This window comes from Corynebacterium sp. LaCa_70, assembly GCF_058182015.1.
In genome coordinates this window covers 1958558-2014260 of sequence record NZ_CP190914.1, presented here as the reverse complement: position 1 = coordinate 2014260, position 55703 = coordinate 1958558, and the positions used below count along the sequence as shown (strand labels likewise).

General features: G+C 56.0%; 64 protein-coding genes (2 of these 64 running past the window's edge). 50 read left to right on the top strand and 14 right to left on the bottom strand.

Going from position 1 to position 55703, the window contains the following annotated elements:
- The 12 genes from rplA to ACP8MI_RS09165 form a co-directional block, all read left to right on the top strand.
- Positions 1-321, top strand: partial view of a 50S ribosomal protein L1 gene (gene rplA, locus ACP8MI_RS09220; RefSeq protein ID WP_049150310.1) — the 3' portion only. It extends 390 nt beyond the left edge of the window; only the last 321 of its 711 coding nucleotides appear in the window; the start codon falls outside the window, past its left edge; its stop codon occupies positions 319-321.
- Positions 322-504: 183 nt separating this feature from the next.
- Complete coding sequence (locus ACP8MI_RS09215; RefSeq protein ID WP_049148386.1) at positions 505-951, top strand: YbaN family protein; 447 nt, start codon at positions 505-507, stop codon at positions 949-951.
- A 44-nt stretch (positions 952-995) separates the two neighbouring features.
- Complete coding sequence (locus tag ACP8MI_RS09210; protein WP_249606055.1) at positions 996-2537, top strand: phytoene desaturase family protein; 1542 nt, start codon at positions 996-998, stop codon at positions 2535-2537.
- Between the two features lie 324 nt (positions 2538-2861).
- Positions 2862-3383 carry a 50S ribosomal protein L10 gene (gene rplJ, locus ACP8MI_RS09205; protein WP_049148391.1) on the top strand — a complete coding sequence of 174 codons (522 nt, stop codon included), beginning with the start codon at positions 2862-2864 and terminating at the stop codon, positions 3381-3383.
- A 150-nt stretch (positions 3384-3533) separates the two neighbouring features.
- Positions 3534-3920, top strand: a complete 387-nt coding sequence (gene rplL / locus ACP8MI_RS09200) for a 50S ribosomal protein L7/L12 (RefSeq protein WP_049148393.1) — start codon at positions 3534-3536, stop codon at positions 3918-3920.
- Between the two features lie 504 nt (positions 3921-4424).
- Positions 4425-4964 (top strand): flavodoxin, encoded by a 540-nt coding sequence (locus ACP8MI_RS09195; RefSeq protein ID WP_249606054.1) that lies wholly within the window; start codon positions 4425-4427, stop codon positions 4962-4964.
- Positions 4965-5058: 94 nt separating this feature from the next.
- Positions 5059-6075, top strand: a complete 1017-nt coding sequence (pgfA, locus tag ACP8MI_RS09190; protein WP_249606053.1) for a cell envelope lipid trafficking protein PgfA — start codon at positions 5059-5061, stop codon at positions 6073-6075.
- 273 nt (positions 6076-6348) lie between these two features.
- A complete protein-coding gene (gene rpoB, locus ACP8MI_RS09185) occupies positions 6349-9843 on the top strand; it encodes a DNA-directed RNA polymerase subunit beta (RefSeq protein ID WP_249606052.1) in 3495 nt (1164 codons plus the stop codon).
- Between the two features lie 82 nt (positions 9844-9925).
- Positions 9926-13921, top strand: coding sequence for a DNA-directed RNA polymerase subunit beta' (locus tag ACP8MI_RS09180; RefSeq protein WP_018121324.1), 3996 nt, complete (start codon positions 9926-9928; stop codon positions 13919-13921).
- 323 nt (positions 13922-14244) lie between these two features.
- The gene (locus ACP8MI_RS09175; RefSeq protein WP_144737732.1) at positions 14245-14877 is read left to right on the top strand and encodes an ECF transporter S component; all 633 of its coding nucleotides are present in this window, start codon (positions 14245-14247) and stop codon (positions 14875-14877) included.
- 40 nt (positions 14878-14917) lie between these two features.
- Positions 14918-16330: an ABC transporter ATP-binding protein gene (locus ACP8MI_RS09170; RefSeq protein ID WP_049167378.1), complete on the top strand. Its 1413-nt coding sequence runs from the start codon at positions 14918-14920 to the stop codon at positions 16328-16330.
- Position 16331: 1 nt separating this feature from the next.
- Positions 16332-17117 (top strand): energy-coupling factor transporter transmembrane component T family protein, encoded by a 786-nt coding sequence (locus ACP8MI_RS09165; RefSeq protein WP_144737730.1) that lies wholly within the window; start codon positions 16332-16334, stop codon positions 17115-17117.
- Positions 17118-17213: 96 nt separating this feature from the next.
- On the opposite strand, the gene ACP8MI_RS09160 is transcribed toward ACP8MI_RS09165, so the two are convergent.
- Positions 17214-18797: a polysaccharide deacetylase family protein gene (locus ACP8MI_RS09160; protein ID WP_239211961.1), complete on the bottom strand. Its 1584-nt coding sequence runs from the start codon at positions 18795-18797 to the stop codon at positions 17214-17216.
- Positions 18798-19146: 349 nt separating this feature from the next.
- Here ACP8MI_RS09160 and rpsL point away from each other — a divergent pair, with 349 nt between their 5' ends.
- From rpsL to ACP8MI_RS09135, 5 genes are all read left to right on the top strand, one after another.
- Positions 19147-19515 carry a 30S ribosomal protein S12 gene (rpsL, locus tag ACP8MI_RS09155; RefSeq protein WP_018121319.1) on the top strand — a complete coding sequence of 123 codons (369 nt, stop codon included), beginning with the start codon at positions 19147-19149 and terminating at the stop codon, positions 19513-19515.
- 6 nt (positions 19516-19521) lie between these two features.
- Positions 19522-19989 (top strand): 30S ribosomal protein S7, encoded by a 468-nt coding sequence (rpsG, locus tag ACP8MI_RS09150; protein WP_018121318.1) that lies wholly within the window; start codon positions 19522-19524, stop codon positions 19987-19989.
- A gap of 235 nt (positions 19990-20224) precedes the next feature.
- Positions 20225-22357: an elongation factor G gene (fusA, locus tag ACP8MI_RS09145; protein WP_049148401.1), complete on the top strand. Its 2133-nt coding sequence runs from the start codon at positions 20225-20227 to the stop codon at positions 22355-22357.
- A 444-nt stretch (positions 22358-22801) separates the two neighbouring features.
- Positions 22802-23992 (top strand): elongation factor Tu, encoded by a 1191-nt coding sequence (gene tuf / locus ACP8MI_RS09140; protein WP_018121316.1) that lies wholly within the window; start codon positions 22802-22804, stop codon positions 23990-23992.
- A gap of 915 nt (positions 23993-24907) precedes the next feature.
- Complete coding sequence (locus ACP8MI_RS09135; protein WP_053083572.1) at positions 24908-25480, top strand: LppP/LprE family lipoprotein; 573 nt, start codon at positions 24908-24910, stop codon at positions 25478-25480.
- 13 nt (positions 25481-25493) lie between these two features.
- On the opposite strand, the gene ACP8MI_RS09130 is transcribed toward ACP8MI_RS09135, so the two are convergent.
- The 7 genes from ACP8MI_RS09130 to ACP8MI_RS09100 form a co-directional block, all read right to left on the bottom strand.
- On the bottom strand, positions 25494-26759 hold the full coding sequence (locus ACP8MI_RS09130; protein WP_126844585.1) for a cation:proton antiporter: 1266 nt from the start codon (positions 26757-26759) through the stop codon (positions 25494-25496).
- A gap of 107 nt (positions 26760-26866) precedes the next feature.
- Complete coding sequence (locus ACP8MI_RS09125; protein ID WP_049148405.1) at positions 26867-27430, bottom strand: Asp23/Gls24 family envelope stress response protein; 564 nt, start codon at positions 27428-27430, stop codon at positions 26867-26869.
- Positions 27427-27984, bottom strand: coding sequence for a DUF6286 domain-containing protein (locus ACP8MI_RS09120; RefSeq protein ID WP_049148407.1), 558 nt, complete (start codon positions 27982-27984; stop codon positions 27427-27429). Before ACP8MI_RS09120 ends, ACP8MI_RS09125 begins: the two co-directional genes overlap by 4 nt.
- On the bottom strand, positions 27977-29398 hold the full coding sequence (locus tag ACP8MI_RS09115; protein WP_049148409.1) for a hypothetical protein: 1422 nt from the start codon (positions 29396-29398) through the stop codon (positions 27977-27979). Before ACP8MI_RS09115 ends, ACP8MI_RS09120 begins: the two co-directional genes overlap by 8 nt.
- The gene (locus ACP8MI_RS09110; RefSeq protein ID WP_049148411.1) at positions 29398-29586 is read right to left on the bottom strand and encodes a hypothetical protein; all 189 of its coding nucleotides are present in this window, start codon (positions 29584-29586) and stop codon (positions 29398-29400) included. Before ACP8MI_RS09110 ends, ACP8MI_RS09115 begins: the two co-directional genes overlap by 1 nt.
- Positions 29587-29609: 23 nt before the next feature.
- A complete protein-coding gene (locus ACP8MI_RS09105; protein WP_053084873.1) occupies positions 29610-29948 on the bottom strand; it encodes a hypothetical protein in 339 nt (112 codons plus the stop codon).
- Positions 29949-29950: 2 nt separating this feature from the next.
- Positions 29951-30427 (bottom strand): Asp23/Gls24 family envelope stress response protein, encoded by a 477-nt coding sequence (locus ACP8MI_RS09100; RefSeq protein ID WP_049148413.1) that lies wholly within the window; start codon positions 30425-30427, stop codon positions 29951-29953.
- Positions 30428-31148: 721 nt separating this feature from the next.
- On the opposite strand from ACP8MI_RS09100, the gene rpsJ reads away from it, so the two are divergent.
- From rpsJ to ACP8MI_RS09040, 12 genes are all read left to right on the top strand, one after another.
- Complete coding sequence (gene rpsJ, locus ACP8MI_RS09095; protein ID WP_018121308.1) at positions 31149-31454, top strand: 30S ribosomal protein S10; 306 nt, start codon at positions 31149-31151, stop codon at positions 31452-31454.
- Between the two features lie 62 nt (positions 31455-31516).
- Positions 31517-32167: a 50S ribosomal protein L3 gene (gene rplC / locus ACP8MI_RS09090; protein ID WP_018121307.1), complete on the top strand. Its 651-nt coding sequence runs from the start codon at positions 31517-31519 to the stop codon at positions 32165-32167.
- A 2-nt stretch (positions 32168-32169) separates the two neighbouring features.
- Complete coding sequence (gene rplD, locus ACP8MI_RS09085) at positions 32170-32829, top strand: 50S ribosomal protein L4 (protein ID WP_049148415.1); 660 nt, start codon at positions 32170-32172, stop codon at positions 32827-32829.
- A 1-nt stretch (position 32830) separates the two neighbouring features.
- A complete protein-coding gene (gene rplW, locus ACP8MI_RS09080) occupies positions 32831-33133 on the top strand; it encodes a 50S ribosomal protein L23 (protein ID WP_018121305.1) in 303 nt (100 codons plus the stop codon).
- 24 nt (positions 33134-33157) lie between these two features.
- Positions 33158-33994: a 50S ribosomal protein L2 gene (gene rplB / locus ACP8MI_RS09075; RefSeq protein ID WP_049148417.1), complete on the top strand. Its 837-nt coding sequence runs from the start codon at positions 33158-33160 to the stop codon at positions 33992-33994.
- Positions 33995-34010: 16 nt separating this feature from the next.
- A complete protein-coding gene (gene rpsS, locus ACP8MI_RS09070; RefSeq protein ID WP_018121303.1) occupies positions 34011-34286 on the top strand; it encodes a 30S ribosomal protein S19 in 276 nt (91 codons plus the stop codon).
- Between the two features lie 3 nt (positions 34287-34289).
- Entirely contained in the window at positions 34290-34652 is a 363-nt protein-coding gene (gene rplV / locus ACP8MI_RS09065) for a 50S ribosomal protein L22 (protein ID WP_018121302.1), read from the top strand.
- Positions 34653-35390, top strand: a complete 738-nt coding sequence (gene rpsC / locus ACP8MI_RS09060) for a 30S ribosomal protein S3 (RefSeq protein WP_018121301.1) — start codon at positions 34653-34655, stop codon at positions 35388-35390.
- A gap of 3 nt (positions 35391-35393) precedes the next feature.
- Positions 35394-35810, top strand: a complete 417-nt coding sequence (rplP, locus tag ACP8MI_RS09055; protein WP_018121300.1) for a 50S ribosomal protein L16 — start codon at positions 35394-35396, stop codon at positions 35808-35810.
- A complete protein-coding gene (gene rpmC / locus ACP8MI_RS09050) occupies positions 35810-36040 on the top strand; it encodes a 50S ribosomal protein L29 (protein ID WP_018121299.1) in 231 nt (76 codons plus the stop codon). Before rplP ends, rpmC begins: the two co-directional genes overlap by 1 nt.
- 2 nt (positions 36041-36042) lie before the next feature.
- Positions 36043-36351 carry a 30S ribosomal protein S17 gene (rpsQ, locus tag ACP8MI_RS09045; RefSeq protein WP_049148420.1) on the top strand — a complete coding sequence of 103 codons (309 nt, stop codon included), beginning with the start codon at positions 36043-36045 and terminating at the stop codon, positions 36349-36351.
- A 172-nt stretch (positions 36352-36523) separates the two neighbouring features.
- Positions 36524-37498, top strand: a complete 975-nt coding sequence (locus tag ACP8MI_RS09040; RefSeq protein ID WP_049167372.1) for an iron-siderophore ABC transporter substrate-binding protein — start codon at positions 36524-36526, stop codon at positions 37496-37498.
- Between the two features lie 117 nt (positions 37499-37615).
- Here the strand turns inward: ACP8MI_RS09040 and ACP8MI_RS09035 are convergent, their stop codons facing one another.
- The 3 genes from ACP8MI_RS09035 to ACP8MI_RS09025 form a co-directional block, all read right to left on the bottom strand.
- Entirely contained in the window at positions 37616-38422 is an 807-nt protein-coding gene (locus ACP8MI_RS09035; RefSeq protein ID WP_049148423.1) for an ABC transporter ATP-binding protein, read from the bottom strand.
- A 161-nt stretch (positions 38423-38583) separates the two neighbouring features.
- The gene (locus tag ACP8MI_RS09030; protein ID WP_239211969.1) at positions 38584-39732 is read right to left on the bottom strand and encodes a FecCD family ABC transporter permease; all 1149 of its coding nucleotides are present in this window, start codon (positions 39730-39732) and stop codon (positions 38584-38586) included.
- Positions 39729-40751, bottom strand: coding sequence for a FecCD family ABC transporter permease (locus ACP8MI_RS09025; protein ID WP_049148426.1), 1023 nt, complete (start codon positions 40749-40751; stop codon positions 39729-39731). Before ACP8MI_RS09025 ends, ACP8MI_RS09030 begins: the two co-directional genes overlap by 4 nt.
- A gap of 339 nt (positions 40752-41090) precedes the next feature.
- Here ACP8MI_RS09025 and ACP8MI_RS09020 point away from each other — a divergent pair, with 339 nt between their 5' ends.
- The 4 genes from ACP8MI_RS09020 (at position 41091) to rplE (ending at position 43214) form a co-directional block, all read left to right on the top strand.
- A complete protein-coding gene (locus ACP8MI_RS09020) occupies positions 41091-41726 on the top strand; it encodes a M20/M25/M40 family metallo-hydrolase (RefSeq protein ID WP_053084877.1) in 636 nt (211 codons plus the stop codon).
- A gap of 243 nt (positions 41727-41969) precedes the next feature.
- Positions 41970-42341, top strand: a complete 372-nt coding sequence (gene rplN, locus ACP8MI_RS09015) for a 50S ribosomal protein L14 (RefSeq protein WP_018121291.1) — start codon at positions 41970-41972, stop codon at positions 42339-42341.
- Positions 42342-42656, top strand: a complete 315-nt coding sequence (gene rplX / locus ACP8MI_RS09010; protein WP_018121290.1) for a 50S ribosomal protein L24 — start codon at positions 42342-42344, stop codon at positions 42654-42656.
- Positions 42657-42659: 3 nt separating this feature from the next.
- Entirely contained in the window at positions 42660-43214 is a 555-nt protein-coding gene (gene rplE / locus ACP8MI_RS09005; RefSeq protein WP_023018966.1) for a 50S ribosomal protein L5, read from the top strand.
- Between the two features lie 71 nt (positions 43215-43285).
- On the opposite strand, the gene ACP8MI_RS09000 is transcribed toward rplE, so the two are convergent.
- Positions 43286-43459, bottom strand: a complete 174-nt coding sequence (locus tag ACP8MI_RS09000; protein ID WP_239211971.1) for a hypothetical protein — start codon at positions 43457-43459, stop codon at positions 43286-43288.
- A gap of 185 nt (positions 43460-43644) precedes the next feature.
- Here ACP8MI_RS09000 and ACP8MI_RS08995 point away from each other — a divergent pair, with 185 nt between their 5' ends.
- The 17 genes from ACP8MI_RS08995 to ACP8MI_RS08915 all read left to right on the top strand — a co-directional run bounded on the left by ACP8MI_RS08995 (position 43645) and on the right by ACP8MI_RS08915 (position 54549).
- The gene (locus ACP8MI_RS08995; protein WP_049148429.1) at positions 43645-44154 is read left to right on the top strand and encodes a hypothetical protein; all 510 of its coding nucleotides are present in this window, start codon (positions 43645-43647) and stop codon (positions 44152-44154) included.
- A gap of 364 nt (positions 44155-44518) precedes the next feature.
- Positions 44519-44914 carry a 30S ribosomal protein S8 gene (rpsH, locus tag ACP8MI_RS08990; protein WP_018121286.1) on the top strand — a complete coding sequence of 132 codons (396 nt, stop codon included), beginning with the start codon at positions 44519-44521 and terminating at the stop codon, positions 44912-44914.
- Positions 44915-44931: 17 nt separating this feature from the next.
- Positions 44932-45468 carry a 50S ribosomal protein L6 gene (rplF, locus tag ACP8MI_RS08985; RefSeq protein WP_049148431.1) on the top strand — a complete coding sequence of 179 codons (537 nt, stop codon included), beginning with the start codon at positions 44932-44934 and terminating at the stop codon, positions 45466-45468.
- Between the two features lie 3 nt (positions 45469-45471).
- On the top strand, positions 45472-45867 hold the full coding sequence (gene rplR / locus ACP8MI_RS08980; RefSeq protein ID WP_018121284.1) for a 50S ribosomal protein L18: 396 nt from the start codon (positions 45472-45474) through the stop codon (positions 45865-45867).
- A gap of 40 nt (positions 45868-45907) precedes the next feature.
- Entirely contained in the window at positions 45908-46522 is a 615-nt protein-coding gene (gene rpsE, locus ACP8MI_RS08975) for a 30S ribosomal protein S5 (RefSeq protein WP_018121283.1), read from the top strand.
- 3 nt (positions 46523-46525) lie between these two features.
- Entirely contained in the window at positions 46526-46711 is a 186-nt protein-coding gene (gene rpmD / locus ACP8MI_RS08970) for a 50S ribosomal protein L30 (protein ID WP_018121282.1), read from the top strand.
- Positions 46712-46718: 7 nt separating this feature from the next.
- Entirely contained in the window at positions 46719-47168 is a 450-nt protein-coding gene (gene rplO, locus ACP8MI_RS08965; RefSeq protein ID WP_239211972.1) for a 50S ribosomal protein L15, read from the top strand.
- A gap of 368 nt (positions 47169-47536) precedes the next feature.
- On the top strand, positions 47537-48862 hold the full coding sequence (gene secY, locus ACP8MI_RS08960) for a preprotein translocase subunit SecY (protein ID WP_018121280.1): 1326 nt from the start codon (positions 47537-47539) through the stop codon (positions 48860-48862).
- On the top strand, positions 48862-49407 hold the full coding sequence (locus tag ACP8MI_RS08955; RefSeq protein ID WP_018121279.1) for an adenylate kinase: 546 nt from the start codon (positions 48862-48864) through the stop codon (positions 49405-49407). The genes secY and ACP8MI_RS08955 overlap by 1 nt, the downstream gene beginning before the upstream one ends.
- A 76-nt stretch (positions 49408-49483) precedes the next feature.
- Positions 49484-50230 carry a L,D-transpeptidase gene (locus tag ACP8MI_RS08950; protein WP_053084878.1) on the top strand — a complete coding sequence of 249 codons (747 nt, stop codon included), beginning with the start codon at positions 49484-49486 and terminating at the stop codon, positions 50228-50230.
- A 375-nt stretch (positions 50231-50605) separates the two neighbouring features.
- Positions 50606-50824 (top strand): translation initiation factor IF-1, encoded by a 219-nt coding sequence (gene infA / locus ACP8MI_RS08945; protein ID WP_018121277.1) that lies wholly within the window; start codon positions 50606-50608, stop codon positions 50822-50824.
- A gap of 216 nt (positions 50825-51040) precedes the next feature.
- Positions 51041-51409 carry a 30S ribosomal protein S13 gene (gene rpsM, locus ACP8MI_RS08940; RefSeq protein WP_018121276.1) on the top strand — a complete coding sequence of 123 codons (369 nt, stop codon included), beginning with the start codon at positions 51041-51043 and terminating at the stop codon, positions 51407-51409.
- A gap of 3 nt (positions 51410-51412) precedes the next feature.
- Positions 51413-51814 carry a 30S ribosomal protein S11 gene (gene rpsK / locus ACP8MI_RS08935; RefSeq protein WP_018121275.1) on the top strand — a complete coding sequence of 134 codons (402 nt, stop codon included), beginning with the start codon at positions 51413-51415 and terminating at the stop codon, positions 51812-51814.
- A 21-nt stretch (positions 51815-51835) separates the two neighbouring features.
- Positions 51836-52441 carry a 30S ribosomal protein S4 gene (rpsD, locus tag ACP8MI_RS08930; RefSeq protein ID WP_049148436.1) on the top strand — a complete coding sequence of 202 codons (606 nt, stop codon included), beginning with the start codon at positions 51836-51838 and terminating at the stop codon, positions 52439-52441.
- An 81-nt stretch (positions 52442-52522) separates the two neighbouring features.
- On the top strand, positions 52523-53530 hold the full coding sequence (locus tag ACP8MI_RS08925) for a DNA-directed RNA polymerase subunit alpha (protein WP_018121273.1): 1008 nt from the start codon (positions 52523-52525) through the stop codon (positions 53528-53530).
- A gap of 144 nt (positions 53531-53674) precedes the next feature.
- The gene (gene rplQ, locus ACP8MI_RS08920; RefSeq protein WP_018121272.1) at positions 53675-54175 is read left to right on the top strand and encodes a 50S ribosomal protein L17; all 501 of its coding nucleotides are present in this window, start codon (positions 53675-53677) and stop codon (positions 54173-54175) included.
- 170 nt (positions 54176-54345) lie between these two features.
- Positions 54346-54549, top strand: coding sequence for a YgaP family membrane protein (locus ACP8MI_RS08915; RefSeq protein WP_049148438.1), 204 nt, complete (start codon positions 54346-54348; stop codon positions 54547-54549).
- A 134-nt stretch (positions 54550-54683) separates the two neighbouring features.
- On the opposite strand, the gene ACP8MI_RS08910 is transcribed toward ACP8MI_RS08915, so the two are convergent.
- Both ACP8MI_RS08910 and ACP8MI_RS08905 read right to left on the bottom strand, forming a co-directional pair.
- Positions 54684-55550 (bottom strand): metal ABC transporter permease, encoded by an 867-nt coding sequence (locus tag ACP8MI_RS08910; RefSeq protein ID WP_049148439.1) that lies wholly within the window; start codon positions 55548-55550, stop codon positions 54684-54686.
- Positions 55547-55703 carry the end of a metal ABC transporter permease gene (locus ACP8MI_RS08905; RefSeq protein WP_049148440.1) on the bottom strand. It continues 716 nt past the right edge of the window, so only the last 157 of its 873 coding nucleotides appear in the window; its start codon lies off the right edge, out of view; it ends in the stop codon at positions 55547-55549. Before ACP8MI_RS08905 ends, ACP8MI_RS08910 begins: the two co-directional genes overlap by 4 nt.

The window sequence follows — 55703 nt, the reverse complement described above, 5'->3', positions numbered from 1 at the left end:
TTGGGTCCTCGTGGCCTGATGCCGAACCCTAAGACCGGTACCGTCACCAACGACGTCACCAAGGCGATCAAGGAAGTTAAGGGCGGTAAGATCTCTTTCCGCGTCGACAAGGCTTCCAACCTGCACGCCCTGATCGGTAAGGCATCGTTCAGCGAGCAGGCTCTGGCTGAGAACTACGGCGCACTGTTGGACGAAGTCCTGCGTCTGAAGCCATCGGCTGCTAAGGGTGTTTACCTGAAGAAGATCACCGTTTCTTCCACCACTGGTCCTGGTGTTCCAGTTGACCCATCGGTGCAGAAGAACTACACCGTCGAGGCTTAAACCTTTCCAGGTTTAATCATCCTGAGGTTTCATCTCCCAAGACTTAAGCAGCTTAAGACTTAAGCTCCCGCCCACCTTCACTCCCGTTTATGGGGACAGTGTAGGTGGGTTTTGGCGTTTAACCCGGGTTTTGTCTATTACCCCTATTAACTCTGCTGAACTCGGGGTAATCTTGAAGATGCTATGCGGTATCTCTATCTGGCCCTTGGGCTGCTGTGTGTGGGGCTTGGTGCTTTCGGCGCGCTAGTGCCGTTGGTACCGGCAACTCCGTTTGTGCTGCTGGCGTTTTTCTTTTTCACGCGTAGTTCACAGCGGCTGGAATACTATATCCTGCACCGTTCACCACTGCGTAGCTACCTCATCGATTTTTATTCTGGTTCCTTAAGCCGCAGACGTCGGATTTACATCATTGCGACGGCGTGGGCCTCAATGATCTTGTCGACGATTTTGGTGGGAAAATTGTGGTTCGCGGTCATGATGGCAGTCATCGCGGTAATTGCCGCGATCGTAATCTGGCGCCGCGAGCCCAAACCAGAAAAGGTAGCTCGTTTTTGGCGCCGTTATGAAGAATCTGCTCGCCTCCAGGAACGCCGCAAAAAGGATCGCCGCCAACAATACCTCCAGAAATGACGTCAACACGGTCGCCGCAGAACGCAGACGCTTAGACTTAACCTATGAGTTCTGGTTTTGCTCGGCCTTCCTTTGCCCACCATGGTGCGGCCCGGGTCGCCGTCATTGGTGCCGGGCCTAACGGCCTTACTGCTGCAGCGGTTTTAGCGCAGGCTGGATGCCGGGTAGAAGTTTTTGAAGCCGCCGCCCACATCGGCGGATCCGCGCGCACCCACCCTGCGTTCGGGCCGGGGAGCGCGGTTGATTTCGGTGCCGCGGCTCATCCGTTTGGTGTCGTGAGCCCGGCGTTTCGCCAGTTAGGGCTCGAAAACTACGGGTTGGAGTGGAAGCATCCGCAGTACCCGATGGCGCACCCGCTTGCCGACGCACCCGCGGCTATTGTGCACCGCGACCTTGCAACCACCGCCGCACAGTTTTCCGACCACGACCGTCACATGTGGAACCGCCTGCATAGACCGCTTGTCGACGGCGTCGGCAAGCTCGTCAACTCGGTGCTTCCGGTCCGCCCACGTCATCCGGTTGCTCTCGCGCGCTTGGGCTTGCGGGGTGTGTGGTCAGCGAGCAGCTTGAGCTCGCGACTGCTTGTCGACGAATCTGCCCGGGCCTTGCTGGTTGGTTCTGCTGTACACGCGATTCGCCCGCCGAGTCAGCCCGGCACCGCAGCGTTTGGATTGTTGTTTAATGCACTCGGGATGTCCACGGGCTGGCCGGTGATTTCTGGCGGCACTGGACAGTTGACCAGGGCTTTAGCACGCGTGATTGAGCATTACGGCGGGACTATTGAAACTGGTGCTGAGATCCGGGATCTTTCTGGTTTTGCAACCTATGACGCTGTGGTAACCACCCAAACCCCGCGGCAGCTACTGGCCTTGCAGGGGTTAGAGTTGTCTAGGCTGCGGTCGCGGAGTCTACGCCGATGGAAGTACGGGACTGCGGTGTACAAAGTGGATTATTTGATTAATGGTCCGGTGAAGTGGAATGACCCGCGAGTGGCAGAGGCGGGCACGGTACACGTCGGCGGATCCGTGTCTGAGATGCAGTTAGCGGAGAGTCAAGCGGCGGCGGGGACGTTGCCGGAGCGCCCATTCGTGATGGTCTGCCAACAACAGGCTGCGGACCCTACGCGTTTGTCCGGTAGTCGGCGGTCGGTGGGGACTGGGCGGGTGGCCTCGGCACAACCAGATTCAGGAAAAGTTTCGGAGGATTCAACGCAACCGCACATCCTTTGGGCCTATGCCCACGTGCCGCATGGTTACCAGGAGAAATTCCCGCGTGAAGTAGCAGGCCTGATAGAAGCGCAGATTTCGCGATTTGCTTCCGGGTTTTCTGCGCAAATTATCGAACGCCACCAGGTTTCCCCAGCACAGTTGCAGGAAGCCAACGCGAATGTGATCGGCGGGGATATCGCAGGCGGGGCCATGAATTTGGCGCAGATGCCACGCCAGCGCCAGTACGTCGGCACGCTGACGATGAATCCGGAGGTTCCGGTGCTGCAGGCGAGTGGGGCGAGCCTGCCAGGCGCAGGTGTGCACGGCATGGCCGGGTGGCGAGCAGCGCAACGTGTGCTGCGAAGATTGGCCGACTGATCGGTTAATTGAGATTTGGCGCTGCCAACACCCAATGGTAGAGTTACTTGTGAAGTTTGAACGGCTTTGATGCCGCGCTCAAGTTTCACCGAAGACCGTCGGTTATCCGCGTAGCGGATCGAAGGTTACCCCACGAGTTGCTCGTGGTGGCGACGACCCACGCAGGAGACACTTGTGCATCCCAACCAGAAGGTTGTGTGCGCCCTGTGCTCTTGCACGGGGCTTTTTTGTTGCCGGAATGCCAGTCTGAATGGGTGGTATTCCGGGGCAGGGGAGTCTCGTGGTGACACCACTAGGATGTATCGAAAGGAGGCGTGAGTAACCATGGCAAACCCGAAAAACATTGCGGAGCTGGCCAAGCTGAAGAACAAGCTGGCTGAGTCTGACTCGGTTGTTTTGACCGAATACCGTGGTCTGACTGTTCCACAGCTGTCCGAGCTGCGTGATCAGCTGGGTTTCGATGTTGAATACTCCGTCGCCAAGAACACCCTTCTGAAGATTGCCGCTAACGAAGCGGGAATCACTGACCTTGACGAGTACTTCCAGGGCCCAACCGCTATCGCCTTCATTAAGGGCGAAGCTGTTGATGCTGCAAAGGTATTCAAGAAGTTCGGTTCTGAAAACGACGCCCTCGTCGTTAAGGCCGGCTACATGGATGGCAGCGCTCTGAATGCTGACCAAGTCAAGGCTTTGGCTGATCTGGACAGCCGTGAGGATACCCTCGCGAAGCTGGCTGGCGCTATGAAGGGCAACTTGGCAAAGGCAGCAGCTGTGTTCAACGCACCTGCTACCAAGATGGCTCGCCTCGGCGCTGCTCTCGAAGAGAAGAAGCAGAACGAAGGCTAAAAACCACACGGTGCTGGCCCTCGCGGTTGCACGGCCTGGCTGGAATATCCAGCGTGGCCCGCATGCCGACGATATGCCGGGACCAACGACACATTGTGCACTGTGAAGCGCGAATGCGCAGAACACGCAACTATAGAAAGGAAGCCTGACATGGCTAAGCTCTCCAAGGACGAGCTCATTGAAGCGTTCAAGGAAATGACCCTGATCGAACTTTCCGACTTCGTTAAGGAATTCGAGGAAGTATTCGACGTTGAAGCTGCTGCTCCTGTAGCTGCCGCTGCTGCCCCAGCCGCTGGTGCTGGTGAGGGTGCCGCTGAAGAGAAGGACGAGTTCGACGTTGTCCTGACCGACGCTGGCGCTAAGAAGATCGGCGTTATTAAGGCTGTCCGCGAAATCGTTTCCGGCCTGGGCCTGAAGGAAGCCAAGGAACTCGTAGAGTCCGCTCCAAAGGCTATCATCGAGGGCGCCTCCAAGGACGACGCCGAGGCTGCAAAGACCAAGCTGGAAGAAGCTGGCGCTTCTGTCGAGCTGAAGTAGTCTTTACTACCTCAAGCATTCTTGCTACCGCCGCGAGTCGGTTATAACTCGTAACAATCGCTAACCCGCGGGTTCACCTCTTTAGGTGCCCGCGGGTTTTGTTATGGGGTTTGGCGCACGTTTCCCGTCGTTCAACCCCGAATAACCCTTTAACCCCTTATTGCCCCTTGACCCCTATTAACCCTGGTGCGGCTAGGGGTGTTGCCACAGCGATGTCACTGGAAGAACGAATATCGTGTGCCCATCGTCGCGGAATCGGAGCGCCTTGTCCCCGAGGTAGATAACGACGGTTGCCGCTACGCGTTGACCTAGCGGTGAGCCAATGGTTTTTCAGGTGTTTCCAGGCTAGCGGGCGCAACCACCTTTCACCGTTTACTCATACTTTCGGATGATTTTTCGGCTCCAGAAGGGGTAATCTAGACCCTAGTGATGCCACCACAATTGGCGGCATCGTCGGCATGCTGCCCGCGCAGGATGCCACCATTCGCGAAGAAAGGATTCCCCATGACCAACACCCCGAACACTCTTCTCGTTTTCTTTTCCCGCAGCGGTGAAAACCTCTGGGATGGTGGTCGCCGCACACTAGAAATCGGTAATACCAAGCGTGTCGCCGATATGATCGCCGAACGCATCGAGTGCGACACTTTCGAGATCACCGCCGCTGATCCTTATTCCGACGGCTTCGATTCCGTCGACCAGCGCTCGGCACAAGAACTGCGCGACAACGCCCGTCCGGCCATCGCTGGCGAACTGCCCGACGTCGGCAAGTATGAGCGCATCATCGTCGGCAGCCCGGTGTGGCACGCGGAGCTCCCCATGATTCTTCGTACTTTTTTTGATGAGACCGGTGGTTTGGCAGGCAAGGACGTCTATCCGTTTGTGACGTTTACTGGCGGCGCGGGTGCGGCATTGTCAGAGGTGGATGCGGCATGTCCGAAGGCGACGGTGCACCAGGGGCTGCCGGTTCGCGGTGAGGATGCAGAAGGTGCCGGGGAAGATGTTGACGCCTGGGTGGCAGTCGAATTTCACGGTGAGGAGCTTTAAGTAGCCACCGTGTAGCGCGGTCATCTCATATGGTGTGAGGGTACGCGGGGATCATCGAGGGTCCTCGGTCCCTGGGTGCGGTAAACTGCCACACATGCTGCCTGCCTCACGCGTTTTGTCTGCCATTGCGATCGGCATTGGTCTTGCCTTGGTGGTTGGCGCCGGCCTGGCTCCGCGCTTTGTGCACATTGACGCCCGATTGCCGCTTGATGTCCAGCACACCACCTTTCGGCTTCTCGACGACGCCACTGGTTATCAGCGTCAGTTGCATTGGGATCTGCTGGAGCCTGCTGATGCAGAATCCGTCGCCGTTCGTGTCGGTTCGACGCTTGTGCGACGCACCGCGGATAGCCAAGCAGGCCAGCCCGACGAGCAGGCTGAGAATAGCCACGCGGACGATGCGCCAGATGCAACTGAACTTGTCGACGCCGACGTCTGGGCCTTCGACATGGACCGTCGGACCGGGGAAGCGCTGAGCACCGCGCAACTCAGCCACACCTTGGTGACACCGGCCGCGCACGTCGAGATCGATGGCCAATGGCTGAAATTCCCGGTTAACGCGGAAAAGACTAGCTATGACGTGTTTGACGAGACACTTCGCGAATCCCACCCGGCGGCATTTCAGGAGGAAGTCACGGTCGATGGGGTGGAGCTGTATCGCTACCGCCAGGTCATCGACCCGGTGAACGTCGCCTCGAAATACGCGGATGTGCGCAACACTAAGCAGGAGGAGCTTCCGGCTCCTGAAGAAGTTCCGGAAGAAGCCCTAGAACAAGCTCCGGCACCCACAATTGGGCAGCAGCTGTATTTGCATCATTCGGCGACGCGCGATTATTTCGTGCATCCACGCACCGGAATGATCGTCGATCTGCACGAAACTGTCGACGACTATTTTGCGACTCACACGGGAGAGCGCATCGAAGACGACGTCGCATACCAGGCACAGCTTGCCGACGCCGACGTCGACAAGCTTATTACCCAGGCGGAATCATTCCCTGACGATGACACAGTGCGTCTCATCCGCTACATTGTGTTGGGAATTGGTGCGGTCATTACGGTGTTGGCGCTGATCGGTGTGTTTGGTGGCTTTCGGCGGGCCCGACAGAATTAAGCCTGAGCCACGGGTAATCCATTAGCCCCATCTGTCACAGTCGCTGATCAGGACTTTACAAAATAAGCAAATTGCAATAAACTGCTACGTTGCGCTGGATCCTGGGGACAGGTGCGTGATTGAGCCTTGTTAATTTTCGTGAAAACGTTCACTTGACAAGGTGATTTTATGCTATCTGATCACGGGAATCCACAGCAATAAAAGATGCTAAAAAATACCAGCGGTTGTGGGGCAGTCACATGCCAGAGTGGCTGACACCCGCTTCCGCGTGAGGTGCTGGAAGGACCCATCTTGGCAGTCTCCCGCCAGACCAGTTCAGTGGCTAATATTCCTGGAGCCCCGCAACGGTACTCGTTCGCGAAGATCGACGAACCTATCGCCGTCCCGGGGCTTTTAGACCTACAACGAGACTCTTATGATTGGCTCATCGGTACGCCGGAATGGCGTGAGCGCGAGCAAGAACGCCGCGGTGCCGATGCGCAGATTACTTCAGGGCTCGAGGATATCCTGAATGAGCTTTCGCCTATTGAGGATTACTCAGGCAACATGTCTCTTTCGTTGTCCGAGCCACGTTTCGAGCCGGTGAAAAACACCGTTGACGAAGCGAAAGAAAAAGACATTAACTACTCCGCGCCACTGTATGTGACCGCGGAATTCATTAACTCCGATACCCAGGAGATTAAGTCCCAGACTGTCTTCATTGGCGATTTCCCAATGATGACTGAAAAAGGCACGTTCATCGTGAACGGTACCGAGCGCGTTATCGTATCGCAGCTGGTGCGTTCCCCGGGTGTTTATTTTGATCGCTCAATCGACAAGTCCACCGAGCGTCCGTTGCATGCCGTGAAGGTTATTCCTTCCCGTGGTGCATGGCTGGAATTCGACGTCGACAAGCGCGATACCGTTGGCGTCCGTATTGACCGCAAACGCCGCCAGCCGGTCACCGTGTTGCTGAAGGCCTTGGGCTGGACTGAAGAGAAGATCCGCGAGCGTTTTGGCTTCTCTGAGCTCATGATGTCCACGCTGGAAGCTGATGGTGTGGCTAATACCGATGAGGCTTTGCTGGAGATTTACCGCAAGCAGCGTCCGGGTGAGCAGCCTACCCGCGATCTGGCGCAGTCCTTGCTGGATAACTCCTTCTTTAACCCGAAGCGTTATGACTTGGCACGCGTTGGTCGTTACAAGATCAATCGCAAGTTGGGCTTGGGCGGCGATCACGATGGTTTGAGCACCCTGACTGAAGAAGACATCGCCACCACCCTGGAATATCTGGTGCGCCTGCACACCGGCGAGCGGGAGATGGAATCGCCGGACGGTCAGCGCCTGATGTTGGACACCGACGACATTGACCACTTCGGTAACCGTCGTCTGCGTACCGTGGGCGAGTTGATTCAGAATCAAGTTCGCGTCGGCTTGTCCCGTATGGAGCGCGTTGTGCGTGAGCGCATGACCACCCAGGATGCGGAGTCGATCACGCCGACCTCGCTGATTAACGTGCGCCCGGTATCCGCATCGATTCGTGAATTCTTTGGTACCTCCCAGCTGTCCCAGTTCATGGACCAGAACAACTCGCTGTCGGGTCTGACCCACAAGCGCCGTCTGTCCGCGCTGGGCCCAGGTGGTCTGTCGCGTGAGCGCGCCGGCATTGAGGTCCGAGATGTGCACCCTTCGCACTACGGACGTATGTGTCCTATTGAGACACCCGAAGGTCCAAACATTGGTCTGATCGGATCGCTGGCTTCCTATGGCCGCGTGAACTCCTTCGGATTCATTGAGACTCCATACCGTAAGGTTGTGGACGGCAAAGTCACCAACGAGGTGGAATACCTGGCTGCGGATGCGGAAGACCGTTATTCCATTGCGCAGGCTGAGGTTCCAACCGCAGAAGACGGCACCATCCTCAGCGACCGTATCGAGGTCCGTCAGAAAGACGGCGATATTGCGGTGACCACTGCTGATGGTGTGGACTACGTTGACGTCTCCCCACGCCAAATGGTCTCTGTCGCTACCGCGATGATTCCGTTCCTGGAGCACGACGACGCTAACCGTGCACTGATGGGTGCCAACATGCAGCGTCAGGCAGTCCCGCTGGTTCGCTCCGAGGCACCATACGTCGGTACCGGCATGGAGCTGCGCGCCGCTTACGATGCTGGCGACGTCGTCATCACCCCGAAGGCAGGTGTCGTCGAAAACGTTTCGGCGGACCTGATCACCATCATGGATGATGACGGCATCCGTGACACCTACATGCTGCGTAAGTTCGAGCGCACCAACCAGGGAACCAACTACAACCAGACTCCACTGGTCAACATTGGGGACCGTGTCGAGGCAGGCCAGGTGCTTGCCGACGGTCCGGGTACTCACAACGGTGAAATGTCGCTGGGCCGCAACATGCTGGTGGCGTTCATGCCATGGGAAGGCCACAACTACGAGGACGCGATCATCTTGAATCAGTCCATCGTGGAAGATGACTCGTTGACCTCCGTGCACATTGAAGAGCACGAGATTGATGCCCGCGACACCAAGCTGGGTGCCGAAGAAATCACCCGCGAGATTCCGAATGTTTCGGAAGATGTCCTGCGTGATCTCGACGAGCGCGGCATCATCCGCATTGGTGCGGACGTCCGCCCAGGCGACATCCTCGTCGGTAAGGTCACCCCGAAGGGTGAAACGGAGCTGACCCCAGAAGAGCGCTTGCTGCGTGCCATCTTCGGCGAGAAGGCCCGCGAGGTTCGCGATACCTCGATGAAGGTTCCACACGGTGAAACCGGCAAGGTCATCGGTGTGGCTCGATTCTCCCGCGAAGACGATGATGATTTGTCGCCAGGCGTCAATGAGATGATCCGCGTCTACGTCGCCCAGAAGCGCAAGATCCAGGACGGCGATAAGCTTGCCGGACGCCACGGTAACAAGGGTGTCGTCGGCAAGATCCTGCCACCAGAAGATATGCCGTTTATGGAAGACGGAACCCCGGTTGATGTCATCCTGAACACCCACGGTGTTCCGCGTCGTATGAACATTGGTCAGGTCCTGGAGATTCACCTGGGTTGGCTGGCACACGCCGGTTGGAAGGTTGATCCCAACGATCCGCAGAACGAAGAGTTGATCAAGACCCTGCCAAAGGAACTGTATGACGTTCCAGCTAACTCGCTGACCGCAACCCCGGTTTTCGACGGCGCTTCCAACGAAGAAGTCTCTGGTCTGTTGGCTAACTCCCGTCCAAACCGTGACGGCAACGTCATGGTGGACCGCCACGGTAAGGCTCGTTTGTTCGACGGCCGCTCCGGTGAGCCATTCGAGCACCCGATCTCCGTCGGCTACATGTACATCCTGAAGCTGCACCACTTGATCGACGAGAAGATTCATGCTCGTTCCACTGGTCCTTATTCCATGATTACCCAGCAGCCACTGGGGGGTAAGGCACAGTTCGGTGGTCAGCGCTTCGGTGAGATGGAGGTGTGGGCAATGCAGGCATACGGTGCCGCCTACACCCTGCAGGAGCTTCTGACGATCAAGTCCGACGACGTAGTTGGACGTGTGAAGGTCTACGAGGCGATCGTGAAGGGCGACAATATCCCGGATCCGGGTATCCCAGAGTCCTTCAAGGTCTTGCTCAAGGAGCTGCAGTCGCTGTGTCTGAACGTTGAGGTTCTTTCTTCTGACGGAACCCCGATGGAGCTGTCTGGCTCTGACGAGGACGACGAAGCCGGACCATCGCTGGGCATTAACTTGTCCCGCGATGAGGGCGCCGCTGCAGACATCTCCTAAACGGCAACACCAACGCCGAAATACCAAAAGTCCTTAATAGTCATTGCAATCCCTCCTTCATCGGAGGGGAAAGGGCATTTACGTGTTTGACGTAAACCTCTTCGACGAACTCCGCATTGGTCTTGCCACTGCCGACGACATCCGCCGTTGGTCCAAGGGCGAGGTCAAGAAGCCGGAAACCATTAACTACCGCACCCTGAAGCCGGAACGCGACGGCTTGTTCTGTGAGCGCATCTTCGGACCAACCCGCGACTGGGAATGTGCCTGCGGCAAGTACAAGCGTGTCCGCTACAAAGGCATCATTTGTGAGCGCTGTGGCGTTGAGGTGACCAAGTCCAAGGTGCGCCGTGAGCGCATGGGCCACATCGAACTGGCCGCTCCAGTGACCCACATCTGGTACTTCAAGGGTGTTCCCTCCCGTTTGGGCTACCTGCTGGACTTGGCTCCAAAGGACCTGGAGCGCATCATCTACTTCGCGGCGAACATCATCACTTCGGTAGATGAGGAAGCCCGCCACAACGACTTGTCCACCCTGGAAGCAGAAATGCTTCTGGAAAAGAAGGACGTAGAAGACGACACAGAGTCCGAGATCGCCGAGCGCGCCCAAAAGCTGGAGCAGGACCTGGCGGAACTGGAAGAAGCCGGTGCGAAGGCCGACGCACGTCGTAAGGTGCAAAACGCTGCCGAGAAAGAAATGCAGCACATGCGCGAGCGCGGCGAGCGCGAAGTCGATCGCTTGGATGAAATCTGGAACCACTTCGTCAAGCTGGCTCCAAAGCAGATGATCATCGACGAGACCATCTACGAAGAGCTCGTCGATCGTTACGAGGATTATTTCACCGGTGGCATGGGCGCGGAAGCTATCCAGACCCTGATCCGGAACTTCGACCTGGAGGCCGAAGCTGAGGAGCTGCGCGGCATCATCAACGAAGGCAAGGGCCAGAAGAAGATGCGCGCGTTGAAGCGCCTGAAGGTCGTCGCTGCGTTCCTGAACTCCGGCAATGACCCTGCCGGTATGGTCCTGGATTCTATTCCAGTCATCCCGCCGGAGCTGCGTCCGATGGTGCAGCTGGACGGTGGCCGTTTCGCGACCTCAGACTTGAACGACCTTTACCGTCGTGTCATCAACCGCAACAACCGTTTGAAGCGCATGCTGGATCTTGGTGCTCCTGAGATCATTGTGAACAACGAAAAGCGCATGCTGCAAGAGTCGGTGGATGCACTGTTCGACAACGGCCGTCGTGGCCGTCCAGTCGCAGGCCCAGGCAACCGCCCGCTGAAGTCGCTGTCTGACTTGCTGAAGGGTAAGTCGGGTCGTTTCCGTCAGAACCTGCTGGGTAAGCGTGTGGACTACTCCGGCCGTTCGGTTATTATCGTCGGTCCGCAGCTGAAGCTGCACGAGTGTGGTCTGCCGAAGCTGATGGCGTTGGAGCTCTTCAAGCCGTTCGTCATGAAGCGTCTGGTGGAAAATGACTATGCGCAAAACATTAAGTCCGCGAAGCGCATGGTTGAGCGCCAGCGCCCAGAGGTCTGGGACGTGCTGGAAGAAGCAATTTCCGAGCACCCAGTTCTGCTGAACCGTGCACCAACCCTGCACCGTCTGGGTATCCAGGCATTCGAGCCGAAACTCGTCGAAGGTAAAGCTATTCAGCTGCACCCGCTGGCCTGTGAGGCCTTCAACGCCGACTTCGACGGTGACCAGATGGCAGTCCACTTACCACTGTCGGCCGAGGCCCAGGCCGAAGCCCGCGTGCTGATGCTGTCGTCGAACAACATTCTCTCGCCAGCATCCGGTAAGCCATTGGCGATGCCGCGTCTGGACATGGTCACCGGTTTGTACTTCTTGACCATGAACAAGCGTGCCGACGAGCAGGGCGGCGAGGGCCGTTACCAGCCAGGTGACGAAAACGGTCCAGCGCAGGGTGTTTATTCGTCCTACGCGGAAGCCATCATGGCGCGCGACCGCGGCGTCCTTGGTGTGCAGGCACCGATCAAGGTCCGCATCTCCCACTTGCGCCCACCGCGCGAGATTGAAGAAGCGCAGTTCCCAGAAGGTTGGCAGCGCGGCGACACCTGGTTGGCTGATACCACCCTGGGTCGCATCATGTTCAATGAACTCCTGCCTTGGGACTACCCTTATCTCGAGGGCGTCATGGTCCGTAAGGGCGGCGGCGACGAGAAGATCCTGCTTGGCGACGTCATCAATGACTTGGCCGTTAAGTACCCAATGATCTCCGTGGCACAGACTTTGGACAAGATGAAGGATGCCGGCTTCTACTGGGCAACCCGCTCCGGCGTGACCATCACCATGCACGACGTGTTGGTCCTGCCGAACAAGACCGAGATCCTGGAATCCTACGAGGCCGAGGCCGAGCGTATCGAGCGCAAATACTGGGAGCAGGGTGCGCTGACCGAGCGCGAGCGTTACGAGCGTCTCGTGGAACTTTGGAAGGATGCCACCGACAAGGTTGGTTCCTCCGTCGAGGACTTGTACCCAGATGACAACCCAATTCCGATGATCGTGAAGTCGGGTGCGGCCGGTAACATGCGCCAGATCTGGACGCTGGCCGGTATGAAGGGCATGGTCGTGAACTCGAAGGGTGATTACATCACCCGTCCGATCAAGACTTCCTTCCGCGAAGGCCTGTCGGTTCTCGAGTACTTCAACAACTCGCACGGTTCCCGTAAGGGCCTGGCCGATACCGCGCTGCGTACCGCAGACTCCGGTTACTTGACCCGCCGTCTGGTCGACGTCGCTCAGGACGTCATCGTCCGCGAAGAAGACTGTGCAACCCGTCAGGGCGTGCGTGTTCCGATCGGCGAGCAGATCACCGACGACACCTACGCGGTACACGAGCTGTGGGAGACCTCCGCTTCTGGCCGCGTGGTTGCCAGCGACGTCAAGGACGCGAATGGCGAAGTCCTGGTTGCTGGTGGCGACGACCTGACCGAAGAGAACACACAGAAGCTGGTCGACGCTGGCATCACCGAAATCAAGGTTCGTTCGGTTCTGACCTGCCAGACCCCAGCAGGTGTCTGTGCGAAGTGCTACGGCAAGTCCATGGCTTCCGGCAACCTGGTCGACATCGGCGAGGCCGTCGGTATCGTGGCTGCCCAGTCGATTGGTGAGCCTGGTACCCAGCTAACGATGCGTACCTTCCACCAGGGTGGTGTCGGTGGCGACATTACCGGTGGTCTGCCACGTGTGCAGGAGCTGTTTGAGGCCCGCAACCCGAAGAACCGCGCCCCAATCGCCTCCGTCGCCGGCGAGATCTCGCTGTCGGATGAAGGCAACTTCTGGACTCTGACCATCCACCCAGATGATGGTTCGGACAACGTCGTCTACGAGAAGCTGTCGAAGCGCCAGGGCTTGGCCCAGGTGCGTCGCCCAATGGAATCCAACCCGGATGCCATGATCGAGCGCGCTTTGCGCGACGGCGACCACGTCGAGGTCGGCGAGCGTCTGTTGCGCGGTGCGGCCGATCCACACGATGTTCTGGAAGTTCTGGGGCGTCGTGGCGTCGAAAAGCACCTGATCGACGAAGTGCAGGCCGTGTACCGCACCCAGGGTGTGGCTATCCACGACAAGCACATCGAGATCATCATCCGCCAGATGCTGCGTCGCGGTACCGTCATCGATTCCGGTACTACCTCGCTGCTGCCGGGCAACCTGATCGACCTCTCCGAGGCCAAGCAGGTCAATGCGGCACAGGTCGCCGAAGGTGGCCAGCCTGCCGAGATGCGTTCCGAGATCATGGGTATCACCAAGGCTTCCCTGGCTACCGAGTCGTGGCTGTCGGCCGCATCGTTCCAGGAGACCACCCGCGTTCTTACCGACGCCGCCATCAACAAGCGTTCTGACTCGTTGATCGGTCTGAAGGAGAACGTCATCATCGGTAAGCTCATCCCGGCTGGTACCGGCATCAACCGTTACCGCAACATCACCGTCAAGCCGACGGAGGCTGCCCGCAATGCGGCATACTCCATCCCGACCTACGGTGATTCCATTTACGGCGATGATGGTTACAGTGACTTCACTGGCGCTTCCGTCCCATTGGATGAGACCTTCGAGCTGTAAACCTGTAGACCGCGTGCTCTAAACTTTCGGCGGTGCAACCGGCCCTAGTCCGCTGGTTGTTTCTGCCGGAGTAGCACAAGCACTAGCCCTATCCCTTCCTGGGATAGGGCTTTTCGCATGTCATATAAGTCCACGGTCTCGTGCTCGCCCTAACGAAAAGCTTGCAAATGGCCCATTAGTAAAAAGCGAGTGCCCGAGAACTTGACATAGATCCTGGCCCTAGCGAGGCGTGATTATCCCCATATTCCTTTGGTAAACCAGCAGGTTGGGTATAGCGTAAAGCAAGCTTAAGAAATCATAGGGATCCTTGAGAAAGGTTTAGGATGACTGACAACGCGCGAACCGCCTCTGCGAACATGACCACGACCCCACCGAAGCGAAAGCTCAACTGGCGCCCGGTAGACATCGTGATTATGGCGATTCTTGGTATCGCGACCGGTTTTATCTTCGTCGTCTGGAACAACATTGGCTACGCGTGGTTCACCGCGATGGATAGTCTTACACCGGGGTTGGGTGGCCTCGCCGTGGGCATTTGGCTACTCGGCGGTGTGCTGGGTGGTTTGATCATTCGTAAACCGGGTGCGGCCATCCTCGTCGAGGTTATTGCGGCCAGTGTCTCGGCTGCACTGGGCTCACAGTGGGGCCCGGAAACACTGTATTCGGGCTTGGCACAAGGCCTCGGTGCAGAGCTCATCTTTTTCCTTTTCGCTTATCGCCGCTTCAACCTGTTTGTTGCCACTCTGTCCGGTATTGGCGCCGGTGTAGGTGCGTGGACCCTAGAGCTGTTTTTGTCGCCAAATCTCGCTAAATCTTTAGAATTCAACATCATTTACCTGGTGTGTGTAGTAATTTCTGGTGCGATTTTGGCCGGTGTGGTCGGCTTCTACCTGATGAAATCGCTCGCGAAAACCGGTGCTCTTGATCGGTTTTCCGCAGGCCGTGAACAACGTGCCTAGTCCCTGTTAAAGCCAACTAGCTAACTCATAAATTTCAGTCATGCCAGCTACCGCCGTTGAGATCTCGAATTACACCTGGACGCACGCCGGACGCGCCCAGCCTGCCGTCGACAAGCTCAATCTGCGCATTCCTGCTGGGGAGCGGGTGCTGATCTGCGGCGATTCTGGATCCGGAAAATCCACCCTGGTGTCTGCCATCGCGGGCGTTCTCGGCGGAGATGAAGAAGGCGACCAAACCGGAAGCCTCAAGCTCAGTGATGATTCCGGAACCCGGGAGGCTGCGGACTCAATGATTCCAGTCGGGCTCGTGCTGCAAGACCCCGACTCGCAGGTGATTGCCTCCCGCGTGGGTGATGATGTGGCGTTCGGCTGTGAAAATTTAGGGCTGGAGCGCACCGAAATTTGGCGGCGTGTGCGCGAGGCATTGCCGTTGGTGGGTCTGGATCTTCCGCTAGACCACCCCACGGCACAACTATCCGGGGGCCAGAAACAACGCCTGGCACTCGCTGGGGTTATCGCCATGCGCCCGGGAATCATCATCCTCGACGAACCCACGGCGAACCTGGATCCACAGGGCGCTCATGATGTGGTTGCAGCGGTGGCGAATGTCGTCGAGCACACTGGTGCGACGCTCCTCGTCGTCGAGCATAACTACGAGGTGTGGGAGGATGTGCTGGAGCGTGGGTTGGAGTTTGCCTCCGGCAGGCTTGTCGACGACGCGCCGGCCCGCGAAATAATCGCCCGACGCCGCATATCCGGCCTACCGCGTGCCCAGATAAAGTTGGCTAAGAATTCCGCGGCACTGACGGCGGAATCTGTGACGGCAACAGAACAACCAACGCACCTGCCACCGCGTAGCCTGGAATTACCGGCCCATGCTTCGACCGTGATTACCGGTGAAAATGGAGCGGGTAAAACCACGCTATTGATGACACTGGCGGGCCTGCGGCCGCTGGCATCGGGAAGCATCGAATTTTCTGAGTCGATCCGAGATGGCCTGCGTGGGCCCGTCGCGAAGTGGAAGTCCCGGCAGTTAGCGCAGCGGATTGGTTATGTGTTTCAAAACCCGGAGCACCAGTTTGTTGCCCGAACAGTGCTGGAAGAACTCCACGTGGGCCCCAAGGTTATGGGGATCAAAGTGGGGAGCAAACGCACAGACGAACTATTAGAACGGCTCTCCCTGGCACACCTGGCGCAGGCCAATCCCTTCACTCTTTCCGGCGGGGAGAAACGACGCCTGTCGGTGGCCACCGCGTTGATCGCTGCACCACAGTTGTTGCTTTTCGACGAGCCTACTTTCGGTCAAGACCCACATACTTTCGGCGAATTGGTCTCGATAGTGCGCGGGCTGGTCGACGATGGCGTCACGGTGGTTTCGGTGACCCATGACAAGCACTACCGCGCAGCTCTAGGGGATAACCACGTGGAATTGTTACGTGCAGGGGGTCAGTGACATGTCTGCAGAAGTGAGTCCGTCTGGCACTTCCCGGATCAACCCGCTGACGCGGATCTTCATCATGCTGATTATCACCACGCCATTGCTGTTGAGCCTGGATTGGGTGAGTGCGACGATGTCGCTCAGCATTACTATCCTCGCGGCACTGCTGCTTGGGGTAGGGCCGAAAAGGATTTTCGGTGTTTTGTGGCCGCTGCTACTGATCGCCCCGGTTTCTGGTGCGTCGATGCTGCTGTATGGAGCCGAGGGTGGCGAGGTTTATTTTGAGTTTTGGTTAATGACCATTTCGGATAACTCGATTGAGCTGTCTATTGCCATCATGATCCGTATTCTGGCCGTAGCCAGCCCGGTGATCTTATTGGCACGAAATATCGACCCCACCAGGCTGGGAGATGCTCTGGCGCAGATTCTGCACTTCCCGGAACGCTTTGTCATCGGTTCTGTTGCCGGGGTGCGCATGGCTGGCCTGTTCCACGACGATAGGGTGGCGATGCATCGAGCCCGTCGTGCTCGTGGGTTGGCTGACCGCGGCAGGATTGCACATTTTTTCACCATGGCTTTTGGCCTGTTGGTGTTGGCCTTGCGTCGTGGCGGAAAACTTGCCACCGCTATGGAGGCACGTGGTTTTGGTCGTGCCCCGCTGCAAGGAGCTAAGCGCACATGGGCACGCCCATCGCGTTTGCACTCAGCCGATTGGCAAGCACTAGGTGCAGCCGCGGTGTGCGCTGCAATCCCGGTGGTAATTGCTGTGCTTGTCGGCAGTTGGCGTTGGTTCGGCCTGTAAACTGGCTCGCTCTGTCAGCTGGTACTGGTTTGGTGTAGGTTTGGGGCTGGTTTCGCGCTCGCTTGGTACTAGTTTGGCGCTGAGCAGACCGGCTGATTAACCGCCGTAGTAGTTCATACCGGGTTGTATGCCGCCGAAAATTTGGTCTGCGGTGACAAATTCATAGCCCTGGCTGCTGAGGGAATCCAGGATGCATGGCACTGCGTCGACGGTAGAGGCGTGTAAATCGTGCATCAAAATCACTGCGCCGTCGTAGGCATTGGTCACCGCGCGGTTACAGACGAGTGAAGAGTCTCGGTGCTCCCAGTCGCGGGTATCTACGGACCACATCATGTTCGCCAAGCCAAATTCAGCTGCGATATTATTGACCGTCTGGTTGGTGGAACCATAGGGCGGACGGAGCAAATTGGGGGTATAACCACCGGTGGCCGCCGCAATGGCTTGATTTCCGCGTTGTAGTTCGCTGCGAATTCCATCTGCGCCGAGTGTGGTCAGGTCCGGGTGATTGTAGGTGTGGTTGCCGACGGCGTGGCCCTCGTTGAGAGCTCGGGCTACCGGTGCCGGGTTGGCGTCGATGCTGGAGCCGACGGTGAAAAATGACGCTTTGGCGTCGTATTGCGCGAGAGTGTCCAGCAGGCGGTTGGTGTTGGCGGCCGGTCCATCGTCAAAGGTTAACGCAACTCGTGGAGCATCAGGATTCCGTGGGGCTTTCGCGAGGTGCCTATGGTTTGCTGTGTTTGCAGGTTCTACACCGGCCGCGTGCTCGTCTGAACTGGTGCGCTTCGCGTCGTCGTCGCCGTTCGTGCCTAATAGCCGCGTTGCCAATGCGGAATCTGGAGTATGAGCTAATTTCTGCGTATCTACCGCGACCGCAATTTTGCCGGTGGAGTATGCGCCTACGGTGCCTGCATCGAAATGGAGAACCAACGTGTGGCCGTCGTCGGCAAGCGTGAATCCGCCGAGGGCATCGGGGGTGAGATTATCTGGGAATACCGCGGCGGCGTCGTAGTTGGCGACTAATTCTTCGCGTGCAAGTGTGGAGAGCTCAGCGATTCCCGGGTGATCGGGAATAATTTCGCCATCTGCGGTGACGGCGCCGTCGTAAAGGTCAGCTACGGAGATGTGAGCGTCATTGGCGGTATCAAAACTCAGCACCCGGTGGTTGCGTTCGGGGGCCGCGCCCTGGGTATCGAACAGCGTGTTGAGCGCCAACGTCAGCACGCCGTTGTCGCGGTAAAGAACCGTATAGCTTAGTCGTTCGCTGAATTTACCGTCGAACTGTGGCGTGGAATCTCGGGTCACCGAACGGAAATGCTCGCGGAGGTCAGTGACTTCGGCCTGAATAGTTTTGTTGATTCCCGGGAAATCAGTCTCCGGGATTTCGACGTAAGATTCCACCGTCGCGGTCTCTTCCTTGCTGACAACGGATTTGATCCCCGCATAATCCGAATTCGCGAAATAAAACTTATCTTCGGTAGGTGCAGGTGACACGCTTGCCGACGTCGTCGGTGCCTCCGATTCGGTGGTCGCCGCGTTGTTGCCTGCATTTTTCTCAGCGGTGGACGTCTCGTCGGAAGCTTCAGCGCAGCTGGCAAGTAGCAGCGATAGGGAAGCCACGCTAGCCAGGGTTGCGTAGCGTGCTTTCGTGGCTGTTGACCCAAATATGTTTGAAGCTGTCATATCTTCACGGTAAGTAACGGCGGCGAGAACTGCAGGAAATTCGGTAAAAAGTGAGAAATGCGGCACGCATCGCTGTTGAGCGCTGCTGTTGAACACCCGGTGTGAATAACGGTATTGAGATCCAACTCAAAAACTGTTATACTTCAGTCTGGTTCGTCCCGCCTTTGTTGTGGGATGAAAGTCTGATCATCTTCACGGTGCACAAAATTGCTCATGGAGACGTTCTGGACACGCGGAAGGGCCCCGGAAAAGAGCCCCCATTTTTGCGTGTTTGGGTACGTTTGCCAGCAAGTAGCGTGCTTTACGTAGCAAGGTGTAAGAAAACTCAACCGACAAGAAAGACTGGTTTATGCCAACTATTCAACAGCTGGTCCGCAAGGGCCGCCACGATAAGAAGTCGAAGGTGGCAACCGCAGCGCTGAAGGGTTCCCCACAGCGTCGTGGCGTGTGCACCCGCGTGTACACCACCACCCCAAAGAAGCCGAACTCCGCGTTGCGTAAGCTCGCCCGTGTTCGCCTGACCTCCGGTGTTGAGGTTTCAGCCTATATCCCAGGTGAGGGCCACAACCTGCAGGAGCACTCCATGGTGTTGGTTCGCGGTGGTCGTGTAAAGGACCTTCCAGGTATTCGTTACAAGATCGTCCGTGGTGCTCTTGACACCCAGGGTGTTAAGGACCGTAAGCAGGCTCGTTCCCGTTACGGCGCAAAGAAGGGGTAATAAACAATGCGTAAGAATCAAGCTCCAAAGCGTCCAGTTGTCAAAGATCCGGTGTACCAGTCTGAGCAGGTCACTCAGCTGATCAACAAGGTTCTCCTCGACGGTAAGAAGGCTACCGCTGAGCGTATCGTTTACGGTGCGCTAGACAAGTGCAAGGAAAAGACCGGCACTGATCCATTGGGTACCCTGGAAAAGGCCCTGGGCAACATCCGTCCGGATCTCGAGGTCCGCTCTCGTCGTGTTGGTGGCGCTACCTACCAGGTTCCTATGGAAGTTCGTCCAAGCCGTGCGAACACTTTGGCTTTGCGTTGGTTGGTTACCTTTACTCGTAAGCGTCGCGAGAACACCATGATCGAGCGTCTGGCTAACGAAATCCTGGATGCCTCCAATGGTTTGGGTGCTTCCGTGAAGCGCCGTGAAGACACTCACAAGATGGCAGAAGCCAACCGCGCTTTCGCCCACTACCGCTGGTAATTCGCTGTATAGCCAGGCTGCGAAGCTTAACCATGTGAGGTGCTTCCCAGTGAGGAGCCGTTCGCGGCCTGGATATCACAGATTGACCCGGAATGCACCAGCACAACCTGGAGGCTTGCGGGTCTTTTGTTTAGCAGCGCATAGCTGCCAAATGAAACTTTTCGTGGCATTATCGCAAGTAACGCGAATTGCGCGCGGAAATTTACAGCAACAACTATTTTGATGGGGTAAAACTGTGGCACAAGAAGTGCTTAAGGATCTAAAAAAGGTTCGCAATATCGGCATCATGGCCCACATCGATGCTGGTAAAACCACCACTACCGAGCGTATCTTGTTCTACACCGGTATTAACCGCAAGGTTGGTGAAACCCACGACGGTGGTTCGACTACCGACTGGATGGAGCAAGAAAAAGAACGCGGCATCACCATTACGTCCGCAGCTGTTACCTGTTTCTGGGAAGGTAACCAGGTCAACATCATTGACACTCCAGGCCACGTTGACTTCACCGTTGAGGTGGAGCGTTCCCTGCGTGTTCTGGACGGCGCCGTAGCCGTTTTCGACGGCAAAGAAGGCGTTGAGCCACAGTCCGAGCAGGTGTGGCGTCAGGCTGCGAAGTATGACGTTCCACGTATTTGCTTCGTGAACAAGATGGACAAGCTGGGTGCGGACTTCTACTACACCGTACAGACCATCATCGACCGCCTCGGTGCCAAGCCACTCGTTATGCAGCTGCCAATTGGCGTTGAAGATGACTTCGACGGCGTTGTCGACTTGCTGCAGATGAAGGCCTACCTGTGGCCTGGCAAGGTTGAGGTCGGTGCAGAACCTCAGCTGGTAGACATCCCTGAGGACATGAAGGACAAGGCTGAAGAATACCGTGAGAAGTTGGTCGAGGCCGTCGCTGAGACCGATGAAGCGCTCATGGAAAAATACTTCGGTGGCGAAGAAATCTCCAACGATGAACTGAAGGCCCAGATCCGTAAACTGGTCGTCAACTCTGAGATTTACCCTGTTTACTGCGGTACCGCTTACCGCAACAAGGGTGTCCAGCCACTGCTCGATGCTGTTATCGACTTCCTGCCGAACCCAATGGACGTCGGCGAAGTTATCGGTCACGAGATGGGCAACGAAGAAGTCGAGATGCGTCGTAAGCCATCGTCGGAAGAGCCATTCTCCGGCCTGGCATTCAAGATTGCTGCGCACCCATTCTTCGGTCAGTTGACCTTCGTTCGCGTGTACTCCGGCCGCGTGGAACCAGGCAACGAAGTCCTGAACTCGACCAAGAACAAGAAGCAGCGCATCGGTAAGATCTTCCAGATGCACGCCAACAAGGAAAACCCTGTTGACGAAGCACTGGCAGGTAATATCTACGCGATCATCGGTCTGAAAGACATCACCACCGGTGACACCATTTGCTCGAAGGAAGATCCAATCATCCTCGAGTCCATGGACTTCCCAGACCCAGTTATCCAGGTTGCCATCGAGCCAAAGACCAAGGCTGACCAGGAGAAGCTGTCCACCGCTATCCAGCGTCTTGCCGACGAAGACCCAACCTTCACTGTCAAGTTGGACGAAGAATCCGGCCAGACCGTTATCGGTGGTATGGGCGAGTTGCACTTGGACGTATTGGTTGACCGCATGAAGCGCGAGTTCAAGGTCGAAGCAAACATCGGTAACCCGCAGGTTGCTTACCGCGAGACCATCCGTAAATCTGTTGCTTCCCTGGATTACACCCACAAGAAGCAGACTGGTGGTTCGGGTCAGTTCGCTAAGGTCATCGTTTCCATCGAGCCTTATGCTCCAGACGAGAGCGAGCTGGAAGAAGGCGAGAGCCCACTGTACAAGTTCGAAAACGCGGTCACCGGTGGCCGTATTCCGAAGGAGTACATCCCGTCCGTCGATGCTGGTATCCAGGACGCAATGCAGTACGGCTACCTGGCCGGCTACCCATTGGTAAACATCAAGGCGACGCTGGAAGACGGCGCTTACCACGATGTTGACTCGTCGGAAATGGCCTTCAAACTGGCTGGTTCCCAGGTTCTGAAGGAAGCTGTCGCTAAGGCTAAGCCAGTCCTCCTCGAGCCTCTGATGGCCGTCGAAGTTGTCACCCCTGAAGAATTCATGGGTGACGTCATCGGTGACATCAACGCTCGCCGTGGACAGGTGGAATCGATGGATGACCGTTCGGGCGCCAAGGTTGTCAAGGCCCGCGTTCCACTGTCTTCCATGTTCGGTTATGTCGGTGACTTGCGTTCCCGTACCCAGGGTCGTGCAAACTACACCATGGTCTTCGACTCCTATGGTGAAGTTCCGCAGTCTGTGGCTGAAGAAGTCATCGCTGCACGTACCGGCGGTTCGGCTAACTAGATCGAACACCCAGGGGAGTTAGCATCCCCGTCCCGGGATGGTTTCCGTTCGCGGTAGGATGGTGCTCCATTTGCGCCATCCCCGTGCGGAGAACTCGGGATCATCGGGTTGCGGCCGAGCTGAATTCATAGCGAATACGCTTCTAATGGTTTCCTGACTGGGAATCTATGGCAGCGGGGGCTTCGATTAGCCCACTTGCGTGGATTGAGTCGGCCGTTACCCGAAGGCCCATGATCTTAATGCTATGGTGAGAAGAAAGCCGTTTATTAGTAACAACGGTTTGATATATCTGTGCCATAATTCTAGGATCAGGTAACGGGCATACCTGTAAGACGTTGCCTGCCACAAGCCTGTGGCGAAAACGCAGGTAACTTAGTAGGCAAAAGAGATAAACCCCGTGGCTGCGAAGGTCGTAGCCACCGATAAAGTCCAGGAGGACATACAGTGGCAAAGGAGAAGTTCGAGCGTACGAAGCCGCATGTGAACATCGGCACTATCGGACACGTCGACCACGGCAAGACCACCACCACCGCAGCTATCACCAAGGTTCTGTCGGACAAGTATCCTGATGAAAACCAGGCATTCGCGTTCGACATGATCGACAAGGCTCCTGAGGAGAAGGAGCGCGGTATTACCATTAACATCTCCCACGTGGAGTACTCCACTCCTAAGCGCCACTACGCGCACGTGGACGCCCCAGGTCACGCTGACTACATCAAGAACATGATCACCGGTGCCGCTCAGATGGACGGCGCTATCTTGGTTGTTGCAGCTACCGACGGCCCAATGCCACAGACTCGCGAGCACGTTCTGCTGGCTCGCCAGGTTGGCGTTCCTTACATCCTGGTTGCTCTGAACAAGTGCGACATGGTTGACGATGAGGAAATCCTCGAGCTCGTCGAGATGGAAATCCGTGAGCTCCTGGCTGACCAGGAATTCGACGAAGAAGCTCCAATCGTTCACATCTCCGCTGTTGGCGCCTTGGAAGGCGAGGAGAAGTGGGTTCAGGCCATCGTTGACTTGATGGATGCCTGCGACGAGTCGATCCCAGATCCAGACCGCGCAACCGACAAGCCATTCCTGATGCCTATCGAGGACATCTTCACCATTACCGGTCGCGGTACCGTTGTTACCGGTCGTGTTGAGCGTGGCTCCCTGAAGGTCAACGAAGAAGTCGAGATCATCGGCATCAAGGACAAGACCCAGAAGACCACCATCACCGGTATCGAGATGTTCCGCAAGATGCTGGACTACACCGAAGCTGGCGACAACGCTGGTCTGCTGCTTCGTGGTACCAAGCGCGAAGACGTCGAGCGTGGTCAGGTCATCGTTGCACCTGGTGCATACACCACCCACAAGAAGTTCGAGGGTTCCGTCTACGTTCTGTCGAAGGACGAGGGCGGACGCCACACCCCATTCTTCGACAACTACCGTCCTCAGTTCTACTTCCGCACCACCGACGTTACCGGTGTTGTTTCCCTGCCTGAGGGCACCGAGATGGTCATGCCAGGCGACAACGTCGACATGTCCGTCGAACTGATTCAGCCAGTCGCTATGGACGAGGGCCTGCGCTTCGCTATCCGCGAAGGTTCCCGTACCGTTGGCGCCGGCGTTGTTAACAAGATCTTGGACTAATTCCAGATCTTGCACGGCATCGCTGCTCGTTTTAAACGCAGTAGCTAGCTGACTCGCAAGCCGCTATCGATTTATCGGTAGCGGCTTTTTGCATACCCAATTATTACCTGGAGGACACAACCAGAGCATAAAACCTGTTGCAGTTGATGCTGGCGTATTAACCGCAAGCAAACACACCAAAAACGCATTACCACGATCTTTGCGTCTAAAGCAGTAGCCGCAACACCACAATCTGATTTTGCCTGTGCCGTGTGCTCATCCCTGACACAGGACAGAAGTGCGAACACGGGGATTGTTCCCCAGAACCACCTCGATAGGGCTCGTTCGCAGGCTATAGTAGGCTGCAACGCAAGAACATAATTCAACGAACATACCTGGTAGCAGAGTGATTACTAGCTACCCACGCAATTCGCGGCGGCTACCTCACGCAGTAGTTGCTAACTCGTCGATTCTTAGTAGCTAAGGAGCCTATCTATTGTCTGCCAGCAATTCTTGGGGTCGTCCGTCTAAAAAATATGACTGGGGTGCTCAGTCTGGCTCGGAAAGTAATGAATCAACCTCACACGAGAATTCATCGAGGTCAGGCGACCCAGCGGCGTTACAATCTACTTCTCAATCGTCTTCCGAAGCCCCATACGATTGGGGGCAGGATAAGCCTGAGTCTTCTTGGTCCGCGGTAAGCAATCACCCGGAAACCAACTCATGGCAACCAGTCACTGTCGGTGATGAGGCTGTTACGCAATCTATCACACATGAGAATGGGGGGGCGTCGGCTACCCAGTTCCTGACAGATCGGCGACTTCACGCAAGAAACGGGCGTTCGTTATTGGCGCGGTTATAGTCGTGCTAAGTTTGGCAGCAGCTGGTATCGCATAGGCTGCGTTAGGTGATTGGAATTCAGACAACGATGAGGCTGTGGTCGCGGATTCAGGAAAACCGCATACTAAGCCAGAAGATAATGCAGCTGCAACAGATTCGGATTCCGTAAATCCGGAGGATCAAGACAAATCCGAGGCTCCGTCGTCCGCCAATCAGGGCGCTGAGCAGAATTCTGCTGAAGATAAGGATCAAGAGCCCCAGGCTGCAGTAGGTGAGCATTGTGGGACAGACGATTCTTTAACAGCCTATGAGGTTGGTGTTTCTTATATTGAGCCGTATAGGGGGAGTGCTTGGCGTCCGGATGTTGATGCTTATGACCCCTGTGCGGAATTGTCTTGGATCACGATTACGTTAGAGGGCGCTACTGGATCCTCGCCGTATCACATCATGCTGTATCACCATGGGGATTTTTTGGGCACTGCGACCGCCGAGCCGTACGCTTTTTCTCCTAGAATCCAACAGGTTAATGATTCTGAAATTGCAGTTACTTATCGATGGCCGCGTGAGGGCGAAGGAAATGCGAATCCTTCGGGCCGAACACATGCTGGTTTCCATTGGGATGACGCTCAGGAGAAGATAATCATGACCGGGGACGTCCCGTCCTATTAATTTCGATTCCAGGTTAGGACGTGGGTGTGCTTTTCTCCACGGTTTCCACTTTGCCGGTCTTTCCTCCTATGATGCTCGCCAGGAACGGGAAGATAGCCACTGTCAGTGCGCCACCGGCAACGAAAATTGACGCAGTTTGTTGCTGCATCAATTCAGAATCCACTGCGAGGCTGGTCACTGCGACGATGATAGGGAGTCCGGTCGCCGAATATAGCCCAACTTGCAGTTGTTCGCGTGGTTTTGTAATGCCTGAGCCGGTGTCTGCGAACACCTCCCGCAGGTATACGGGAAGCCCGCGCGTGACCAAAATGAGGGCAGGAATTCCCAATACTTTGCCCGGATTATCGGCGATGGTTTGCCAATTAATTGCCATCCCCGAAACCACGAAAAAGATGGGAATCAACATCGAATAAAACACCACGTCGAGCCTGTGTTCAAGTGGCTTATGAAATTCATCTGGGGTAATCCGGTTGAGAATAATTCCAGCGGCAAATGCACCCAGTACAATATCGAGTTCGAACACTGCGGCTACGGCCATGAGGGTAGCAAGGATCAAGATGATAAGCCGCAAAATCGTCTGGTTGGTAGATCCTGCACCAGAAAGAAATGCCCGCCCGACGCCTGGAATCGCGTGGATAATTGCTGCGGGCGCAACGGCTACCAAGGCGGCAACGCCGATAAACGCCACCATGACGAGAAAAGTCGTCCAGGTGTCATGAGTTCCCAGCAAGAGCGCCATCGCGGTAATGGGAGCAAGTTCACCAATCGCTCCATGAATCAACACCGAATCACCGACCTTAGTACCGGTTACGTTGTCTTGCTTGAGCATTGGAGTCAGCGTGCCTAGCGCCGTCGATGTGAGAGCGAGCGCGACGACGATCGCACCCGGGATAGTATCAACTAAGAAGTATGCCCCGACGCCACAGGCGACCGCGCACACAAGCCAAGTTGATAAGCCGATCTTCGCCTGCTTTGAGCGCAGAGACTGCAGGTTGATTTCGAAGCCTGCGAGCAAGAACAACGCACCAACGCCGAGTTCCTTGAGCATGCCGATGCCTTCTTCTTCGGCAGCCAGATCAAGTACAGAAGGTCCGATAACCATTCCGAATACCAGAAGTAGTGCAACTGCGGGAATCCGATTTTTAAACACAAACGCTACCAGTGGAGCAAGTAGTGCTGCAGCCATGATCCATGCAAAGGAAACCAGCGCATCAGTATATTCTGTTGCTCCAGCTGCGAGAATAATCGTGTCAGTTGCGTGCGTTCCGGTGCCGTCCATGATCTATAGACTACGCATAATCGCGAGCAAGACATAAGAAAACCGCGTGTGGGTAAAATTCCCTTGCACGCGGTTTCGATATGTCCGTAGGGGTGCTGTGCCCCTAGCTAGACGGCTGGTTCGACTTTGTCCATATGCAATCGGTATACGGTGTCGATATCGACGTCTTCGATAGCATCCCGCAAGTCTGCTTCGCTCGTCTCGATCATGTCGTTGAGTTTGTTTAAATCGGCTTCGGGTCGAGCATTAACCGTGAACTCAATGGTTGGTCGTGCGCGGTCGATGGACACTTTGTGCTTCGCCGACGTTATGTCGGAGTCGGTCGCTAGTTGCGCCGCGACCGCCTTGGCTATATGCCCAATGTGCATAGTAATTTCACCGGCAGAATCCGATGCCGAGGAACCTACCTGTGAGAACGTACGGCGACGTAGGTTGATGACGATCAACCACAAACCGATAATGATCGATCCCGCTAGCACACCCCAGAGCAGGTATTCGTACCAATCTTGCTCGGGTAGCGTCTTCCACGCTTCCGGATCCCTCCAGAGCGCTAGGTCTTTGGCAAATTGCACATCAAAATGCACGAGTACTGGCCACAGACCAAATACGATCAGCCCAACCGCGATGAAGAAGAAGATGAACCGATCGATGAAAGCGGTCAGTTTGCTCATGATACGCCCTCCTGGGAGTGTTCATTTTCGACGCTGACATCGATAGCAGGTGGGTTCTGCAAAAAGGCAAGCTTTCTCGTGATGGCTTCCTCAGCGCGCTGTGGCAACGAAGAATCATTCACGTCGCCTTCAATAACGACGCGAAGCTTCTTTTTCGATATCTTCGAGTGAGCCGACCGAGCTCCTGGTAACTGTTGTGCCGTAGCCGAGCTGATGCGCGCAATGTCTACTGGGCGCATCCAGGTTGCGGCAGTGCTGTTTACCGCGCGATGTGTGCGCGGCCGAGGTTTGAAGGTCACGATAAGCAGTAATAAGCCAACGACGATCGAGCCCACACCGACCCAGACGATCCATTCAGGAAGCTCATCTTGACCAAAAAACTCTGTGATTGGGGTGATCCAACTTTGTTGATCGTCATTCGGAAGTACAAACCAAATTTCGCGGATTAATACGCCAGCTAATGCCAACAGCAAAAGGCCGAGGAGAACGCTTAAAGCTCGCGCGATCGGCGATGCTTTTGGTTCTTGTCCTTGGAACGAAGCCTCCTTAGCCACGTGAACCACCTCTAATCTCTCGGGCAACTTCGCGTGGATCTTTGAGATAGATCGCGCGCAACGGTTGCGGTTGGGGAACGGTGACTGAGCGGAAAGGATGATCAGCAGGCGCGTACGGCTTCCGCAGTTGTCGCTTCATCGGTGTACGCACTTTTTGCAACTTCCGTGGCTTCGGTACCTCGGGTTTCCGAGAATGCCCCACGTCGAAAACTTCAATGTCGCGCAACGGCACTGGTCGCGGAGACTGCACCTTGCGAAGTTTCTTCCGACGCACATCAACCGCCCGCGGTTTCCGTGGTTTCGGAGCAGTAACGCTGCGAACACGTGGTTTGCGCGAGACCACTTCACGCAGCTTTCGCTCGTCCGGTAGTGAGACTGATCGGGGTTCAAATGAGCGCGTGTTGACGTTCGTCAGCTCTTGCGGCTCCGGTACCGTGACTTCGCGTAGTGGTTGCTGCTTTGGCGTAGCAACCGATACTTCCGGAAGCTTACCGACAGAAATCTCCCGTAAAGCAGCTGGTGCTGGTACGTTGATTTCCCGCAGCGGTTGTTGCTCCGGCGTGTGTACCGAGGCTAATTTTTGCTGCTTTGGCGTAGTCGGCGAGATGACCTTGCGCTCACGTGGCACCTTTACGGTGCGAGTGGGCTCAAGTTCGGTGACTCGGATTTCCCGAAGTGGTGTTGGTTCCGGAGTTTCAACTGAAACTGGTTCCATTGGCTCAGCGACGGCGATGACACCAAGCGGTTTCGGCCACGGGGACTCTACCTCGTGTCGAACCGCCAATTCGCGGGTCTCGACCGCGGTGAGCTCATCGATGCGACGCGTAGTGGTGATTTCGCGGAGTGGCGCGGAATCTTCCACTGAAATCTCCCGCAGAGTTTCTGTCTTGGAATCGATAATTGGTTGGACAACCTCGATTTCGCCGACGGCGATATTCCGGGGGGAAAATCTTTGACGTGCTGCTACGTCGTCGCGGCCAATCCGTTGTTTGGATGGGACAGCTTCACCGATGGTGACGTTAACGCGCGTTGCCTCATATCCCATGTAGATATCCAACGCCTCTGCGATTGCAGTGCGCACTTCCGTTGCAACCCGGACTGCGGGCGAAGGCCACACCACAGCGATGACGACGTCGACTGAGGCAACCTGGCGTTCTTGATCCAAGCGGATATCGAATCGCGGGTAATTGCGTGACAGCAGACCGCCGTCAACGTCCGTGGTGCCCGGCACGCTATAAATCGCACGCTCTACGACGTGTTCAGCGACCCGAGTCTTGTAACTGGTAGTACCTGCAGCCTGCGACGAGTCTGAATTGCGCTCAGCTTCCTGAGTGTGTTCAGTCTTGTCGACGGTGCTGGAAGAAGAGCTCGCAAATGATTCCGTGGTGGCCGCAGGTTTATCCTGCTTTTCCATTAGCCCCGACCTTTACCTGAAGAGAAAATTTGCGTCAGATCAATGCGGCCATCAAAGTGTGCGCCGATGGCGGCACCAATCAGGCCGAACGGAATGGCCCAGAGGGCATACCAGCCGGTGATGTAGATCAGCAGCAAAAGACCAATGCCTACCAGTGCGCCAATCAGTGTGTAACTAATGTTGTTCATAAAACCCGTCCTCAAAAGTCTTACTACTGGTTAGATGTGGAGCTATCGGTGGCATCAGAAAAGATCACGTCCACGCGACCAAGTTCGATGGAGCAGGCTTTCTGAGCAACATCGCGAATATCAGATGCGAGATCGTATAAATTGACACCCGCCGAAAAATCAGCGATGACGTGAATCTCGATGTGTTGTTCACCTGCACCAGATACCCGGCGTAGGCCAGAAACGCGTTCACCGGGGTAAAGCAGGGCAACCTCACCGAATCGACCGTGATGGAGCGCTGCTACCCCGTGAACTTCTGCAACTTTGGATGCGATGGATCGCGCATCCGCCACCTCAAGCTGGGGTGCTTGAGTTGCGGCCATGTTTAGCGATCCTGGCCCGAAGAGATTGCGGTCTGCTCGTCGTCCTGCTCTTCTTCGTCATCACCAGGCAACTTCACGTCGTGTACGTTGACGTCGACGCCAGAGACGTCCAGCCCGGTCATGCGCTCTACGGCGGAGATAACGTTGCGACGGATAGCGTCGGCAAGCTCGTGGATAGCTACGCCGTATTCCGCGGTAATTGCTACCTCGACGTGAGCGGTGCCTTCTTCTACCTCGACGGAGACACCCTGCTTGACATCTTCGGAACCGAAAGTCTGACGGATGGAACCCATGACACGCTGGGACGTCGAACCCAGGGCAGCAACACCCGAAACTTCGCGGGTAGCCAGGCCAGCGATCTTGCCGACGACACCGTCATCGATGGTGGTGGTGCCGTGCTCGGTTTCCAGGTTGCTGTTCACCTTGCGAGCAGGGGTGTTGTCAGAAGACTGGTTCTGGTTCTGTTTTTGGTCGGCCATTGTGGCGCCTACCTTTCTGCTGTCTCATGGTTAAAAAATGAGACCCCGGAGGCTAACGAGCCGCACGGTGTGCCTGATGTTGAACGGTGGCACACCCGGGGTGTTTCTGTATCGGCCAAGCATTATGGATCACACCTGAGTGTGTCCAAGATCTGTTGGCTGACTTTATCTTACGGAAAAATCACCATGTGCGTTCAGTTTTAGTGATACATATCATACTACGGGGGCACTGCGTGGGGTGGGATTAGAAAGGCTTGAATTATGGCTCGTGACGTGATTGAATAGCTAGGTTGCTTAGACAGGATGTATTCCGCCTATCCATAGTTGGGTAGCCAGATGCATTGTGGCCAAGCAATCATGACACCTTCGTCGTGCATGGTTCCTAAAAAACTCTCAAAACATCAGGGACCACAACACATGCACAGAAGGGCTGCCAATCGGGCAAGGTTCGTCGCCTTCAGACAGAACATCCCGAGCGGTAGTGCCGGAGAAGGGGCATAGCAAGTAAACAGCGGCAGTACACAGTCAGGTTCCACCGGGGCTTTTCTGGCATAGCGCGCAGTGATTTGCGTGTCTGGCCGAATCCGGTGCGTGTCAACAAGGACCGAATACTGACGTTGTTTGCAGGCAGTTAGCCCTGGATGCGGACAACGTTGCAGAGAAATCGAAAAGCGAGCTTTCGTCGCCCAGCGCACGAAAGCAAGCGAGGAAGAGGATAATCGTGGCGGGACAAAAAATCCGCATTAGGCTCAAGGCCTACGATCACGAGGCAATTGATGTCTCGGCCAAGAAAATTGTCGAGACTGTCACACGCACCGGCGCCCGTGTTGTTGGGCCTGTGCCACTGCCGACTGAAAAGAACGTCTATGCCGTTATCGGTTCTCCACACAAGTACACCGATTCGCGTGAACACTTCGAAATGCGCACTCACAAGCGCTTGATCGACATTCTCGACCCGACGCCAAAGACCGTTGACGCATTGATGCGCATCGATCTTCCGGCCAGCGTTGATGTCAACATTCAGTAATCGCGAAGCGAAAACTCAGTACAAAACTACGACTGTCTAAAACTGTCAGTGGAGAACAAATAATGAGCGAAAAAGAGATCAAGGGCATTCTGGGCACCAAGCTCGGCATGACTCAGGTCTTCGACGAAAACAACCGGGTTGTTCCGGTCACTGTCGTCGAAGCTGGTCCTTGCGTGGTCACCCAGATCCGCACCAAAGAAAAGGACGGCTACACCGCCATCCAAATCGCCTATGGCGAGATCGACCCACGTAAAACTGCTAAGCCGCAGGCCGGTCACTTCAAGAAAGCTGGCGTTACCCCGCGTCGCCACGTAGCGGAAATCCGTATGGACGATACCTCCGCGTACGAGGTTGGCCAGGAAGTCACCGTTGACATTTTCGAGGGCGTAAACCTCGTTGATGTCACGGGTATCACCAAGGGTAAAGGTTATGCCGGTGCCATGAAGCGCCACGGCTTTGCTGGACAGGGCGCCGCCCACGGTAACCAAGCTGCACACCGTCGCGTCGGTGGCATTGGTGGTGCTGCAACCCCAGGCCGTGTTTTCAAAGGTAAGCGCATGGCTGGCCGCATGGGTCGTGACCGCGTCACCACCCAAAACCTCAAAATTCAAAAGATCGACGCAGAATCAAACCTGTTGCTCATCAAGGGCGCTATCCCTGGTGTCAACAAGGGCGTCGTCACCGTTAAGACTGCTGTGAAGGGTGGTGCATAAGCATGAGTAACCTCACGCTAGATGTACAAACCGCTGAAGGCTCCACCAACGGTACCGTTGACCTGCCAGCAGAGATTTTTGACGTAAACACCTCGGTTGCCACCATGCACCAGGTTGTCACCGCTCAGCTCGCTGCCGGTCGTTCCGGTACCCACAAGGTAAAGACCCGCGGCGAAGTCCGTGGTGGTGGCCGTAAGCCATTTCGTCAGAAGGGCACCGGCCGTGCTCGTCAGGGATCGATCCGTGCACCGCACTACACCGGTGGTGGCATCGTGCATGGTCCCGTCCCACGTGACTACGCACAGCGGACCCCTAAGAAAATGATCAAGGCTGCCTTGTTCGGTGCGTTGTCTGACCGCGCACGCAATGGTCGCATCCACGTCATCGAGGAATTGGTACCAGGCCAGGAACCTTCCACTAAGAAGGCAAAGGCATTCCTGGAGCGCGTTTCTTCGAACAAGAAGATCTTGCTGGTTATCAACCGTGAAGATCTGAATGCACAACGCAGCGCCAACAACCTGCCAAACGTCCACATCTTGGACTCCGGGCAGCTCAACACCTACGACGTTTTGAACTCCGATGACGTCGTATTTTCGGCTGCAGCCCTGCACACTTTCATTAACCGCGGCGCAGAAGCAGCCGTTGCAGGGGAGGAAAACTAACATGGCAAAAATCGTAAACCCACGCGATATCATCATCGCTCCGGTTGTTTCCGAGAAGTCCTATGGTCTGATGGAGCAGAACACCTACACGTTCACCGTCGCCAAGGACTCCAATAAGAACCAGATCAAACATGCCGTTGAAGAAATCTTCGGCGTGCAGGTCGCTTCCGTGAACACCCTGAACCGTGAAGGTAAGCGCAAGCGCACCCGCACCGGTTTTGGTCGTCGGAAGGCAACCAAGCGCGCTTACGTAACTCTTCGCGAGGGCAGCGACTCCATCGATATCTTTGGCGCTAACGCCTAAGACTTCGGAAGGTAAGGAAGAATTATGGCTATTCGTAAATACAAGCCGACAACTCCGGGTCGCCGCGCGAGCTCCGTTTCCGACTTTCAGGAAATTACCCGGTCCACCCCGGAAAAGTCGCTTCTGCGTCCACTGCACAAAACCGGTGGTCGTAACGTACACGGACACATCACCGCTCGGCACATTGGTGGCGGCCACAAGCGTCGTTACCGTCTGATCGATTTCCGTCGCAACGACAAAGATGGCGTTCAGGCCAAGGTTGCGCACATTGAATACGATCCAAACCGCACCGCAAACATTGCTTTGCTGCACTACACCGACGGTGAAAAGCGCTACATCATTGCTCCAAAGGGCTTGAAGCAAAACACCATCGTTGAGTCCGGTCCAGACGCCGACATCAAGGTGGGTAACAACCTACCGTTGCGCAATATTCCGACTGGTACGACCATCCACGCTGTTGAGTTGAAGCCAGGCGCAGGTGCCAAGCTGGCACGTTCCGCTGGTTCCTCAATCCAGTTGTTGGGTAAAGAAGGCAAGTATGCCATTCTGCGTATGCCTTCTTCGGAAATTCGTCGAGTCGACATTCGTTGCCGCGCCACCGTCGGTGCCGTAGGTAACGCTGAGCAGATGAACATCCGTTGGGGTAAGGCTGGTCGTATGCGCTGGAAAGGCGTTCGTCCAACCGTTCGTGGTGTCGTTATGAACCCGATCGACCACCCACACGGTGGTGGTGAAGGTAAGTCCTCCGGTGGTCGCCACCCAGTGTCCCCATGGGGCAAGAAGGAAGGCCGTACCCGGAACCCGAACCGTTATTCCAACAACATGATCGTGCGCCGTCGTCGCCCGAACAAGAAACGCTAAGAGGAGGTAAAACGATATGCCACGCAGCCTAAAGAAAGGCCCGTTCGTCGATGAGCACCTCCTCAACAAGGTGGACGCTCAGAACGAAAAGGGCACCAAGCAGGTAATCAAGACCTGGTCCCGCCGTTCCACCATTTTGCCGGACTTCATCGGGCACACCTTTGCGGTGCATGATGGCCGCAAGCACGTTCCCGTTTTCGTGGAAGATTCCATGGTCGGCCACAAGCTCGGCGAATTTGCACCTACCAAGACCTTCAAGGGTCACGTCAAAGAAGATAAGAAGAGGCGATAAGCGATGAGTGACGTTATCACCAGCGCATCCGCCACTGCTCGGTACGTGCGTGTAACCCCAATGAAGGCACGTCGCGTCATCGACCTGGTGCGCGGAAAGTCAGTATCTGAAGCTCTAGCGATTCTGAAGTACGCTCCGCAGGCTGCTGCAAAGCCAGTAGCCAAGGTGGTTGCTTCGGCTGCCGCTAACGCAGAAAATAACTTCGGCCTGAACCCAAGCACATTGGTTGTCTCCGAGGCTTATGCCAACGAAGGTCCAACCATGCGTCGTTTCCAACCGCGTGCTCAGGGTCGTGCGTTCATGATCCGCAAGCGCACCAGCCACATCACTGTGGTAGTCGAAAGCCAGGAAGAAGGTGCCAAGTAAATGGGTAACAAGATCCATCCACACGGCCTACGTTTGGGTATTACCGCTAACTGGAATACCCACTGGTTTGCTGAAAAAGACTACGCAGACTACGTGGCCGAAGACATCAAGATCCGCAACTTCTTGTCCAAGGGACTTGAGCGTGCCGGCATCGCAGACGTCGTTATCGAGCGCACTCGCGACCGCGTCCGCGTAGACATCCACACTGCTCGTCCGGGCATCGTTATCGGCCGTCGTGGTGCCGAAGCTGACCGCATCCGCCGTGAGCTGGAGAAGCTGACCGGCAAGATGGTCGCGTTGAATATCCTCGAGGTCAAGCAAGTCGACGCCAACGCCACCTTGGTTGCCCAGTCGATCGCTGAGCAGCTCGTGAACCGCGTTGCCTTCCGTCGCGCTATGCGCAAGGCAATCCAGTCCGCGATGCGTCAGCCACAGGTCAAGGGCATCAAGGTAATGTGCTCCGGTCGTCTGGCCGGCGCTGACATGTCCCGCGTTGAGCGTTACCACGAAGGTCGCGTCCCTCTGCACACCTTGCGTGCAGAAATTGACTACGGCACCGCCGAAGCCCACACCACCTTTGGCCGCATCGGCATCAAAGTGTGGATCTACAAGGGCGACGTCGTCGGCGGCGTACGGGAATCCGAACTGAACGCACCATCCGAGCGTCGTGGCCGGGGCGATCGTCGTCCTCGCCGTGGTGGCCAGCGCCGCCAGCGCGCTCAGCAGAAGAAGGACTAAAGCATGCTTATTCCTAAGCGCGTGAAATTCCGTCGCCAGCACCGCCCGAAGCGTAGCGGTGTCTCCAAAGGCGGAAACCGCATCAACTTCGGTGACTACGCAATCCAGGCCCTCGAGCCGGCGTACGTGACCAACCGTCAGATTGAGTCTGCACGTATTGCGATCAACCGCCACGTCAAGCGTGGAGGTAAAGTGTGGATCAACATCTTCCCGGACCGTCCACTGACGCAAAAGCCACTCGGTGTACGTATGGGTTCCGGTAAGGGACCTGTCGAAAAGTGGGTTGCCAACGTCAAACCTGGCCGCGTACTTTTCGAAATGTCGTACCCGAACGAAGCAGTCGCGGTTGAGGCTCTGCGTCGTGCCAGCCAAAAGCTGCCATGCAAGGTCCGCATCATCAAGAAGGAGGACCAGCTCTAATGGCAACAGGTACCCCTGCATCTGAGTTCCGTGAGCTCGACGATAACGAGCTCAAGCAGCGTCTGAGTGACGCCAAGGAAGAACTTTTCAACTTGCGTTTCCAACTGGCTACCGGTCAGCTGACCAACAACCGTCGCATCGGCGTCGTCAAGCGTGACATTGCCCGCGTCTACACCGTGCTTCGTGAGCGTGAGTTGGGTATGACCGAGACTCCAGGAGCTGAGGCATAACTATGAGTGAGGCAACTGTGACAGATTCCACCAAGGGCCCTACCCCGAAGAAAGACAAGGAAAAGGGCGCCCGCAAGGTACGGATCGGCTACGTCGTATCTGACAAAATGCAAAAGACCATTGTCGTCGAGCTCGAGGACCGTAAGCAGCACGCACTGTACGGTAAGATCATGCGCTCGAACAGCAAGGTCAAGGCACACGATGAAGACGAAATTGCCGGCATCGGTGACCGCGTCCGCATCGTCGAGACTCGTCCGCTGTCCAAGGACAAGCACTACCGTCTCGCCGAGATCGTCGAAAAGGCTAAGTAGTCTGCATCTAGTTTTCGAACTAGTCTGAAGTCCCGGGTACGTATAATTGGCCCCGGTTCGCAACCCCCGTTTCCAATCAAAGGAAATCGGGGGTTTCGTTTGTAGCTGGCCCCCGGGTGCTAGGCTAGCCTTTGGTAAATAACAGCAGGGGAGCCTAATGAAAGGGTAAAATATGCACAAGTATCTCGGGACCAAGACAAAAGTGACTACAAGCTTGGCTGCATTGGCACTGCTTGCGGCTGGTTGTTCTAGTACGTCGGACTCAGCTTCTTCGAACCCGTCCGGTAGTGAGGAGGCGAAAAGCAGTGAGGCGACTTCCGAAGAACGCATCGCCGCTGTCGGTCTTGGCGATGCAGACACGGTATTGGCATTAGGCGAAACTCCGGTTGCTGTCGCGCCATGGGCGGGAGCTACGGACGCGGTTGGGCCATGGGCTGAAGATTTGTTGGGGGATAAGAAGCCAGCGGTTATTGAAGATACCTCGACGGGCTTCGATCAGCAGAAGATCGAAGCTATCGCGGCTACCGACCCGACAAAAATCATCGCGGTGAATCATGCGATCGACGACGAGACGAAAAAGAAGTTTGAATCGATTGCGCCAACCACAGTGCACTCGGAAGAAGACAAAGACTGGCAGATCCCGTGGGAAAAACAAGTAGAAACAATTGCCAAAGCTTTGGATAAGGAAGACGAAGGCCAAAAGCTGATCGACGATACCAACGAAGCTTTCGAAGAATTCCGAAAGTCTCATCCAGAGCTGCAAGGCAAGACCGCCGCAATCGCACTGCCATATGACAATCAGCTGAGTCTCTACACGTCGGGGGATGGTCGTGGTCAATTTATCGAGGACTTAGGTTTCGTCATCCCGGAAGAGTTACAAGACGCCGACGGTGAGTTCTACCGTACCATTGCACCAGAGAACTTTAGCGAGTATAACCAGGCTGACTACCTGTTCATCCTCGATTGGGAGGGCTCTGCCGACAAGATCAAGTCCCAAGAGGCCTTTCAAAACATTGACGCTGTGAAAAACGGCAACGTATATTACTTTGACGCACTCACTGGCACCGCCATGTCCTTGCCTAATCCGCTGACTATTCCGTACTCAATCAGCAAATTCGATGACAAGCTGAAGGAATCCAATAAATAGTCACAAGCCAAAAGTTCTCATGGGCTAGCTGACTTGGGGGGATGCGGACGTCTTGTTAGCTTTGCGCACAACGCCGCGCGTACCTTAGTGGTCACGCGCTCGTTTTTGGTAAGCGGCCTACCGACTGGCCCGCGGATCGGTGGGGCATACCATCGGTGTGCCCGTGACAGGGTCGGGAACTACCTGTGCAGCGAGCCCAAAAACCTCTTCAATCAACTCGGAATTGACCACGTCGCTTGGTGCTCCGGTGGTGACAACCGCACCGTCTTTCACGACGATGAGATGATCGGCGTAACGTGCTGCCTGGTTCAAATCATGCAGCACCGCGACGATGGTTTTTCCTTGTTCATGGAAATCCCGCAATAGTTCCAAGAGTTCGTACTGGTGCGCAATATCCAAAAATGTGGTGGGTTCATCCAACAGCATGATCGGCGTCTGCTGTGCCAACAACATAGCAATCCACACTCGTTGGCGTTGCCCACCGGATAATTCCGAGACTAACTTGCCAGATATATCCGTGAGGCGAGTCGCGGATAAAGCATCGGCTACTGCCTGTTCATCGTTAGCGTCCCACTGCCGAAATAAACTCTGGTACGGTGCGCGTCCGCGCGCGACCAGATCGGCGACGCGAATCCCGTCCGGGGCAGTAGAAGATTGCGGCAATAACCCTAATTGCTGCGCCACGTGTTTGGCGGGGAGGTCAGTAATTGCCGTGCCGTCCAGCAAAACCTGGCCCTCTGAAGGAGTGAGCACCCGTGAACAAGCGCGCAGCAATGTTGATTTGCCGCAGCCATTCGGACCGATGATGGCGGTAAAAGACTGATGGGGGATATCGACGTTAACCCCACGCGAAATTGTTGCGGTTTCATAACCCACGGTGGCGTCAACGATGCGGAGCCGTGGTTCGGGTTGTGCGGTGTTCATAGTCTAGGTTCTCGCTTTTCGTCGCGGTTGGCGATGTAATGATTACGGGGTTGAGCGATTATGGGGTCTGGTGATTACTCGGATTGGTGCGCTCAGCCTCCTCTGCAGCCGCTCTGCTACGCAGCCGTCTGGCCGGGCAGCCTTCAAACGCCCGGAGATGTTTAGCCGGTTCCATAGCGGCGGGTGGACTCGCGCAGTAGCAGCCAGAGCATGTACAAGCCACCGATAACTACGGTGATAAGCCCGACGGGGATTTGTCGGTAGAACGTCGCGATGACCAGCGATAATATGTGCGCTCCGGTGAGCAGGGTAGCCCCCATGGCGGCCGCGCCCAGTAAGGACACCCCGGCTGTGCGCATGATGCGCCGGGCGATTTGCGGTGCCACCAGCGCAATAAATGAGATCGGCCCCGCGGCTGCCGTGACTAAGGCGGTGGTAGCAACGCCAATCACGATCAACCCCAGCCGTGCGCGATTAACTGCAAATCCCTGGGTGGTTGCCGCGTCGTCGCCTAGCTCCAGGTGCCGCAAGGCACGGGAGTATCCGGCGGCGGCAATGACGACAATGATGCCCAGGAGCATCGTCGGCACGAGCCCCTGCCACGTGACTTTCGTAATGGATCCGGCCGCCCAAAAACCAACTTGGATGCCTTCTTCCACATCGGCGCGGGTGATCAGATACGAATTGATCGATGTCAGCATTGCCGAAACACCAATGCCGACGATGATCAGCCGAAACCCCTGCACACCCTTGCGCCAGGCCAATAGGTACACCACCAGGGCTGTGATGATCCCGCCGACGATGGACGCACCGGCAATTGCCCAAAAATTACTCGTGCCGACGACGAGCATGGTGATCACCACGGCTGTATAAGCACCAGCATCGAAGCCGATGACATCCGGCGACCCTAGCGGGTTGCGGGTCAGCGATTGGAAAATTGCTCCACCGACGCCGAGCAATGCGCCGAAGGCGACTGCGGCCACGGCGATGGGCAGGCGCCATTCGCGCACGATCGTGGAATCGAAGCCACCGCCCCGGCTGAACAATGCACTGAATACCTCGCCAAGGCTTAAAGGGTATTCCCCGAGCGTGATAGCCGCGACGGCACCAATGAGCGCGAGCAGCAGCAATCCCAGTGCGGTGACCAGGACGCGCGTCGGAAAGTGCAACGAGACCCACCGATTGCGGATAACCAGTCGTCGGTAGCCGTGCGTGACTTCCGGGAGCACCGTGCCGCTGTAGGGTGCGTCGTTGTGAGATGACTTGTTGTGGGGTGTGCCGTGTGTTGCTGGGGTGTTGTCTGCGCTCATAGTCCACTCGCTTTCCGACGCCGTACCAGCATGATCAGTACCGGTGCGCCCAGCACTGCGGTGACGATGCCTACTTCAATTTCGCTGGGGCGCGCGATGATGCGCCCGATGATATCGGCCGCTAGTACCAACACTGGGGCTGCTAAGGCGGAGTACAGCAGAATCCATCGTTGGTCTGGTCCGACGATCCAACGCACGACGTGAGGCACCATCAGTCCTACGAAGGCCAACCCACCGGTCAGTGCAGTGGCACCACCGGCGAGCAAGGTGATTGCGATGATGCCAAGCACGCGGGTACGCACGATTTTGGTGCCGAGAGCAGAGGCGAGGTCGTCGCCAAGCGCAATGGAATTTAACGATGGGGAAATCGCCAAAGCAACCACCAGACCGGCGGCAAGAAAGGGGGCGACCAGTGCGGTATCGGCAAGCTCTGCCCGGGCGACCGAGCCCAATCCCCAGCTGCGGATGGCTTGGAAGGTGTTGGGGTCGAGCAAAGTGAGAAACTGTGTGACGCCGGATAACACCGCGGCAAGGGCGACGCCGGCGAGCACCAGGGTGGCGGGGTTGGCTTTTCCGTTGGCGCCGAGTGCGGCTCCGGAACCGATGAAATACACCACCGCGGTGGTCACGGCCGCGCCGAGGAATGCGAACCAGATATAGCCGCTGATGCTGGTCAAGCCAAAAAATCCGACACCAATGGTCACGGCAAAACCCGCACCGGCGTTGACACCGAGGATGCCTGGATCGGCGAGTGGATTGCGGGTTAAGGCTTGGATGAGGGCGCCCGCCACGCCGAATGCCGCGCCAGTAATGACTGCGACGACGGTGCGGGGGATGCGCAGTGTCCACACGATGATCGCGGCTTCGGAATTGTCATGGGCGAGCAGGCCGTCCCATACTTCGCGCACGGGTAACGGGTTGGCCCCGAGGGCGAGGCTGATGCACACCGTGGCAGCCATGGCGATAAGGATCAGCAGCATGCCCAGTGTGCGCCGTGCAAAAAGTGCAGGTGCCTGCATGGACCATCCTTCGTTGTGAGGAGTCACTAGTGAACCCGGTGAAACATTTCTTCCAAAAGGGGAGCCTACCCTTTAATTAGAGAATAAGCCATGCCTAGGCTATCGGGGCTGTCGGCAGCTACCGGTTTCTTTTCGGCTTCCCCGCAATCGTTCCTGTTCGGGGGTAGAAATGAGCACCTCATCACTTTGTTTGATGTAGTTCACTTCTGTGTGATGCGTGGCAACTCCAGCACATTGTCCAGATCCCTCGCGTGATCAGCTCAAGCTTAGGTTGGAAGAAGAATTCCAAATCGTTGATCGCATGAGACGCGCACTGGGTCGATTACCTCGTCGAATGCCATGTTGACCCTCCGCATTTCCGGTGATGGCGGGCATTCTGCACGCCCGCACATGACGCAGGATGTCATCCATGCGATGGCGGTGGTCATCACTGGTGTGAATGCTGCCTTGGACCGACGCTTGGATGCCCGAGATGCCACCGTGCTGACGTGGGGGCGTGTCGAAGGTGGGGTAGCGGGTAACGCGATTCCTGCGACCGTAGAATTGCAGGGCACCCTGCGGAGCGCCTCGGTAGAAGTCTGGGAACGTGCCGAGGAGCTAGTGCGCGAGATCATCGGTGGTTTGCTCGCTGCTTATGGCATCGACTGGGACCTGGAATGGATCCAAGGCGTACCACCGGTTGATAACGACGGGAAATCCAATACCGCGTTCAACCGGGCCGCGGCGGCATTGGATGGTGATCTTGAGATCGTTGGCACGCCGCAATCCAGTGGTGGAGAAGATTTTGCGTGGTATCTGCGCGACGTGCCCGGGGCGATGGCGCGTTTGGGTACCTGGGATGGCAAAGGCGATAAGCAGGATTTACACCAGCCAGATTTCAACCCGGATGAGCGGGCGCTGATATTGGGGACCAAGCTGTTTACTGCTGCCGCGTTGGATTGGCACCCAGAGAACCGGGACGACAGTCTGGCTTGAACAATCGCCACAGCTTGTGGTTGAATAGCAGGGTTGCCGATGCTGGTCGGCGTGTTTGTGGTGCGTTTCCGAATCACAACCGCCGAGACCCTTCGACCGCCACCGACACCAGTTAATTGCATGAATTTCAGTTAACCGCCGGTGGTGTGTTCGTCGACAAGCATCAGGTAGCTGCAAGAACAAGACCGAGTGCGATCAGGACGGAAATCTTTTCGCACATAAATCCAGGTCAGGAGACCAACTGTGATTCAACAAGAATCGCGCCTGAAGGTCGCCGACAACTCCGGTGCACGAGAAATTCTCGTCATCCGGGCTCTCGGCGGATCCGTGCGACGCTTCGCAGGCATTGGTGACATTGTTGTCGCTACTGTCAAAGAAGCAGTCCCAGGTGGAAACGTGAAAGAGGGTGACGTCGTTCGCGCCGTCATCGTTCGCGCAAAGAAGGAAACCCGTCGTCCAGACGGCTCCTACATTGCTTTCGACGAAAACGCTGCTGTCATTCTTCGTTCCAACGATAATGACCCACGCGGTACCCGTATCTTCGGGCCTGTCGCTCGTGAGCTGCGTGAGAAGAAGTTCATGAAGATTGTTTCTCTCGCACCGGAGGTGATCTAGGTGAAGGTACATAAGGGCGATATGGTCCAGGTCATTTCGGGCCCAGATAAGGGCGCGCAAGGCAAGGTCATTGAGGCATACCCAAAGACCAACAAGGTTTTGGTTGAGGGCGTCAACCGCATCAAGAAGCACGTTGCGAACTCCGCGCCGGAGCGTGGCGCTGAGTCTGGCGGAATCGTTACCCAGGAAGCACCAATCCACGTCTCGAACGTCGCGGTGCTCGATTCTGACGGTAACCCAACTCGCGTTGGCTACCGCTTTGACGAGAACGGCAAGAAAGTCCGCATTGCTCGTCGCAACGGGAAGGATATTTAAGGCATGAGCGACAACTACACTCCACGTCTGAAAACCCGTTACCGCGACGAAATCAAGAACAAGCTGAATGACGAATTCTCCTACGAGAACGTCATGGAGATCCCTGGTGTTGTCAAGGTTGTTGTCAACATGGGTGTTGGCGATGCTGCTCGCGACTCCAAGCTGATCAACGGTGCGGTTGAGGACCTGACTCTGATTACCGGTCAGAAGCCACAGCTGCGTCGCGCAAAGAAGTCCATCGCGAACTTCAAGCTGCGTGAAGGCATGCCAATCGGCGTACGCGTCACCATGCGCGGCGACCGTATGTGGGAGTTCCTGGATCGTCTGCTGACCATCGCGTTGCCACGTATTCGTGACTTCCGCGGCTTGTCCGATCAGCAGTTCGACGGCCACGGCAATTACACCTTCGGCCTGTCCGAGCAGACGATGTTCTACGAGATCGATATCGACAAGGTAGATCGTCCACGTGGTATGGACATCACCGTTGTCACCAGCGCTACCAACGACGATGAAGGTCGTGCGCTGCTTCGTGAACTGGGATTCCCGTTCAAGAAGTAGGTATGTAGGACTGAATAAGTCTGTTTGTTAAGTACTTTAACCCCTTCGGCATGAAACCGGAGGGGTTAAAGTCATTTTTTGGTGTCCTTGGTTTGTTTTCTTCTTGGGAAGAAATACCATGCAGCAAGAAAAGCGATGAGGCTGGGGATGACGGCGATGATTAATTCAGAAGAATCACGTATGAAGTACAACAACCATTGAAAAAGCCCGAACAGCAGCATGGCTGTAAAAACGGATCCAATCATCCCGCCGCTTTTTATCTCTTGTCACCACAGTACGCGTACCTGCTTATCGTGCCAGTGCAATGGCAACCTGCTACGCAATGGATCTGGCGGTGTATTGTCAAATTAATCATCTGCGTGTTTTGCTAGAATGGCCCCAATTGCTATTTAGAGTGGTAATACACGAAACCTACAAGGAGCCAATAACTATGTCTACAATCCCAAGCATTCTTCTCCGCGCTATCCCAGGTGCACTTATCGCTGATTCGGGCATTTCCAAGTTAGGTATGGATGCAGAGTCGTCGAAAGGTCTGCAGGACTTTGCTGCTACGGGCATCCCTCAGGTAAAGGAACTGCCATCCGATAAATTTGGCACTATCATCGGTGCTTCCGAAGTTGCCGTCGGTGGTGCGCTGTTGGCTCCATTCGTTTCTAACCGCCTTGCCGGTCTCGCACTGACCACCTTTGGCGCCGGCTTGTTGAGCATTTACTTCCGTAACGACGACATGACCCGCGAGGATGGCATCCGCCCATCTCAGGATGGCATGTCTATCGCGAAGGACTCCATGATGGTGGCGATTGGCACCGGGCTGATCGCTCTGGACCAGCAGGATCGCATCTCGGGTGCACTGCAGGATCGGAAGATCGCCAAGGCAGAAAAGAAAGCTGCCAAGAAGGCGGCACGAAAGGCTAAGAAAGACGCCAAGAAGAACTCCTAAAATTAATTTCCCGGTGAAATTGGCATTTGGAATCGGTTAGCCGTTCTAGCGGTTGGCCGAATCGCCCCAATCCTGCTAGGGTTGGGGCGTCTTGTGCTTTTTGGGATACGTGTGCCTAAAACCACGATCCGAAAACAGATAGTGCGTCGATGTGATAACTCCTTCTGGCGTTTATTCTGTGCGCACAGACTTGTAAGTTTTTCCTACGTTTGTTGTAGGCCCCTCGCCATCATGGCGACCGAGCTTCATCGAGGTAGCGAGCGATCATGCTATTGAGCATGGGAGCGCCGAGTTGCCCAAAACAGCCCGGTAACGCCCTAAGGTGAGTTTGGGAACCGCAACGAGAAAGGTTCAAGGTCACCGCATGACCATGACTGACCCGATTGCAGACATGCTCTCACGGGTGCGCAACGCTAACCATGCGCAGCACGACACCGTGTCCATGCCTGCATCCAAGATCAAGGCGAATATCGCTGGAATCCTGAAGCAAGAAGGCTACATCACTGACTTTTCCGTCGAAGGTGAGAAGGCTAAGAAGACCCTGTCTTTGGAGCTGAAGTACAACAACCGCGAGCGCGCCCTGTCCGGTTTGCGCCGCGTTTCCAAGCCTGGTCTGCGTGTCTACGCCAAGGCAACGGAACTTCCTAAGGTCCTGGGCGGACTGGGTGTGGCTATCATTTCCACCTCCCACGGCCTATTGACGGACCGCGAGGCTGAGCAGAAAGGCGTAGGCGGAGAAGTCATCGCCTACGTCTGGTAAGGGAAGGGTGATTATTAATGTCACGAGTTGGTTTGGCACCAATCGCCGTCCCTAGCGGCGTCGAGGTAAAAATCGATGGCCAGAACGTTTCCGTCAAGGGGCCAAAGGGCACCTTGCAGGTTGATGTTCCAGAGCCAATTTCCATCGTCCAAGAAGACCGCGAACTCCGTGTTTCTCGCCCGGATGACCACCGTAAAAACCGTTCTCTGCACGGTTTGGCACGTTCCTTGGTGAACAACTGCGTGGTCGGTGTAACCGAGGGCTACGAAATCAAGATGGAAATCCACGGTGTTGGTTACCGTGTCCAGCAAAAGGGCAAGGATCTCGAGTTCGCTTTGGGCTACTCGCACCCTGTGCCGGTGAAAGCTGATGAAGGCATCACCTTCGCTGTGGACGGCAACACCAAGTTCTCTATCTCTGGTATCGACAAGCAACAGGTTGGCCAAGTTGCGGCGAACATCCGTCGCCTGCGTAAGCACGATCCTTACAAGGGTAAGGGCATTCGCTACGTCGGCGAACAGGTACGTCGCAAGGTCGGAAAGACGGGTAAGTAAGCAATGTCTAATTCTGAAAACACCAAGCGCACCCCGGTCGGTAAGGATATTTCCTCCCGCCGTCGTGAAGCACGTGCCCGCCGTCATTTCCGTATTCGCAAGACGCTGCGTGGAACCCCACAGACCCCACGTTTGGTCGTTCACCGCACGGCGCGCCACCTGCACGCTCAGCTGATCGACGATCTCGCTGGTCACACCCTGGCTGCGGCCTCCACCATGGAGATCCGCGACGCCGAGGGTGACAAGAAGGCACGTGGTGCCGAGGTTGGCAAGCTGATCGCACAGCGTGCCCAAGAAGCAGGCATCGAAGCAGTTGTTTTTGACCGTGCCGGTTACAAATACCACGGCCGCGTTGCTGCTTTCGCTGATGCCGCACGTGAAGGTGGTCTGAAGTTCTAATGATCAACGCAGTTGCACACACCAACGGAAAGGACGCGTAATGTCGGATCGTGATCAGCGCGACGGCGGACGCTCCGCCGACAACAAGAAGAACGATCGCAACAATCGTCGTAACGATCGTCGCAACCAGGACAACGAGCGCGATAAATACATCGAGCGCGTCGTAGCCATCAACCGGGTTTCCAAGACCGTCAAGGGTGGCCGCAATATGAGCTTCACCGCTCTGGTCATCGTCGGTGACGGCGAAGGTATGGTCGGTGTTGGCTACGGCAAGGCCAAGGAAGTTCCAGCCGCAATCCAGAAAGGCGCAGAAGAAGCACGCAAGAACTTCTTCCGCGTCCCAATGATTGGCGGAACCATCACTCACCCAGTACAGGGTGAAGATGCAGCCGGTGTCGTCATGTTGAAGCCAGCTGCACCCGGTACCGGTGTCATCGCCGGTGGTGCCGCGCGTCCAGTTCTGGAGTGCGCCGGCGTCCAGGACATCCTGTCCAAGTCGCTGGGTTCGGATAACGCTCTGAACGTCGTCCGCGCCACCGTGGACGGCCTGAAACAGCTGGTGCGCCCAGAGGAAGTTGCTGCACGTCGTGGCAAGTCCGTCGAAGAGGTTACCCCAGCCCGTATGCTGCGCGCTCGCGCAGGACAGGAGGCATAAACCATGGCTCTGAAGATTACGCAAACACGTGGCCTGGTCGGCACCACGCCGAATCAGAAGGCCAACATGGAAGCACTGGGCCTCAAGCGCATTCGCCACTCTGTTGTCCAGAAGGACACCCCGGCGATCCGTGGCATCATTCAGAAGGTGCGCCACCTGGTCACCGTCGAAGAAGTGGCAGGGGAGTAGATATACCATGAGCGATATCATCAAGCTGCACGATTTGCGCCCGGAAAAGGGTGCAAACAAGGCAAAACGCCGCGTCGGTCGCGGTGAAGGCGGTAAGCGCGGTAAGACTGCCGGTCGCGGTACCAAGGGTACTAAGGCACGTAAGCAGGTAGCGGCAAACTTTGAGGGTGGCCAGATGCCAATCCAGATGCGTTTGCCGAAGCTGCGTGGCTTCAAGAACCCAAACAAGGTTGTCTTCCAGGTTGTCAATGTTTCTGACCTGGAAAAGACCTTCCCACAGGGCGGCGACATTACCGTCGTTGACCTTGTCAACAATGGTCTGGTTCGCAAGAACCAACCAGTCAAGGTGCTGGGCAACGGCGAGATCTCTGTAAAGATCAACGTCACTGCTCAGAAGTTCTCTAAGTCGGCTGTCGAGAAAATCGAAGCCGCTGGAGGCTCCACCAACAAAGCTTAAGCGGTTGGTGCACGAGCACTCCGTGCTGTGATAGTCGTAGCCCCTGGTTCCTGCTGATGCAGGTGCCAGGGGTTTTCGCCTACCTAGGGCTGCATGGTTGGAAGCGAGATTATCGATGAACGTGTGCGGCCTACCCTTACAGCTGACTATTTTTCCTGTAAAACACTAAGGTTGTCCTATTGCACACGCCTGAAAGTGTTTTCAGTTGCTGATGACTGGTAGGCTACTAAGGTCACGCGTACATGTGCGCGCGCTGGCGCTTGAGCGTGGATGTTGAGAGGCCGCGCGCAGGCGCTCACTAATGAAGAAAATATCGGTTGCCTTTGCGTCACTTTCCACGGTGGCAGTAGTTGGGCTAGGAGGCTTTAGTGTCTGCCATCATTCAGGCTTTTAAGGATGCGGATCTTCGACGCAAGATTCTGTTTACGATTCTGCTGATCGTGATCTACCGCGTCGGTGCCCAGATCCCTTCGCCGGGTGTGGACTACCAGAATATTTCCGGACGGCTCCATGAGCTGACACAAGAAGATGACAGCCTATATTCCGTCATCAACCTGTTCTCTGGTGGTGCGTTGCTGCAGCTATCGATCTTTGCGATCGGCATCATGCCGTACATCACGGCGTCAATTATTTCTCAGCTTCTCACCGTGGTGATTCCTCACTTCGAGCAGTTGAAGAAGGAAGGCCAATCCGGCCAGGCGAAGATGACTCAGTACACCAGGTACATGACCCTGGCATTAGCACTTCTGCAGTCTGCTGGCATCGTGGCACTGGCTGATAGGAACCAACTTCTTGGGCAAGGCGTGGAAGTTTTGGATCCGGATCGCACCGTATTCGACCTGATCCTTCTGGTTACGGTAATGACGACCGGCGCGATCCTTGTTATGTGGCTCGGCGAGCTCATCACGGAAAAGGGCATCGGTAACGGTATGTCCTTGCTCATTTTTGCTGGTATTGCGACGCGTTTGCCGTCCGACGGTTACCGCATTTTGCAGGACAACGGTGGAGTCGTTTTCGCTGTGGTCTGCGCGGCTGTTGTCGCCTTGGTCGTTGGCATTACGTTTATGGAGCAAGGTCAGCGACGCATCCCTGTGCAGTACGCAAAGCGCATGGTTGGTCGGCGCCAATACGGCGGATCGTCGACGTATTTGCCTCTGAAGGTTAACCAGGCTGGTGTTATTCCAGTGATCTTCGCATCGTCGCTAATTTACATGCCGGTGTTGATCACGGAAATCGTGAACTCTTCGAATCCGACACCTCCAGATAACTGGTGGATGCGCAACGTCATCGCCAACCTACAATCGCCGTCATCGTACGTCTACATCCTGGTATATGTGACGCTCATTATCTTCTTCTCGTACTTCTATACCTCGATTCAATACGATCCGCACGAGCAAGCTGAGAACATGAAGAAATACGGCGGCTTCATTCCTGGAATCCGCCCGGGACGGCCAACAGCGATGTATCTCAGCTTCGTGATGAACCGCTTGTTGTTTGTCGGTTCCATCTATCTGGCATTTATTGCCATCCTGCCAAACCTCGCGCTTGACATGGGGGTCGGTTCACAGGATTCCGCCGGTATGACTGCATTCGGCGGTACTGCTATCCTGATTATGGTATCCGTGGCGTTGACCACAGTGAAGCAAATTGAATCCCAACTCTTGCAATCCAACTACGAAGGGCTGCTCAAATAATGCGATTGGTACTCCTTGGCCCAGCCGGAGCCGGAAAAGGCACTCAGGCTGAAATTCTCAGTGAGAAGCTGAATATCCCACACATCTCTACTGGCGACTTGTTCCGTGCCAATATTTCGGAGGGAACCCCTTTGGGCGTCGAGGCCAAGGAATACATTGACGCGGGCAAGTTGGTGCCTACCGACGTCACTGCCCGGATGGTGGAATCCCGCCTGGAAGAACCGGATGCCGATGAGGGCTTTCTTCTCGACGGTTTCCCTCGCACTGTCGAACAGGCCGAAATTTTGGAAGACCTGCTGGCGAAGAAGAATCTGCGGCTTGATCATGTCATCAACTTTGAAGTCTCCGAAGAAGAAGTAATCGAGCGGATGAAAGCTCGTGGCCGCTCCGATGACACGGAAGACGTGATTCGTACTCGGCTTCAGGTCTATCGCGACGAAGTGATCCCCCTGATTAAGCACTACGGCGATGATGTCATCAACGTGCAAGCCGAAGGCGAAATTGACGAGATTAACCAGCGCACCATGTCCGCGTTGGGGAAATAAGTAGCTCAGCGCATATTTTTCCGTAAGGCGCCGCATACACGCGGTACCGATTTTTCACAAAAGGACGCACTTTCCCATGAACTCCCGTAAATTGCTCGCCGGCATCGTCGGCAGCGTCGCGATGTTGGCTTCGGCTCTCTTCCCGACAGCATCCGCTCACGCACAAGGTCTCCCCGGATCTTCGGAGATCGCGAACAACTTCCAGGCCCCGGCCCTCCCAGATTTTAACCAGTTGGTTCAACAATTTGACCAACGCAACCGTGATGGAGCCTGGGAGCTTCGCAATCAATTGGTACACCAGGCGAACACGTTGAATCCGCAGTTTGGTGGGGGAGTTGCGCACTCCATTGACCAAGCACTCGACGTTGTTTTCCCTGGGTTGGTAGCGCAAAAGCAAGAAGCAGCCCGCGCTGCCCAAGGCCCAGTCGAACCCATGACTCCTGCTCCGGCGCGCGGACCGCACATCGATACTGGAGCATGTCCAGCCGACGCTCGGGTCTGTGTGGACATCGATGGTCGTCGTACTTGGTTGCAAGACGGGCATGGCAACGTGACGCACGTGGCGTCTGCCATGGCACCTGGTAAACCAGGCCAAGACACTCCACGCGGTACATTTAACGTGAACCGTAAGGTGAAAGACGAGATCTCGTACGAGTTCAACAACGCTCCAATGCCGTACGCGATCTATTTCACGAATAATGGTCACGCGTTCCACGAGGGATCCCCGGCATATGATTCCGCCGGTTGTGTTCGTTTGCCGAACCAGGATGCGATCGCTTTTTGGAACCACCTGAACATCGGAGACAAGGTATTCATTTACTAGTATTCATCTACTAGTAATCAATTGCTCGTTTCTAGCTGCCTTCGGTATTTCCAGCATTTGCTAGTATCGCGGCAGATTGGACGTAATCCCGACTCCTGGCAGATCCCAAGTTCCGCATTTCCTACCTCGTTAGTGCGTCAGGTTAGCGCGTCCGCTAGCAAAAGTTTGTTTTTGCTGATAGCGCTCTGTATAGTTGGGATCTGGTCTGTCAAAGCTTTACCGTGATGCTGTTTACGCAGCTAACGAGCACTGACACCGGCCATGGCCGGTGTTTTGTCATTTGCACAGCAGTGCAGATTTTCCGAGTACAACAGGCCAAAGAAGCAATAGACAAGCAATCGGCGCAGCCGTGGCTGTGCCAGGAAGCCGGAGGATATGGCTAAGGAAGGCGCAATTGAGGTAGAAGGACGGGTAACCGAGCCTTTGCCAAACGCAATGTTCAAAGTCGAGCTAGACAACGGACATGAGGTGCTTGCTCATATTTCGGGTAAGATGCGCCAGCACTATATCCGTATCCTCCCAGAGGATCGGGTCGTTGTGGAACTGTCCCCATATGACCTGAACCGTGGCCGCATCGTCTATCGCTACAAGTAAAGACTGTAAGCCTCCCTACTCAAAACAATTCGCCCGCAGGTAATGCCGCGGGCATATTGTTCGTTCACCTCAGGCCGCGGTGGCCGGAGCCTGACATGTCGTGCAAGGCACCATGCGCATAGCAGAAATCTGCTACCGGCAGAAATGTTTTGTCACAACCTGAATCAGGGCGGGTAGGGAGAAAACCACCGCAAATACCCCGAAAGGACTCGCCTTATGGCACGTCTCGCTGGTGTGGATCTCCCACGCAATAAGCGTATGGAGATCGCTCTCACCTACATCTACGGCATCGGTCCAACCCGTGCCGCCGAGCTGCTGGAAGCTACCGGCATCTCTCCTGACTTGCGCACCGACGCTCTCACCGATGACCAGGTGTCGTCGCTGCGTGACCAGATCGAGGCTCAGTACACCGTCGAAGGTGACCTTCGTCGTGAGGTACAGGCCAACATCCGTCGCAAGATTGAGATTGGAAGCTACCAGGGTCTGCGCCACCGTCGTGGCCTGCCTGTCCGTGGTCAGCGCACCAAGACCAATGCACGTACCCGTAAGGGTCCAAAGAAGACGATCGCAGGAAAGAAGAAGTAGTTTATGCCTCCAAAGACTCGCTCTGGCGCACGTCGTGGCCGTCGCGTCGTAAAGAAGAACGTGGCCCACGGCCACGCCTACATCAAGTCGACCTTCAACAACACCATCGTGTCGATTACCGACCCAGCCGGTGCCGTTATCGCATGGGCTTCGTCCGGACACGTCGGTTTCAAGGGCTCCCGTAAGTCCACTCCATTCGCCGCACAGATGGCCGCGGAAAACGCTGCCCGCAAGGCAATGGATCACAACATGAAAAAGGTCGATGTTTTCGTTAAGGGTCCGGGCTCTGGCCGTGAGACCGCTATTCGTTCCCTGCAGGCAGCAGGCCTTGAGGTCAACTCCATCACCGATGGCACTCCGCACCCATTCAATGGCTGCCGCCCACCGAAAAAGCGTAAGTTCTAGGGGAAGGAAGAGGTTTAAGAAATGGCTCGTTATATTGGCCCCGCAACCCGCATATCTCGCCGTCTGCGCGTCGACCTAGTCGGCGGAGACTTGGCATTCGAGCGTCGTCCTTACCCACCAGGACACGCCGGACGCAACCGCATCAAAGAATCTGAATACCTGCTGCAGCTGCAGGAAAAGCAGAAGGCAAAGTACACCTACGGTGTTCTGGAGCGTCAGTTCCGTCGCTACTACACCGAGGCGAACCGCCTGAACGGCAAGACTGGTGACAACCTCGTCATCTTGCTGGAGTCCCGTCTGGACAACGTCGTCTACCGAGCAGGTCTGGCAAAGACTCGCCGTCAGGCACGTCAGCTGGTTTCCCACGGACACTTCACCGTGAACGGCAAAAACATCGACATCCCGTCCTACTCGGTCACCCAGTACGACATCATCGACGTTCGCCCACGTTCGCAGAAGATGCAGTGGTTCGAAGAAGCCCAGGACGCCCTGGCCGACGCCGTCGTTCCGGCTTGGCTGCAGGTTGTTCCTGAAACCTTGCGCATCCTCGTGCACCAGCTGCCCGAGCGCGCTCAGATCGACGTTCCGCTGCAAGAACAGCTCATCGTCGAGCTTTACTCGAAGTAATCCAGCTTCATATCCTCAGCTTTTCTTTCCTTATTGTTGTCCTAACCGGCGTCAAATAGCGGGCGCCAAAGGAGAAAATTCATGCTTATTTCACAGCGTCCCCAGCTGACCGAAGAATTCATTGATTCTTCGCGCTCCAAGTTCGTCATCGAGCCACTGGAGCCGGGCTTCGGTTACACCCTGGGTAACTCGCTGCGTCGTACGCTGCTGTCCTCGATCCCTGGGGCTGCGGTTACTTCCGTGAAGATCGACGGTGTCCTGCACGAGTTCACTACCATCAACGGCGTAAAGGAAGACGTTTCGGAGATCATCCTAAACGTCAAGGACCTGGTCCTTTCGTCGGATTCCGACGAGCCTGTCGTTATGTACGTCTCCCAGCAGGGCGCCGGCAACATCACTGCCGGAGATATCCAGCCACCAGCTGGCGTGGAGATTCACAACCCGGATTTGCACATCGCATCGCTGAACGACGACGCCCGTTTCGAAATGGAACTCGTTGTTGAGCGCGGACGTGGCTACGTTCCGGCTGCCCCAACTTCCGGAGACATCGGACGCATCCCGGTAGACCAGATCTACTCGCCGGTGCTGAAGGTGTCCTACAAGGTTGAGGCAACTCGTGTTGAGCAGCGTACCGACTTCGATAAGCTGATCATCGACGTCGAGACCAAGAACTCGATTACTGCCCGCGACGCCCTGGCTTCGGCCGGCGGCACCCTGGTAGAGCTGTTCGGCTTGGCCCGTGAGCTCAACACCCAGGCAGAAGGCATCGAAATCGGACCATCCCCACAGGAGTCCGAATACATCGCAGCCTACGGTATGCCGATCGAGGATCTGAACTTCTCCGTTCGCTCGTACAACTGCCTGAAGCGCCAGGAAATCCACACCGTTGGTGAGCTCGCAGAGTGCACCGAATCGGATTTGCTGGATATCCGCAACTTCGGCCAGAAGTCGATCAACGAGGTCAAGATTAAGCTGGCGAACCTGAATCTGACTCTGAAGGATGCCCCAGAAGACTTCGACCCAACTGTGTTGGAAGGTTACGACGCAGAAACGGGCGACTTCAAGGATCCCGCAGAAGATTCCGAGTAAAGCGCATATGTTCTGGCGAGATTAGGTTCCAGCGCTTGAGCAATATCGTCGCCTCTGTTGGCTCAACGGTTTCCGACGATGGCCCAAGCCTGTACAGCCGAAATCTCGCACCGCGCTCATTGAAAATTAACGAGGAGAAACACTATGCCTACTCCAAAACGAGGCGCCCGAATTGGAGGCTCGGCTCGCAACCAGCGTCACATTCTGTCGAATCTGGCCGCTGCTTTGTTCGAGCACGACTCCATCAAAACCACCGACGCCAAGGCTAAGCTGCTGCGTCCATACGCAGAGAAGCTAATCACCAAGGCTCGTTCCGGCACCCTGGCTGACCGTCGCGAAGTACTCGCACAGGTTCCACAGAAGGATGCCGTAGCCCGTCTGTTCAACGAACTGGCTCCGAAGTTCGAAAAGCGCGACGGTGGCTACACCCGTCTGGTGAAGCTCGAGAACCGCACCGGTGACAACGCTCCAATGACCCAGATCTCTCTGGTGCTGGAAGAGACCGTTACCGCTTCCGCAGAGCGCACCACGAAGGCTGCTGCTGCGAATGTCGACACCGACTCCGCTGATCCATCCGACGAGTCCACCATGGACTCCGAGGGTGCAGGCACCGTTGATGCCGGCCAGGATTCCGACGAGAAGTAATCTCGCGGCTTTCTAGCGATGGGGCAGTGGTTGGGCCTTATATCGGCGCAACCACTAGCTCGCCAGCTTCTTCCTGCAGCCGGCGAAAGATGCCTTGCTGTAGCAAAGATCACTAAGCTCTATTTTCTCGATGAAGAGGAAATAGAGCTTTTGTGCATTAAAGTGAAATCATGAAACGCAACGAATCGAACCAAGACCGTGGAATCCGTGCCGTACTCGGCATTATTGCTTTGCTCGTTGGGCTGTTAGCTGCCGGCGGTTTCCTCCGCGCACTGTTGATCATCGTCGGCCTTGTTCTGGTCATCACCGCAGCAGTAGGCTTCTGCCCGTTGTACCGCCTGCTGGGAATCAACACCTGCAAAGTGTGGCGGTAACACATACCGGCGGTAACAACGTACAGCGTTAATAACGCACGGTATTAAGATAGTTTGGCGTTAACAACGTAAAACGCTCACCTAGAGCCGGTCCCGACTCCCGCATCCGCCGGCCTAGCCTAGGCGGGCCTAGCCTAGGCGAAGGCGGGAGCACGTCTGCGTCCGCGCCGCCGCAGCGACATTGCGCCGAGCGCCGCCATCAATAGCAGGGCATAAGCGAGGGTGATTGCCACAGCCGCGGGGATGTCGATGCGATACGCGCTCCAGAATCCCACCACGCTGCCTAGCAACGCAATCACGACGGAACTGCAGAGAATTTGGCTGAGCATAGACATGCCTGGTATCCGAACGGTGACAGCGAAGATGCGCCCGGTAGCCGCAGGCAGTACCATCATCGCGATCACCAGCATTACTCCGGCGGCGTAAAAACTTGCAGTCACCGTCAAAGAGGTTAAGGCAAGCGTCGTCAAGCGCAACGCCCGTACCGGTACGCCAGCGACGGTGGCCGCCCGCTCGTCGAAGGCACAAGCTCCAAGCAGGGGCAGTAGCCAGCCGACGAAGACGATATTCGCCAGCATGATCGGCACCAGCGTCCACAGATAAGACGGTTGCGACAGTGCGGCGAGATTGAGATTGCCCACCAACACGGTGTGCACGTCGAAATGCACGTTCGAGAAATTCAAACTCAGTAGCACGATCCCAACGGCGAACATGCTGGGAAAGACCAATCCGAGTGCGCCGCCTTCTGCGATTAACCCGGTATCAGCCAGCCACCTCGTGCCCAATGCCACCAGAAATGCCGCGGCTCCTGCGAATAGGACAAGTAATGGGGATTGCACCGAGCCGGAAATCAGCGCGCCCACGACGATTCCGGGCAGTACGGCGTGGCCCATGCCGTCGAGAAGCATTGCATCTTTGTTTGCCACCACGATCACCCCAGGAATTGCGCAGGTAATAGCGGTAACGACGGCCAAAATACTGACGGTGACGACGAAACTCATTGGGAAAACACCAATCCGCGCTTAGGAGCGAAAACCAGGGATATGAGGGCGAAGAAGGCCTGCACGACGGCGATCAGAGGGCCAGTCGGGATCGAGCCAACGACCACCGCCAGGTAGACCCCGATCAAGCAACTAGCAGCACCGATCAATGCG

What these genes read in the sequence shown, in the direction of transcription:
- ACP8MI_RS09215 (WP_049148386.1), top strand. Translation starts at nt 505, where the DNA reads ATGCGGTATCTCTATCTGGCCCTTGGGCTGCTGTGTGTGGGGCTTGGT.
- ACP8MI_RS09210 (WP_249606055.1), top strand. Translation starts at nt 996, where the DNA reads ATGAGTTCTGGTTTTGCTCGGCCTTCCTTTGCCCACCATGGTGCGGCC.
- rplJ (WP_049148391.1), top strand. Translation starts at nt 2,862, where the DNA reads ATGGCAAACCCGAAAAACATTGCGGAGCTGGCCAAGCTGAAGAACAAG.
- rplL (WP_049148393.1), top strand. Translation starts at nt 3,534, where the DNA reads ATGGCTAAGCTCTCCAAGGACGAGCTCATTGAAGCGTTCAAGGAAATG.
- ACP8MI_RS09195 (WP_249606054.1), top strand. Translation starts at nt 4,425, where the DNA reads ATGACCAACACCCCGAACACTCTTCTCGTTTTCTTTTCCCGCAGCGGT.
- pgfA (WP_249606053.1), top strand. Translation starts at nt 5,059, where the DNA reads ATGCTGCCTGCCTCACGCGTTTTGTCTGCCATTGCGATCGGCATTGGT.
- ACP8MI_RS09175 (WP_144737732.1), top strand. Translation starts at nt 14,245, where the DNA reads ATGACTGACAACGCGCGAACCGCCTCTGCGAACATGACCACGACCCCA.
- ACP8MI_RS09170 (WP_049167378.1), top strand. Translation starts at nt 14,918, where the DNA reads ATGCCAGCTACCGCCGTTGAGATCTCGAATTACACCTGGACGCACGCC.
- ACP8MI_RS09165 (WP_144737730.1), top strand. Translation starts at nt 16,332, where the DNA reads ATGTCTGCAGAAGTGAGTCCGTCTGGCACTTCCCGGATCAACCCGCTG.
- ACP8MI_RS09160 (WP_239211961.1), bottom strand. Translation starts at nt 18,797, where the DNA reads ATGACAGCTTCAAACATATTTGGGTCAACAGCCACGAAAGCACGCTAC.
- rpsL (WP_018121319.1), top strand. Translation starts at nt 19,147, where the DNA reads ATGCCAACTATTCAACAGCTGGTCCGCAAGGGCCGCCACGATAAGAAG.
- rpsG (WP_018121318.1), top strand. Translation starts at nt 19,522, where the DNA reads ATGCGTAAGAATCAAGCTCCAAAGCGTCCAGTTGTCAAAGATCCGGTG.
- ACP8MI_RS09130 (WP_126844585.1), bottom strand. Translation starts at nt 26,759, where the DNA reads ATGGACGGCACCGGAACGCACGCAACTGACACGATTATTCTCGCAGCT.
- ACP8MI_RS09125 (WP_049148405.1), bottom strand. Translation starts at nt 27,430, where the DNA reads ATGAGCAAACTGACCGCTTTCATCGATCGGTTCATCTTCTTCTTCATC.
- ACP8MI_RS09115 (WP_049148409.1), bottom strand. Translation starts at nt 29,398, where the DNA reads ATGGAAAAGCAGGATAAACCTGCGGCCACCACGGAATCATTTGCGAGC.
- ACP8MI_RS09110 (WP_049148411.1), bottom strand. Translation starts at nt 29,586, where the DNA reads ATGAACAACATTAGTTACACACTGATTGGCGCACTGGTAGGCATTGGT.
- ACP8MI_RS09105 (WP_053084873.1), bottom strand. Translation starts at nt 29,948, where the DNA reads ATGGCCGCAACTCAAGCACCCCAGCTTGAGGTGGCGGATGCGCGATCC.
- ACP8MI_RS09100 (WP_049148413.1), bottom strand. Translation starts at nt 30,427, where the DNA reads ATGGCCGACCAAAAACAGAACCAGAACCAGTCTTCTGACAACACCCCT.
- rplC (WP_018121307.1), top strand. Translation starts at nt 31,517, where the DNA reads ATGAGCGAAAAAGAGATCAAGGGCATTCTGGGCACCAAGCTCGGCATG.
- rplD (WP_049148415.1), top strand. Translation starts at nt 32,170, where the DNA reads ATGAGTAACCTCACGCTAGATGTACAAACCGCTGAAGGCTCCACCAAC.
- rplW (WP_018121305.1), top strand. Translation starts at nt 32,831, where the DNA reads ATGGCAAAAATCGTAAACCCACGCGATATCATCATCGCTCCGGTTGTT.
- rplB (WP_049148417.1), top strand. Translation starts at nt 33,158, where the DNA reads ATGGCTATTCGTAAATACAAGCCGACAACTCCGGGTCGCCGCGCGAGC.
- rpsS (WP_018121303.1), top strand. Translation starts at nt 34,011, where the DNA reads ATGCCACGCAGCCTAAAGAAAGGCCCGTTCGTCGATGAGCACCTCCTC.
- rplV (WP_018121302.1), top strand. Translation starts at nt 34,290, where the DNA reads ATGAGTGACGTTATCACCAGCGCATCCGCCACTGCTCGGTACGTGCGT.
- rpsC (WP_018121301.1), top strand. Translation starts at nt 34,653, where the DNA reads ATGGGTAACAAGATCCATCCACACGGCCTACGTTTGGGTATTACCGCT.
- rplP (WP_018121300.1), top strand. Translation starts at nt 35,394, where the DNA reads ATGCTTATTCCTAAGCGCGTGAAATTCCGTCGCCAGCACCGCCCGAAG.
- rpmC (WP_018121299.1), top strand. Translation starts at nt 35,810, where the DNA reads ATGGCAACAGGTACCCCTGCATCTGAGTTCCGTGAGCTCGACGATAAC.
- rpsQ (WP_049148420.1), top strand. Translation starts at nt 36,043, where the DNA reads ATGAGTGAGGCAACTGTGACAGATTCCACCAAGGGCCCTACCCCGAAG.
- ACP8MI_RS09040 (WP_049167372.1), top strand. Translation starts at nt 36,524, where the DNA reads ATGCACAAGTATCTCGGGACCAAGACAAAAGTGACTACAAGCTTGGCT.
- ACP8MI_RS09035 (WP_049148423.1), bottom strand. Translation starts at nt 38,422, where the DNA reads ATGAACACCGCACAACCCGAACCACGGCTCCGCATCGTTGACGCCACC.
- ACP8MI_RS09030 (WP_239211969.1), bottom strand. Translation starts at nt 39,732, where the DNA reads ATGAGCGCAGACAACACCCCAGCAACACACGGCACACCCCACAACAAG.
- ACP8MI_RS09025 (WP_049148426.1), bottom strand. Translation starts at nt 40,751, where the DNA reads ATGCAGGCACCTGCACTTTTTGCACGGCGCACACTGGGCATGCTGCTG.
- ACP8MI_RS09020 (WP_053084877.1), top strand. Translation starts at nt 41,091, where the DNA reads ATGTTGACCCTCCGCATTTCCGGTGATGGCGGGCATTCTGCACGCCCG.
- rplE (WP_023018966.1), top strand. Translation starts at nt 42,660, where the DNA reads ATGAGCGACAACTACACTCCACGTCTGAAAACCCGTTACCGCGACGAA.
- ACP8MI_RS09000 (WP_239211971.1), bottom strand. Translation starts at nt 43,459, where the DNA reads ATGATTGGATCCGTTTTTACAGCCATGCTGCTGTTCGGGCTTTTTCAA.
- ACP8MI_RS08995 (WP_049148429.1), top strand. Translation starts at nt 43,645, where the DNA reads ATGTCTACAATCCCAAGCATTCTTCTCCGCGCTATCCCAGGTGCACTT.
- rpsH (WP_018121286.1), top strand. Translation starts at nt 44,519, where the DNA reads ATGACCATGACTGACCCGATTGCAGACATGCTCTCACGGGTGCGCAAC.
- rplF (WP_049148431.1), top strand. Translation starts at nt 44,932, where the DNA reads ATGTCACGAGTTGGTTTGGCACCAATCGCCGTCCCTAGCGGCGTCGAG.
- rplR (WP_018121284.1), top strand. Translation starts at nt 45,472, where the DNA reads ATGTCTAATTCTGAAAACACCAAGCGCACCCCGGTCGGTAAGGATATT.
- rpsE (WP_018121283.1), top strand. Translation starts at nt 45,908, where the DNA reads ATGTCGGATCGTGATCAGCGCGACGGCGGACGCTCCGCCGACAACAAG.
- rpmD (WP_018121282.1), top strand. Translation starts at nt 46,526, where the DNA reads ATGGCTCTGAAGATTACGCAAACACGTGGCCTGGTCGGCACCACGCCG.
- rplO (WP_239211972.1), top strand. Translation starts at nt 46,719, where the DNA reads ATGAGCGATATCATCAAGCTGCACGATTTGCGCCCGGAAAAGGGTGCA.
- ACP8MI_RS08955 (WP_018121279.1), top strand. Translation starts at nt 48,862, where the DNA reads ATGCGATTGGTACTCCTTGGCCCAGCCGGAGCCGGAAAAGGCACTCAG.
- ACP8MI_RS08950 (WP_053084878.1), top strand. Translation starts at nt 49,484, where the DNA reads ATGAACTCCCGTAAATTGCTCGCCGGCATCGTCGGCAGCGTCGCGATG.
- infA (WP_018121277.1), top strand. Translation starts at nt 50,606, where the DNA reads ATGGCTAAGGAAGGCGCAATTGAGGTAGAAGGACGGGTAACCGAGCCT.
- rpsM (WP_018121276.1), top strand. Translation starts at nt 51,041, where the DNA reads ATGGCACGTCTCGCTGGTGTGGATCTCCCACGCAATAAGCGTATGGAG.
- rpsK (WP_018121275.1), top strand. Translation starts at nt 51,413, where the DNA reads ATGCCTCCAAAGACTCGCTCTGGCGCACGTCGTGGCCGTCGCGTCGTA.
- rpsD (WP_049148436.1), top strand. Translation starts at nt 51,836, where the DNA reads ATGGCTCGTTATATTGGCCCCGCAACCCGCATATCTCGCCGTCTGCGC.
- ACP8MI_RS08925 (WP_018121273.1), top strand. Translation starts at nt 52,523, where the DNA reads ATGCTTATTTCACAGCGTCCCCAGCTGACCGAAGAATTCATTGATTCT.
- rplQ (WP_018121272.1), top strand. Translation starts at nt 53,675, where the DNA reads ATGCCTACTCCAAAACGAGGCGCCCGAATTGGAGGCTCGGCTCGCAAC.
- ACP8MI_RS08915 (WP_049148438.1), top strand. Translation starts at nt 54,346, where the DNA reads ATGAAACGCAACGAATCGAACCAAGACCGTGGAATCCGTGCCGTACTC.
- ACP8MI_RS08910 (WP_049148439.1), bottom strand. Translation starts at nt 55,550, where the DNA reads ATGAGTTTCGTCGTCACCGTCAGTATTTTGGCCGTCGTTACCGCTATT.